Source organism: Mucilaginibacter sp. P1_A3, assembly GCF_056406855.1.
Genome location: NZ_JBFTZJ010000002.1, coordinates 115,343 through 173,013, shown reverse-complemented (window position 1 = coordinate 173,013; position 57,671 = coordinate 115,343). Strand labels below are relative to the sequence as shown.

Annotated in this window: 54 protein-coding genes and 1 tRNA gene (2 of these 55 running past the window's edge); 7 read left to right on the top strand and 48 right to left on the bottom strand. The window is 38.1% G+C overall.

Annotated elements, in window-relative coordinates; all coding sequences use genetic code 11:
• The 17 genes from AC1D0K_RS05075 to AC1D0K_RS04995 all read right to left on the bottom strand — a co-directional run.
• Positions 1-2,615: the 5' portion of a hypothetical protein gene (locus AC1D0K_RS05075; RefSeq protein WP_477392252.1), read on the bottom strand. It extends 559 nt beyond the left edge of the window; the window shows 2,615 of its 3,174 coding nt (coding positions 1-2,615); it begins with the start codon at positions 2,613-2,615; its stop codon lies off the left edge, out of view.
• Complete coding sequence (locus AC1D0K_RS05070; RefSeq protein ID WP_295721211.1) at positions 2,612-3,043, bottom strand: GPW/gp25 family protein; 432 nt, start codon at positions 3,041-3,043, stop codon at positions 2,612-2,614. The genes AC1D0K_RS05075 and AC1D0K_RS05070 overlap by 4 nt, the downstream gene beginning before the upstream one ends.
• Positions 3,044-3,065: 22 nt before the next feature.
• A complete protein-coding gene (locus tag AC1D0K_RS05065) occupies positions 3,066-3,317 on the bottom strand; it encodes a hypothetical protein (RefSeq protein ID WP_295721212.1) in 252 nt (83 codons plus the stop codon).
• A gap of 3 nt (positions 3,318-3,320) precedes the next feature.
• Positions 3,321-5,207, bottom strand: a complete 1,887-nt coding sequence (gene vgrG, locus AC1D0K_RS05060) for a type VI secretion system tip protein VgrG (protein WP_477392248.1) — start codon at positions 5,205-5,207, stop codon at positions 3,321-3,323.
• A complete protein-coding gene (locus AC1D0K_RS05055) occupies positions 5,200-5,934 on the bottom strand; it encodes a CIS tube protein (RefSeq protein WP_477392246.1) in 735 nt (244 codons plus the stop codon). The genes vgrG and AC1D0K_RS05055 overlap by 8 nt, the downstream gene beginning before the upstream one ends.
• Positions 5,934-6,092: a DUF5908 family protein gene (locus tag AC1D0K_RS05050; RefSeq protein ID WP_295721219.1), complete on the bottom strand. Its 159-nt coding sequence runs from the start codon at positions 6,090-6,092 to the stop codon at positions 5,934-5,936. The genes AC1D0K_RS05055 and AC1D0K_RS05050 overlap by 1 nt, the downstream gene beginning before the upstream one ends.
• 3 nt (positions 6,093-6,095) lie before the next feature.
• On the bottom strand, positions 6,096-6,629 hold the full coding sequence (locus tag AC1D0K_RS05045) for a phage tail protein (RefSeq protein ID WP_295721220.1): 534 nt from the start codon (positions 6,627-6,629) through the stop codon (positions 6,096-6,098).
• Between the two features lie 15 nt (positions 6,630-6,644).
• A complete protein-coding gene (locus AC1D0K_RS05040) occupies positions 6,645-7,076 on the bottom strand; it encodes a phage tail protein (RefSeq protein WP_295721222.1) in 432 nt (143 codons plus the stop codon).
• A gap of 47 nt (positions 7,077-7,123) precedes the next feature.
• On the bottom strand, positions 7,124-8,656 hold the full coding sequence (locus AC1D0K_RS05035; RefSeq protein ID WP_477392241.1) for a phage tail sheath family protein: 1,533 nt from the start codon (positions 8,654-8,656) through the stop codon (positions 7,124-7,126).
• Between the two features lie 16 nt (positions 8,657-8,672).
• The gene (locus AC1D0K_RS05030; protein WP_477392240.1) at positions 8,673-9,725 is read right to left on the bottom strand and encodes a hypothetical protein; all 1,053 of its coding nucleotides are present in this window, start codon (positions 9,723-9,725) and stop codon (positions 8,673-8,675) included.
• Positions 9,726-9,744: 19 nt separating this feature from the next.
• The gene (locus AC1D0K_RS05025; protein ID WP_477392239.1) at positions 9,745-10,356 is read right to left on the bottom strand and encodes a Pvc16 family protein; all 612 of its coding nucleotides are present in this window, start codon (positions 10,354-10,356) and stop codon (positions 9,745-9,747) included.
• Between the two features lie 27 nt (positions 10,357-10,383).
• On the bottom strand, positions 10,384-11,031 hold the full coding sequence (locus AC1D0K_RS05020; protein WP_295721231.1) for an FkbM family methyltransferase: 648 nt from the start codon (positions 11,029-11,031) through the stop codon (positions 10,384-10,386).
• A gap of 10 nt (positions 11,032-11,041) precedes the next feature.
• Positions 11,042-11,791 carry a capsular polysaccharide synthesis protein gene (locus AC1D0K_RS05015; protein ID WP_477442531.1) on the bottom strand — a complete coding sequence of 250 codons (750 nt, stop codon included), beginning with the start codon at positions 11,789-11,791 and terminating at the stop codon, positions 11,042-11,044.
• Between the two features lie 11 nt (positions 11,792-11,802).
• Positions 11,803-14,016 carry a glycosyltransferase gene (locus tag AC1D0K_RS05010; protein WP_477399827.1) on the bottom strand — a complete coding sequence of 738 codons (2,214 nt, stop codon included), beginning with the start codon at positions 14,014-14,016 and terminating at the stop codon, positions 11,803-11,805.
• Between the two features lie 232 nt (positions 14,017-14,248).
• Complete coding sequence (locus AC1D0K_RS05005) at positions 14,249-14,746, bottom strand: UpxY family transcription antiterminator (protein ID WP_295721237.1); 498 nt, start codon at positions 14,744-14,746, stop codon at positions 14,249-14,251.
• Between the two features lie 158 nt (positions 14,747-14,904).
• A complete protein-coding gene (locus AC1D0K_RS05000; protein WP_477442529.1) occupies positions 14,905-16,056 on the bottom strand; it encodes a hypothetical protein in 1,152 nt (383 codons plus the stop codon).
• Positions 16,053-16,445: a hypothetical protein gene (locus tag AC1D0K_RS04995; RefSeq protein WP_295721241.1), complete on the bottom strand. Its 393-nt coding sequence runs from the start codon at positions 16,443-16,445 to the stop codon at positions 16,053-16,055. The genes AC1D0K_RS05000 and AC1D0K_RS04995 overlap by 4 nt, the downstream gene beginning before the upstream one ends.
• A gap of 632 nt (positions 16,446-17,077) precedes the next feature.
• On the opposite strand from AC1D0K_RS04995, the gene AC1D0K_RS04990 reads away from it, so the two are divergent.
• Both AC1D0K_RS04990 and AC1D0K_RS04985 read left to right on the top strand, forming a co-directional pair.
• A complete protein-coding gene (locus AC1D0K_RS04990; protein ID WP_477399771.1) occupies positions 17,078-18,388 on the top strand; it encodes a patatin-like phospholipase family protein in 1,311 nt (436 codons plus the stop codon).
• A gap of 19 nt (positions 18,389-18,407) precedes the next feature.
• Complete coding sequence (locus AC1D0K_RS04985) at positions 18,408-22,424, top strand: cache domain-containing protein (RefSeq protein ID WP_477442527.1); 4,017 nt, start codon at positions 18,408-18,410, stop codon at positions 22,422-22,424.
• Positions 22,425-22,456: 32 nt separating this feature from the next.
• On the opposite strand, the gene AC1D0K_RS04980 is transcribed toward AC1D0K_RS04985, so the two are convergent.
• Positions 22,457-22,957, bottom strand: coding sequence for a DUF4231 domain-containing protein (locus AC1D0K_RS04980; RefSeq protein WP_477399967.1), 501 nt, complete (start codon positions 22,955-22,957; stop codon positions 22,457-22,459).
• 147 nt (positions 22,958-23,104) lie between these two features.
• Here AC1D0K_RS04980 and AC1D0K_RS04975 point away from each other — a divergent pair, with 147 nt between their 5' ends.
• Together AC1D0K_RS04975 and AC1D0K_RS04970 are read left to right on the top strand one after the other, a co-directional pair.
• Positions 23,105-24,814 carry a hypothetical protein gene (locus AC1D0K_RS04975; protein ID WP_477463011.1) on the top strand — a complete coding sequence of 570 codons (1,710 nt, stop codon included), beginning with the start codon at positions 23,105-23,107 and terminating at the stop codon, positions 24,812-24,814.
• A 38-nt stretch (positions 24,815-24,852) separates the two neighbouring features.
• Positions 24,853-28,272 (top strand): leucine-rich repeat domain-containing protein, encoded by a 3,420-nt coding sequence (locus AC1D0K_RS04970; RefSeq protein WP_477397237.1) that lies wholly within the window; start codon positions 24,853-24,855, stop codon positions 28,270-28,272.
• Positions 28,273-28,488: 216 nt separating this feature from the next.
• Here AC1D0K_RS04970 and AC1D0K_RS04965 read toward each other — a convergent pair whose 3' ends face one another.
• The 10 genes from AC1D0K_RS04965 to AC1D0K_RS04920 all read right to left on the bottom strand — a co-directional run bounded on the left by AC1D0K_RS04965 (position 28,489) and on the right by AC1D0K_RS04920 (position 40,422).
• A complete protein-coding gene (locus AC1D0K_RS04965; protein ID WP_477397239.1) occupies positions 28,489-29,268 on the bottom strand; it encodes a type 1 glutamine amidotransferase domain-containing protein in 780 nt (259 codons plus the stop codon).
• A gap of 101 nt (positions 29,269-29,369) precedes the next feature.
• Positions 29,370-29,945, bottom strand: coding sequence for a Crp/Fnr family transcriptional regulator (locus AC1D0K_RS04960; RefSeq protein WP_394772135.1), 576 nt, complete (start codon positions 29,943-29,945; stop codon positions 29,370-29,372).
• Positions 29,946-30,027: 82 nt separating this feature from the next.
• Positions 30,028-31,284 (bottom strand): glycosyltransferase WbsX family protein, encoded by a 1,257-nt coding sequence (locus AC1D0K_RS04955; protein WP_477397241.1) that lies wholly within the window; start codon positions 31,282-31,284, stop codon positions 30,028-30,030.
• Positions 31,285-31,769: 485 nt separating this feature from the next.
• The gene (locus tag AC1D0K_RS04950; RefSeq protein ID WP_477397243.1) at positions 31,770-32,582 is read right to left on the bottom strand and encodes an AraC family transcriptional regulator; all 813 of its coding nucleotides are present in this window, start codon (positions 32,580-32,582) and stop codon (positions 31,770-31,772) included.
• Between the two features lie 36 nt (positions 32,583-32,618).
• Positions 32,619-33,632 (bottom strand): SDR family NAD(P)-dependent oxidoreductase, encoded by a 1,014-nt coding sequence (locus tag AC1D0K_RS04945; RefSeq protein ID WP_477397245.1) that lies wholly within the window; start codon positions 33,630-33,632, stop codon positions 32,619-32,621.
• 6 nt (positions 33,633-33,638) lie between these two features.
• Positions 33,639-34,016, bottom strand: coding sequence for a VOC family protein (locus AC1D0K_RS04940; protein WP_477432167.1), 378 nt, complete (start codon positions 34,014-34,016; stop codon positions 33,639-33,641).
• A gap of 535 nt (positions 34,017-34,551) precedes the next feature.
• Complete coding sequence (locus AC1D0K_RS04935; RefSeq protein ID WP_477397249.1) at positions 34,552-34,869, bottom strand: helix-turn-helix domain-containing protein; 318 nt, start codon at positions 34,867-34,869, stop codon at positions 34,552-34,554.
• 267 nt (positions 34,870-35,136) lie between these two features.
• Positions 35,137-35,979, bottom strand: coding sequence for a hypothetical protein (locus tag AC1D0K_RS04930; RefSeq protein WP_477397251.1), 843 nt, complete (start codon positions 35,977-35,979; stop codon positions 35,137-35,139).
• A gap of 7 nt (positions 35,980-35,986) precedes the next feature.
• Positions 35,987-37,180 (bottom strand): hypothetical protein, encoded by a 1,194-nt coding sequence (locus tag AC1D0K_RS04925; RefSeq protein WP_477397253.1) that lies wholly within the window; start codon positions 37,178-37,180, stop codon positions 35,987-35,989.
• Positions 37,181-37,404: 224 nt separating this feature from the next.
• Positions 37,405-40,422 carry a sensor histidine kinase gene (locus tag AC1D0K_RS04920; RefSeq protein WP_477397256.1) on the bottom strand — a complete coding sequence of 1,006 codons (3,018 nt, stop codon included), beginning with the start codon at positions 40,420-40,422 and terminating at the stop codon, positions 37,405-37,407.
• Between AC1D0K_RS04920 and AC1D0K_RS04915 the strand changes: the two genes are divergently transcribed.
• The gene (locus AC1D0K_RS04915; RefSeq protein WP_477397258.1) at positions 40,399-42,150 is read left to right on the top strand and encodes a hypothetical protein; all 1,752 of its coding nucleotides are present in this window, start codon (positions 40,399-40,401) and stop codon (positions 42,148-42,150) included. The genes AC1D0K_RS04920 and AC1D0K_RS04915 overlap by 24 nt on opposite strands.
• 7 nt (positions 42,151-42,157) lie before the next feature.
• On the opposite strand, the gene AC1D0K_RS04910 is transcribed toward AC1D0K_RS04915, so the two are convergent.
• From AC1D0K_RS04910 to AC1D0K_RS04875, 8 genes are all read right to left on the bottom strand, one after another.
• A complete protein-coding gene (locus AC1D0K_RS04910; RefSeq protein ID WP_477397260.1) occupies positions 42,158-42,514 on the bottom strand; it encodes a hypothetical protein in 357 nt (118 codons plus the stop codon).
• Between the two features lie 83 nt (positions 42,515-42,597).
• Positions 42,598-43,248 (bottom strand): response regulator, encoded by a 651-nt coding sequence (locus AC1D0K_RS04905; protein WP_477397262.1) that lies wholly within the window; start codon positions 43,246-43,248, stop codon positions 42,598-42,600.
• 251 nt (positions 43,249-43,499) lie between these two features.
• Positions 43,500-43,862, bottom strand: coding sequence for a PDDEXK nuclease domain-containing protein (locus tag AC1D0K_RS04900; protein WP_477397264.1), 363 nt, complete (start codon positions 43,860-43,862; stop codon positions 43,500-43,502).
• Positions 43,863-44,083: 221 nt separating this feature from the next.
• Positions 44,084-44,458 (bottom strand): DUF1016 N-terminal domain-containing protein, encoded by a 375-nt coding sequence (locus AC1D0K_RS04895; RefSeq protein ID WP_477397266.1) that lies wholly within the window; start codon positions 44,456-44,458, stop codon positions 44,084-44,086.
• Positions 44,459-44,550: 92 nt separating this feature from the next.
• Complete coding sequence (locus AC1D0K_RS04890) at positions 44,551-44,871, bottom strand: tyrosine-type recombinase/integrase (RefSeq protein WP_477443068.1); 321 nt, start codon at positions 44,869-44,871, stop codon at positions 44,551-44,553.
• Between the two features lie 60 nt (positions 44,872-44,931).
• Entirely contained in the window at positions 44,932-45,834 is a 903-nt protein-coding gene (locus AC1D0K_RS04885) for a site-specific integrase (protein WP_477399813.1), read from the bottom strand.
• A gap of 297 nt (positions 45,835-46,131) precedes the next feature.
• Positions 46,132-46,205, bottom strand: a tRNA-Pro gene (locus AC1D0K_RS04880).
• A gap of 170 nt (positions 46,206-46,375) precedes the next feature.
• Complete coding sequence (locus AC1D0K_RS04875) at positions 46,376-46,783, bottom strand: DUF4199 domain-containing protein (protein ID WP_477399811.1); 408 nt, start codon at positions 46,781-46,783, stop codon at positions 46,376-46,378.
• 267 nt (positions 46,784-47,050) lie between these two features.
• Between AC1D0K_RS04875 and AC1D0K_RS04870 the strand changes: the two genes are divergently transcribed.
• Positions 47,051-48,028: a YeiH family protein gene (locus tag AC1D0K_RS04870; protein WP_477399809.1), complete on the top strand. Its 978-nt coding sequence runs from the start codon at positions 47,051-47,053 to the stop codon at positions 48,026-48,028.
• Between the two features lie 1,536 nt (positions 48,029-49,564).
• On the opposite strand, the gene AC1D0K_RS04865 is transcribed toward AC1D0K_RS04870, so the two are convergent.
• A complete protein-coding gene (locus AC1D0K_RS04865) occupies positions 49,565-49,765 on the bottom strand; it encodes a hypothetical protein (protein WP_477399631.1) in 201 nt (66 codons plus the stop codon).
• Positions 49,766-49,882: 117 nt separating this feature from the next.
• Positions 49,883-50,017 carry a hypothetical protein gene (locus AC1D0K_RS04860; RefSeq protein WP_477443183.1) on the bottom strand — a complete coding sequence of 45 codons (135 nt, stop codon included), beginning with the start codon at positions 50,015-50,017 and terminating at the stop codon, positions 49,883-49,885.
• Between the two features lie 180 nt (positions 50,018-50,197).
• On the opposite strand from AC1D0K_RS04860, the gene AC1D0K_RS04855 reads away from it, so the two are divergent.
• Positions 50,198-50,374: a hypothetical protein gene (locus AC1D0K_RS04855; RefSeq protein ID WP_477399633.1), complete on the top strand. Its 177-nt coding sequence runs from the start codon at positions 50,198-50,200 to the stop codon at positions 50,372-50,374.
• Positions 50,375-50,532: 158 nt separating this feature from the next.
• On the opposite strand, the gene AC1D0K_RS04850 is transcribed toward AC1D0K_RS04855, so the two are convergent.
• From AC1D0K_RS04850 to AC1D0K_RS04805, 10 genes are all read right to left on the bottom strand, one after another.
• On the bottom strand, positions 50,533-51,210 hold the full coding sequence (locus AC1D0K_RS04850; RefSeq protein WP_477399635.1) for a hypothetical protein: 678 nt from the start codon (positions 51,208-51,210) through the stop codon (positions 50,533-50,535).
• Positions 51,200-51,661 carry a phage holin family protein gene (locus AC1D0K_RS04845; RefSeq protein ID WP_477399637.1) on the bottom strand — a complete coding sequence of 154 codons (462 nt, stop codon included), beginning with the start codon at positions 51,659-51,661 and terminating at the stop codon, positions 51,200-51,202. The genes AC1D0K_RS04850 and AC1D0K_RS04845 overlap by 11 nt, the downstream gene beginning before the upstream one ends.
• Positions 51,662-51,668: 7 nt before the next feature.
• On the bottom strand, positions 51,669-52,151 hold the full coding sequence (locus AC1D0K_RS04840) for a lysozyme (RefSeq protein ID WP_477399639.1): 483 nt from the start codon (positions 52,149-52,151) through the stop codon (positions 51,669-51,671).
• Between the two features lie 302 nt (positions 52,152-52,453).
• Positions 52,454-52,939, bottom strand: a complete 486-nt coding sequence (locus AC1D0K_RS04835; RefSeq protein ID WP_477399641.1) for a hypothetical protein — start codon at positions 52,937-52,939, stop codon at positions 52,454-52,456.
• Entirely contained in the window at positions 52,939-53,529 is a 591-nt protein-coding gene (locus AC1D0K_RS04830) for a DUF6712 family protein (protein ID WP_477463009.1), read from the bottom strand. The genes AC1D0K_RS04835 and AC1D0K_RS04830 overlap by 1 nt, the downstream gene beginning before the upstream one ends.
• On the bottom strand, positions 53,522-55,510 hold the full coding sequence (locus AC1D0K_RS04825; protein WP_477443179.1) for a phage portal protein: 1,989 nt from the start codon (positions 55,508-55,510) through the stop codon (positions 53,522-53,524). The genes AC1D0K_RS04830 and AC1D0K_RS04825 overlap by 8 nt, the downstream gene beginning before the upstream one ends.
• A complete protein-coding gene (locus AC1D0K_RS04820; protein WP_477399526.1) occupies positions 55,503-55,895 on the bottom strand; it encodes a hypothetical protein in 393 nt (130 codons plus the stop codon). The genes AC1D0K_RS04825 and AC1D0K_RS04820 overlap by 8 nt, the downstream gene beginning before the upstream one ends.
• A gap of 105 nt (positions 55,896-56,000) precedes the next feature.
• A complete protein-coding gene (locus tag AC1D0K_RS04815) occupies positions 56,001-56,555 on the bottom strand; it encodes a hypothetical protein (RefSeq protein WP_477399528.1) in 555 nt (184 codons plus the stop codon).
• Between the two features lie 88 nt (positions 56,556-56,643).
• Positions 56,644-57,555, bottom strand: a complete 912-nt coding sequence (locus tag AC1D0K_RS04810) for a hypothetical protein (RefSeq protein WP_477399530.1) — start codon at positions 57,553-57,555, stop codon at positions 56,644-56,646.
• Positions 57,556-57,642: 87 nt separating this feature from the next.
• Positions 57,643-57,671, bottom strand: the final stretch of a protein-coding gene (locus AC1D0K_RS04805) for a hypothetical protein (protein WP_477399532.1). Its footprint extends 640 nt past the window's final position; 29 of the gene's 669 nt are visible here — the last part of the coding sequence; its start codon lies off the right edge, out of view; it ends in the stop codon at positions 57,643-57,645.

Sequence of the window (57,671 nt, the reverse complement as noted above, 5' to 3'; positions counted from 1 at the left end):
TTTAAGATCATCCGCTCATAATCCCATATAGCAACGCTTCTTTCCTTGTGCCTTAACCGTTCACTTACCCTGATATAATAAGCCTGGTCGTCCTCTATTAAGTGCCCCCCAAAAGATGAGTATGGCTGTGTTACTTTTTTAATGTTGCCGTTATCATTTTTAAGTTTTGTTATGGTATTAGCCGGCATGGCATTTTGTAAATGCTGAGGATCATTATCCTGGTTGTTAAAAGATGAAATGGCGGCATTTGATTGCACATCAAGCAGATTACAAACACCATCGCTGTCATTTTTTATAGCCGCTTTAAACCACAATAATCCATTTGCCAAAATAGTGTTGGATGTTGTTGCTTCGGGAGGGACAACTATCTTTATTACACCACTGGTTAATAAACCGTTGGTTGTATCAAAAATAAAATCTTCGTTGCTTAAGGTTTTCCAATAATTATCACAAAGCACGCTCCATGTTATATCAATTTTAGGTTTATCCGGGTTGGCGCTACCTTCTGCCGCCTGGAAAAGCATGCATACAGAATCTTCGGCATAAAGACCGCTTAAACCTATCTGTAATGCTCCCTCATCAATATACTCCGGCACCAGTTTTACCAGCGTATTGTTCAAAAAATCGTGCTTGCTACGGGTATAAGCATGTTCGCGCATTTGCCCGAATGCTCCGTATTGAAAAAATTCAATCTCCTCATTTATATAATCATTCAGCGTAGTTCCGCTAAAATTAATTTTAGCCGTTGTAGCTGTATAATTTAAGGTTATGGATTGTATTTCGGGAGCAAAAGGTTCTGATGGAAGTTTCAATGTTCCGCCATCCCTGCTAAATCTTAAAATTTCTGCCGTATATTTTTCACGGTAATCTTTAAACAGGAAACTATGATCTAAACGAAGTTGTACCTGCCCTTTCCTGATATCTCTATAAACATCAAAAAGCAACTGAAGAACTGGTTTATATAACTGCAGTGTTAAAGATGCTTTCGCTTTTACAAAATTGGTTTTAGCCTGCAGGTTTGAAAAACCGGGTAGCAGGTATGACATTTTGCTTGTTACTGTTTGCAGTATTGAATGACCGGGATTTATATAATATGGCGTAACAAATTGTGGCAGGATGTATAACGGAAATAAAACCGGGAATGCAGGGTTTGAAAACTTCCAGGTTGTAGCAGCCTGCGCATTGGCAGTGTTGAAAAGCTGGACAGATTTATGTTGCTCCTGCCAGGTAAAACCATCTTTAAAAGCTGCTACTGCATTAAAATCGCCATTGCCATTATTTGATTGGTTATAATTAACATAATATGATGCCAGGTCTGAATCCGGGATATTTTTCCAATCCACATCAAGCGAAAATTCTTTTAATCGTTTTGAAAACGTTTCCTGGTGACCGATATAAAAGTTTGAGTTTTTATCAGATAACGGCCCAAATGGAGTAAAAGGCTTCTTGGCATTTAACGTTCCAAAATCATTTTCCAGGCTTAGCGAAGAAATACCGGTTACATTAACTTCAATTGTTGAATCGATGAGTTCGGCGTTAATCAAATTCCGATATCCGAAATCATATTTATCTGTATTAACAAGAACCTGTAGTATAGGATGAGTGGTATCAAAGTCGCTGCCGTGGCTTGCTTTATTATAGGCAATTACCGCGGGTTCATCTTTAGTTATATTAAAGGTGAATTGAACATTGAACACTTGATTATCTGCCGAAGTGATGGTAGCTGATGAAAGCTTAGGACCAATCCACCCTTTTTCGCCTGTGATACTTATTTTAAAAAGATTAGCTGTTAAAACCGCATTTTTGGCGGCAACATCCAGGTTTCTTACCGTTAAGTTAACCGTTACATTACGATTACCCTCTTTCATCATTAAAATATCGCTGGCCAGGCAAAAACCAACCTGAGCCAGGGGAAGACTGGAATTTCCAAATCCATTCCATTTAGGGTTTGTGGGATCCAAAACCGCGCCCAGGCCATCTTTTGAATTGGCTATTGGCGCGTAATGCAAATAGTTTTTATTAACCGGGTTTACATATAGCGACTTTAACTGGGCAACTTTTGATTGATTAACTACAATATCATGCGTAAGTACGTAGTTAAGATCTTTCTTAGTAGTATCCTTGCCTGCAAGTAAGGCCGTACCGGCTGTAAGCAAAGTATCTTCTGTGTTTTTCTTAAGCTCAAAAATAACATGCGCGTTATCCGGCACGGGCGCCTTTTTACCCAGCATTAAAACTTGCTGGTAATAAAAATCAAGATGACGCTTGGTAAGCGTATTCATCAGCGCCTTGGGTTGATCCATCAGTTCAAAAAAGCAATCGAGCAAAGCAATGTGAGGTGGCAGGGAAGCGTTTGCCGCAAGGGCATTCAATTCGTCAATACTTTTATCAAAAAAGTTATTCCAGGCGCCATTTTCAATCAACTTTTGGGTAGCAGGATTCAGATCGTAAAACTTGATCAGTGATGCTATTTTTTGAACGTATTTATACAAATCTTCCTTACTACGCTGATCAACCGGAACCAGGGCCGGATCAAGCAACTGCGGCATTCGCTGTTGCTGAGTTTGCCCATCGCGTTTAAGAATTATTTTGTAGTCAATAGCTTTAGTGCTCATGCCGATTTGTTATTAGCCTCGTTTAAATAAAACGGATATACCAGGTTGAACCGGGTGTTTGTACTGATCACTTCATAGTCAACCAGTATATCAATTCTTCCTTCTGTTAAAAAATCATCCAGCAGCTCAATAGTTAATAATTTTATCCTGGGTTCATAAATCAGCACAGCGTTTTTAACAGTTACTTTAATAGCTGTTTCTGTTGTAGCATTCATTGCTTCAAATACATAATCTTCCAGGTTGCAGCCATATAAAGGTTGGAGAAAACGTTCGCCAATAGTGGTTGAAAGCAGTATTTCCAGGCTTTTATTAATATCCTCCTCATCGGCGGTCATTAAAACCTGGCTGGCTATTTTTGAAAAAGTTGGCGGAAAACTCCATCCCCTACCCAAAAAAGACTTTTCAGAAACATTGGTAAGCTTGTCCATTTATAAGAGATTTTATTGCGGATCAGGAAATTTCAACTACACCATCGTAAGGCGTTCCATCGTTGAAGGTTGTTTTAACTTTAAAAGCTTCGGGATGTGCTTTAAGGTGATTGATCACCCCTTCGGCCACGGCTACAAATAAGAGTTGCATCTGTTTACTTGGCGGCGGGGCCGCACTTCCCATTACTTCCTGGTAGTGGTTGGTAAACGCGGTTTGTATAGCCTCGGCCATACTGCCCGAAAAATCTGATGGTGTGCCTGCTTTGAGCGCCATATTTCAACCTGTTTTTACTTTAACCGATAATAAGGATGGAGTTGGTGGAGGCATAGGCGGAACAGGAGGAGCTGGAGTTACCGGTAATGCCCCTAAAGCAAGCTCGCCGGGGTGCATGTGTGTTTGATATATATTAACTATCTGGTTTAGATAACTGAGCAATTCATCTCCAAAAACCAGGGGATGCGATGCCCCGTCAACCAATTCTATTTGTGGCGCGTCAACTATCACTTTAGTATTCCCCTTTACCGTAATAATTCCGCCGTTTACATCAATAATTATTTGATTACTGTTTGAGTCTTTAATGGTTATGGTGGATGGCTCGGTTGTTATGACATGACCATTCTGGTCTTCCAGTCGTATTCCCTGTTTGTCATCGCTGATGAGTACCTTGTTTACTCCCGGCGTTTCAATAACAACTTCTTTTATTTCATCATCAAAAGTAAGTTTCAACTTTTCCCTGGAAGTATATCCCTTCTTAAAATTATCATTGGTAGGACTTATCGGCGGCACCTTATTGGAGCTGTGCAACATGCCTAAAATTACCGGTTGGCGTGGGTCATCATATAAAAAGCCTAAAAGCACTTCATCACCAACCTCCGGCCTGAAAAACATCCCGCGTTCGTTACCGGCATCTGTAAGCGCTATTCTTGCCCATACACCGTCGTCATCAGCATTTACGTATGGCATTTTTACCCTTACCCTTTGCTCTCCGTCAGGATCTTCATTGTCTGTTACAATGCCGGTATGTAAACCAATAACACCCGGCAATAAACCACCGGCCTTGGGTGCTGTTACACTATTTTCATCAATAAACCAATCAGGCGTATGGCCAAACTGGGCATTAGTTTTCCACCCTGAAACAGCGGAGAAATCCTGCCGCACGCCACTGACAAAAGCTTTTCCATTAAATGTATCACCAAGGCCGTTCAGTTCAATAACATCGCCCGGGTTTATAGTAGCGATACCATCAAATTTAACCCTGCCACGTATTTTGGATAGGCGCGATTTTAATAATTGCGCATCGGCCCAGGCCTGGCGCTCTTCTGAGGTGATTGAACCAGAATGATTTAAAACAAAGTCCTCCGGACTAGCAACTCCCGCCAGGTCATTAACCGAAAGGGTCCCTTCTTCTTCCAGATCAGCAGGGTCATTAGCTGTCGATTCGGCATTTGCCTGGTTAGCCATATCCCATGAAACACTTTTTACCGCGGCAAATTGATTTCTGCTATCCATTTCAGCATCAAGCTCCATAACGGTTGCTCCATGCAGTAATGACAGTGTGGCATCCCCAGAAACGGTAGGCTTTTTAGTAACTATTTTATCGTCGTTTGTGAGTATAACATTCCCGGTAGCTTCTGCCCTGCTCAATATAAAGTCCCAATCGGTGCTGTTGTACTGAACCATTTCTTTATAAGTAACATCTGTTGATCCAATGTCCAAATCTGAAGATGCAAAGCCATCGCTTTCTAAAATCTGGCTGATAATATCGGCATCGGTGAGGTCATGGAAATAAGCATTTTTACGGCCGATGGTGGTTTTTACCGCTTTGTGTTTACATTCAATTACCAGATTTGGCGATACCGACTCTCTTATCTTGATGGATTGCTTAATGATAATACCCTTAAATATGCTAACGCTATTATCAGGATCACCGGCTGTTATTTCCACCTCGTTGCCCGGAGTAAACAGATCCCCATCGGTTAATGGAAATTCACCACTTGAAGCCTCACCGTCCTGGATCACGATTGTTGCAGATGAAACTTTATTTACCATCTTCATAACATTAACCGAAAGCTTCGCCACTTCCCTGGGAATTTCAGTACCGTTAATTAATATTTTAAATTCGGCTACCGTATTAATCGCAGGAATAACTCTTTCTTCAGACATTATCGGTTGGCTTTGTATTTTTATCAAAAGGCGGAAAAACTAATTTTTGTCCGGGTTGCAGATCCCTGAAGTTTTTAAGATTATTTATCCTGGCAACCTCAAGATAATATTTAAAATCGCCATAAATTTTATTTACCATAGCTGGTAATGTATCACCTTCTTTAACTATACGAACGTGTGTTAGGTCTGGCGAGGAGTTTCTTTCTTCAGCCTGTCTTACCGCAGCCTGAAGCTTTTCTGCAAATGTTGCATTAATGATAGCACGAAGTGGCGTGCCATCGTTTTTAAACATTTTATATTGAATGGAGGTGGTTTTAAGCTCGCAATCAAATTCATATTGATTGGTTCGCAACCATGTAAGATGTCCCCACGTTATTCTGAGGAAACAGGTACGGTGTTTTTTACCATCATAGCCAACTGCCTCATAAAACTCCTTAATTTTTGATGGAATATCTAATTTAACGCCATTGGCATTTGTGCCATCGAGAAAAAACTTTAATGCTACTTCTAAGGGCCTGGTACCAAGAAACCCACCAGCACTTCCGTTGGCACCAGCTGCATTGTTGCTCTCGGTTATAACCGTATAATTAAGTGTAAACTCATCCGGATTAATAAAAGAAGTAAATGTTTTTTCGGCAGGGCCATTTCTTTTAATATCGGTCCACGATTCAATTTTAAGCTTTTGAGCTTCTTTACCGGGTAATAAACTACTAAGTATGTTCACCATCAGCGTTCATTTTTTTTGTCAAGAATTTCCATAATCTGCTCAATACATTCTTTAATGATCTCCTGCTTTAAAGAGCCATCAGCAGAGCCGGCACCGTTTGTTGAATTGCTATCAACAACAGCTACAGATATTTCTATCTCCGTAATTATAACTGACATAATTTAAAAGCTTACAGAACCTGACACTGCGCCCGCAACTGCCCCTACAGCACCAGCAACAAGATCATCGAGGCCCATTGGTTTAAAATATTGATAAGTAAGTTCAAGCGTTTCAACTACCAGGGTATTCTGCTCGGCATTAAATTCAGAGATATCAATCTTTGTTGGATAAGCATTAAAAACATGCCATACATTGAGTGGGATATGGCTGTCATTTAACAAACTTATCAGCACATTTTTTGGATCGAATTCAAAGTTTTCGATACTGTTGCGAGCCCAATGACTAACAAACGACCCCAGGAACAACCCTCTTTTTAAAACCAGTTTATTGAATTGAGGTACGCCGGGAAACTGGTGTTTAAATCTGTTTTCGCCACCTTCGGCAACAGTTTCTGTTGGTATATTGACGCTTAACCCGCTTACACTCTGAAACCGGATATCCTGCGGAGTTTGCGGAAACATTTCAATAACCACCAGGAAGTGAAATCCCGGAGGTGGATAGATCAGACCATCTACAATACCGCTAATCAGGCTCATGATTACAGAATTAGTTTAATCGTTTTGTATAACCAAACCCTCATGTGCAACGTCAAGCTGTTCAATAGCTACTTCGCTTCCGTCTGCCTTTAAATCGGTACTCTGAATTTTTACCGGGAATGCATTTTTAATTTTCCAGACAACAACCGGGTCATGCGTTTCATTTAATAGGGTCAAAGTAATATCCCTCCTTTCAACGGTATTTAATGAAATGGTATTTAACCACTTGAAAAAATCATTATCGTGTGCAAATACCCCTCTTTTAAAAGTAATATTGCTAAACTCACGCATACCCGGCATTTTAATTTTGCTGTACTCTGGCGAGGCTCCGTCGCGGTATTCAATCAATTTATTTTCGATGTTCAACCCGCTTACTTCAGAGAAGCCTATGTTTGACCCGCCCCACTCTACTCTGAAGTGAAACTTTGGTAATGGATAATTTGCCATGTTTTTTGTTTTTATATATTATTTAGGTTTTGATAGCCTTTGGTTAATTAAGATTCCTGAAGTTTATGAGAGAATTTCAGGATAATAAATTCGGCAGGGCGTACTACAGCCATACCAATTTCTATATTCATTCGTCCTTCCAGAATATCAAGAGCCGTCATGGTTTGGCCAAGTCCTACCCTTACAAAAAATGCCTGTTCTGGTTTAGAACCGGCAAGCGCCCCTGCCCTCCATTGCTTTATCAGGAAGTTTTCAATCATTGCCCTAACCCTAACCCAGGTATTGGCGTCATTAGGTTCAAAAACAACCCATTCTGATCCTTTTTTAATTGATTCTTCTGCAAATATGAAGAACCGGCGAACTGGTACATACCGCCATTCATTATCATTTCCGGCCAGCGTACGTGCTCCCCAGATCATTACTCCTTTCCCTGTAAAATACCTTATGGCATTTATAGATTTGCCCGAAGTAGGATCAACATTCAACGACATCTGATCACTTGCAGAAATTTGAAGTGATGCCGAATTTACGTAGGCTAATGTAACATTGGCCGGGGCCTTCCATACGCCTCTTGAACTATCAACCGAAGCATAAGCTCCTGCAACTGCCGATGAAGGGGGCATTAAAATATTTAAATTTTGTAATTGTAATTTAATCTGGTTGTATAATTCAGAGTTACCTGCTACCTGCGGCGCTGCCGGCGGTGATGTTGGTACTGTAGGTGTAGGTTTCTGCAGGTTAAGCCCGGTACGTACCGCAGCCTTTAAAGTTACCGGCGGATTTAAAATAGAGGCCAGGCTTATTTTACCAGTGCCAATATCTGTTGCCTCAACACCGTTTACCTTGTAAATAATATTTACATCAACATCATCATACCTGTAGCTGAGTATAGTTTGCAGGTAAGGGAAATAAGCCGCACCATACTTCATTAAATCAAGGTTACTGCCTAAAGTAGCCGTGTTTCTGAAATCATCTGCCGATGAGTTGATATCATTTATAGTACCGGTTAACTGTTTAACATCTATAATGGTAAACCTATCCTGCAATATAAAACATTGATTTAATGCGCTGTTTATAACTGCATAGTAGTTAACAGATGGCAGTGAAGGACCATCAGGAAATAGTAATAGTGTAGGCTCATCAACCTTTGCAATCTCTGTAAGGCCATCAGTTAATTTGGTGGCGTTAACACCTCCCGCATTATACTTATCTGCCGAAACAATGTAGCAAGGGCCACCACCATTCGCAAAATACATTTGAAGGGCATAATACATCTTGTACTTAGAACTTGTGACAGGGTTAATTGCCGCGTTAATTGTTCTGGTAACAGTATTTACATCACTTGTATCTGTTATGGTTACCGTTATTGCCGTTTCTTTTTGAGCAAGCCCAAATAATTGTTCATACTCTAACAACGATCCTATTCGCTGCGGCTGTTTCCCAAAATCATTGCCATTGAAACTGGATTTTTCGGTGTATCCGATGAATGCAGGAATTGCGGTTTCAACTTCTGCCACCGAAGGTGGAAACGTTGGGATTTCCTTAATGTAAACCCCGGGAGTTTTAAATACATCTGCCATGGCGGTATTTTTTTAATTAAATGGTGATTAAAATATCTGAGAAGGTATCTGCTCCTTCTGTTTTTATGAGATTTAAGGGAGGATTTGGCAAGTTGGCAATAAGCACTTTATTTGTATTATCGCTTAGCTTGATGCCGGCTACAGGCTCTTCTGATAATGGAAGCGCATTGTTTGAAGTAACAATAAACGTCCCATCAGGAGAACCGCCAAGTAAACTAAAATTTATTGGTGAACCATTTGTTTTGGCCACACTTACCGATGTAATTGCCGGATTAAATTTCCGGGTAATGATATAGCGCCATTTGGTTGCGCGGTTAACAAACGGAATTTTATAATTTACTGTGGTGATGGAATTATCGGCACCCTGAAACTGGTAATTGCCATTTAAATCAGTTTTGAAAAATATTTCAACCACCCCAAATACATCAGACATATCAGCAGGGTCAAGCGAATAAAAAGAAGCCTTTTCTGTACCATCAACTAAAAAACTGGCTCTTCCACCCGATGCTTTATTGAGATCAAAAGAATAGTTAAATAAATTATTTGAATTGTTTAAATCCTGCAGCAATTGCTCATTACTATCAATAAAATTCAACTGGCCGCTTTGCGTACTGGCAGTGCTGTTTTGAACCGAAGAAAAACTGCCGCTTGCAAAAGGAAGCAGATCAGCATCTGATACTATTTTACTCCCTGTATTGGCCACAAGCAACGGCAGGTTATCAGCCGACATGTTGTTGCCCCTATTGTTAAAATAGTAGTGGCTTGAGGGCGGTTTTATTAAATTTATATTGGTAATATTTTCAAATAAATTATTTCTTAGCTTCAGTAAAAAAGTAAATTTTGTGCCATCAGATAAGGGGTTTTTAATAATATCATTACCTGCAACAACATCCACCTTGGCAAATAATTTCCCGCCAAATGCAGTTGGTAAAAAGTGAAGCCCCAATGATGCTATAAGTGTTGAACACCTGGCCGATGGCTGCATAATGATATCAGGGCTTTTACCCGATTTATAGAATGTATGGGCAAATTCCAAAGTAAAAAGCGCTTTATATTTAATTTTTATCATTACTATATAAACTACATGCTTAATTATCAGAAATTGTAATCTCGGTAATTCGAGGTGTTTCCATTTTAGGTTCGGAATCAACAAAGCTTATGGTTCTTATTTTATAGATCACATTAGGCATATATTTTGCGCCCAATGCCGCCCAAAGATTATTTTGCTGTTCAAAAGTTGTGGAGTGAAACGTTACAAGTAACCGCCCCACCTTTTGCCAGGGTTTATCGGCATCTACCTTGGCATTTATTTGAGGATACTGATCGCTATCAAAAACCTGGCGACCTTGAAAAAATGCCATCACATATGATAACAGCCTTAACGCGGTAGAGTAATTATTGGCAAATACCGAGAAAAGAACAAAAGCATTAATATTTACAGGTGGATTGATAACCTGGATGCGGTCATTAACTTTTTGATAGTTATATTGAGAATCAGCTATCCGGTCTTCTTCCAGGTTAATAAGTGTCAGGATTACTTTTGATACGTCACTACCTTCGGTTGAAACCGCAAATGTGCCATCGGGATTCATCAATGATGAAACCACAACTACATCCTCATTACCAAAGTTTGTTGAATCTTTCCGCTTGATGTAAGCGTTAAGTTCATCCGACAAAAATTCAAATGTGGTTCGTAACATATCTTTAATTAAATGTGCACCCTGCTCTCAATTCCGGGAGTAAACAAATTGCCGCGCAGATGATATGCCGGGGTTAAACAGAAGACTATAACCGTGGTTTATAAGTTTCTGATGATCAAAATGATCTGTGTGGGTTTCAACTATGATAACTTGTATATTTTTCAGGTCCCCATCTTTTAATTCATCTATCAGGGCCTCCTCATATCCTTCCACATCAAGTTTCAGTATAAATACCTCTTTATCCAGTTTGTTGATAAAGGAAAATAGCCCAACAGATTCAACCGTTAAAAATTCATTTGAATTGGGCAATGTCGTCCACCTTCCGCTCCAATCGCTTTGATCAGGAGCGTAAAGGTTTAATGTTCCATCGTTTATGGAAACAGCCTTGTTTAACGCCTGTATCTTACCAAACCGATCTGCATTCTGGCTCAAATACATGAAACTATCGGGGTTGGGTTCAAATGAAATTACCTCAATATTTGAAAGATGCTGCGCACACATAATAGAGAAGGCACCAATATGTGCCCCGCAATCAATAATATAACTGGGCCCGGCTGGCTGAATATTAGTTAACAGGCTTTTTACACAATACATATCCTGATCAATAACCTCTGGAATTACCCAACGGTCATCATCGGTATCTTTACGGTAGGCTATTTCCAAAACATCATTCATTGTACCAGACTTAAGCAATTGTCAAAAAATTCTCTTCAACTGGTAAAAACATTCTCACCAGGTAGCTGAAAAAAGTGTCCTTATCTAAAATATCATCTTCGGGGTTTTCAGAAACATGTTTCCTTACCATATTAGCAGAAATCATATAGCAGTAAGAATCGTAATTAACAAACTTCCGATGTTCCTCATCTGTCCTTTTGGTAAAAAACTCTTCGGGTTTACTCCAGCACACCGGTTGAATTTGTTCTACAGTTAATTCGCACCAGGGAACATTGCTTTCATTAAGTGTAGATGTTAATGCTTTTGACCCTAAGGTAAGCCACTCAATAGGTTGGCCATCCCTCAAAATATCGCAAACACGATTATAATAGTTTTGGGCGATAGTACTGTTCTTAGATGCGCCCATCAGGTTATTGGTAACCTCGCCCGAACGTTCCCGGTACCCCAAAAACTCATAACTATTTAAAGTATCTGTTAATGGCTTAAGAGACTTAGCAACCAAACAATCCGAATCGATCCATAAACCACCATGTTTGGCAAGTAAAAACGCCCGGATAAAATCGGCCCGGTGAGCTACGCAAAGGTCTTCAAGACGGATATCGAGATCGGCAATGCGCATTTCTTCAAAGCTTTCAGATGTCAGCAATCGAACGTCAGAGGCGTGCGCGAATACTGTTTTTTGGCATTCGCTGATCCAATCAGGAAGATCTCCTTCCCAATAAAGCCATACCGGTAAATCTGTTGATTCCTGGTTAGTCACGATTAAAGTATTTAGCTTATTTTTTGAATAACGATAAGAGAATCTGCCTGGTGAACCTGCCGGTAATTTCCACTTGTAAGCAGTTGATTTACGTACGCCTGCACATCGGGATAATAATCTGCATAATCATGAAAAGCTACATATCCGTAAACTTCTACAAAGGATGAAAAGTGCTGAAAATCGTCATTGATACTGATATAATCATGTAAACCATCTATAAATAAAAGCGAAATTGCACTATCCCATTTAACATCACTTGATTTACACACACATGAAATCACGGTATCTAATAGATCGGCATTTTCAATATTAAGGTTGAAGCTTTCAAGAGATGGTTCAAAAACACACAAATTTGAGCCCAAAGCGCCCAACTTTCCGTCGTGCTGATCAACTGCGTATACCTTAATTTCATTTGATATGGATTTGGCAATTTTACCAAGCAATATGGTTGCTTTGCCATGAAAACTACCAACTTCAACCACATGGGCGTCAGGGAATTTAATACACGCCTTTAAAGCGAAAGCCATCAATAATTCGGACTCGGCATCGCTTAGCCATCCCTCAATTTTTTTTGTTTCGGATATCACCTGCAACGGGAAAAACAATGACTGATCAATAGCTTTCTGCACCGTATTTTTCTTGGCTGGGATATAATTATTGAGATGTAAACGTGTACGATTCCTGATCTCATTATCGTACTCCCGGGCCACCGGATGTATCCAAAAAGCGTGAGGATCATTTATTGCACAATCCAGATCAAATGTTGAGTAGGATTTTTGATAGTTGTTGAAAGTATTACAGCACGGGTTCAGTAAAATATCATAACCAAGCAAACTCACCATTGTAGGTAAAATAATTTCTTCTGTTGCCCATATCCCAGTGTGCTGCATGATTCCCTTGAGCAGAATATTTTTTTTAAATTGTTTAACCAAATCTTTAACAGCATCATAAGTGAACACTGTAGAAGGCCAAAAAGACCAGTGTACAAACTTATCCTCCCCATCGGGAAAGGTTTTTAACAAAGGCTTCCACAAATCATATTCTTCAAATGCTTTAATAGATGTCCATACATCCTTGTTTTCCGCAGTAATGCGTTCTGGCCGGCTTGATAGTAGCCCAACGTTACTTTTATCAGAAAGAAAATTGGATATAAATGATGAGTATCCAGGCTGAACACTTAATTGATCAGAATCAACAATTGTTAATGTACTAAATGAAAAATTGTCAAGCGCAAATTCCATACACTCAAGTGCAAAAGGATGCAGGTAACCGTGCTTTACCGGGTAATTAACCGGGCATATAACAGCACCAAATTGCTCAAAAGGAAACAATGTGGCGCTGAGCTCAAAGTCGGTTCCCCCGTTGAAAATTAAAATTATGGACGAAGGATCGTTATAATGTAAATTACGAACCATGTCAATTATACAATCCGGGTTTTCATGCACCAGGCAGGCATAAATATTCTTTTCTTTTTGGGTATTGTTTTGAACAGGAGCATCATTTGCACTTCTGACCACAGGCTTATTCGTTGTGGCCATGTGATAATCACGATAGTGTTTTAAATCAGCCTGCATAATTTGTTCAATATCATTTACAGGAAAAGGATGCCACCAATCTCCCGAAGTTTGTTTGGGACTAATGTTTTGATCATGTATCATATGAACAGACATGGTTGTGTCTTCAAGTTCGGTAACATACTCCGGCGCGGTACCCCATACAAATAAACCATCCATGCCTACGTCGATATTTTTAAACGGGTTCATTTCCCAATGCGATCTGTAATAGCATAATGAACTACCTAAAAGCCACTTACGCTGATCTGCAGGGTATTTATATTGATAGGCCTGGTTATTAAAAAAATCATAATAAAGCAGGTTGTTTATTCCGCAAACTTTTGCATTATTTTTATTCAATTCATGTACCTGGTATTTTAAACGATGCGGGGCGTACCAATCGTCATCATCCCAGTTGGCTATGATACTGCCGGATGCCTTGCTGCAGGCCATATTTAATTTTTCGCCAAGTGTAATTTTATGATCAAGGCGAATATATTTTACACCAGGTTGGTTTAAAACCAGGTCTTCAATGCAATCCGTTCCGTCATCAATGATAATTAATTCCTTATTTTGATGCTCCTGCCGCTGAAAATACCGGATGGCATGTGGTATAAAACGCCTGCGGTTATAAGTAGGCATGATGCATGATACAAGCGGAAGCTTATCCATACTTTTGATTGACAGTAAATATTTTTCTTATTGTAATTAAGCGGAATACCTGAACTTTGGCGGTAGAATAAAGCTTCGCTTAAGGATTGTCACATACATATCCGTTTAAAGCGTAAAATTCCTGGTACTAATTTAGATTCAATGGTAGTGTAACTCTAATAGCTCAACTATTATATTATAAAAATAAGGGCATTCAAAATCAGGAACAATAGCCAATAGTAACTATTTTACATTAACATTTCCGGAGGCATGATGAACAAACCTCAATAGAAAGTGATTGGTTAATTGAATTTAAATGCACTCCTACTCTTTCTTTTCCGCGTTTAAAAAACAGTTTTCCCTGCAATCCTGTAAAAGGGCCTTCAACAATCATTACATCATCTCCCTGAATAAGGTTTGGTTCCAGCTCAAAGGCCACTTTTTCAAATTTCATGATGTTTAAAATTTCATCTTCAGTCATTGTTGCTGGCTTGCCTTCAAACGTAATAAACTTCAAAATGCCACCGATACTTAATAGCTTAAAGCGATCGTTTTCGGTTGAATTAATAAAAACATAGTTAGGAAACATAGGTACCTGCAATTCCTTCCTCCGATCGCTCCACTGCCTTATTACTTTTTGCAAAGGCAGGTAAGCTTTGATCTTTTTCCTGGTTAATTCATTATATATTCTTTTTTCGAGATTGGGAAAAGTATAAATAATGTACCAGTTATTTTTTAAAGCAGTTTCCATAAAAATGATAAGTATAGATGTATTTTAAGAAATTGCAGGCTTTTAATCAGTTATAGATATGACCCGATAACTTTTATAAAAAATATTTCATATTTAAACTATACGTTAAAATTGGGCATCTTTAATAACAAGTGAAATAGCCATTTATAACTATTTTATCATTTATCCGGCAGATTTATTTTCTCGGAACCAAAGCCCCAGTTTATACTAAACAATGCTATCGACTTGCCCAGTGATTCGAAATTTTTTCCGAACGCGCCTGTTAAAATGATGTTTTCAGTTATCTTATAAGTAACAATACCAACAGTTCTGTTTTCGTTGCCTCCCCTGCCATTTATGTACCGGTACAATGACTCAACACCCAATGAAAGGTCGTCCAGATCGATACCAACCTTACCTCCCACATCAATATTGTTGGTTTTCACAATATTATTGTTTTCATCTTTTGCAAAATTATCCCATAAAGACCGTGCTGAAAAGCTAAGGCTTACATAATTATTTGAAGGTTTGTTATTTGTGCCAGCCAATTGCGCGTAATATGATAGTGTACTCCATATACCTGTACGCCCGCTTTTCCATGGTTCATTATCTATACCATAGGTGGCGTAAGCCCCGGCAAAATCCCATACAAATTTGGGTTTTTGCTTATATAGATCGCCAATTTGCTTTGCCAGATCCAAACTTTTATGGCCTTTTTTCTCCATGTAGTTCTTTAATAAATTATCTAAATCTAATTGTGTGCTAACCGATGTTTTTTGGTTGTTAAAGTCTTCCAGATCTTTTTGCGCAGCGTCATGCCATTGACTTATTAAATTATTGATTTTTTGAGCATACCCGGATTGCGGCACTTTTATCAAGGTAGTTTTTATTCCTAATGCAAATACTTTTTGAGATACATCCACATTATCAGGAATAAGATCCTTATGGATAAATGACACCGATAAACTTGTAAACTTTAGTCCCGAAAAAATATCTTCACTACCTATTTTTAACTTTTGATCCTCACCTATTTTAGTATTAAGCCCCACTGCCGCGTAAACACTCTTTCCATCGGGATTGATAAACCAGTAAGGTGCAAACTCAGCCGAATAATTATCCGGGAAGCCAGAAGATGACTTATCAAAAGATTGGGCTAATCCTAAAATAAACTTCCTTGGCGTATTTGGCGTTTGTACCAATGAGGGAGTTAAATCAGTAAGGATAAAACCTGGTGAATTAGGAAGGGCAAGATCCTGCAATTTTACTCCCTCCTGCGCATTTGTAATTAAGGCTAATAACAAGAATGCGCTAAATGATATTAACTTTTTCATATTAAATCAATTGGTTTAGCTAACAGCACTGTAGTAAAATCATCATCTACACTTTTTAACGGATCAACATAGGTTTGTAAGCCGTCTGATCCACCGCTTAAAGTATAGGTTGCATCAATATCATTATATGCGTTTTTTCTATCTTCCAATGACCCAATAAGATCAATTTTGGTCAAAATGGTAAGTCGCTTGTTTTGAATATCTGACGCTTTTCCAATAGCTTGAGTAATGATATCCCCAGATGCATCCTCTGATTGAGCAACGGAGATACCCACAGTAGGCGGATCAACAATCTTAATTGTTGCACTGGAGGCGGCAAGGCCAAACGTAAAGATATTAACAGCCAAACTTATCTGGTGCTCATTATTCCCGGTTTCATAGGTTTCCATAACTATTTTTTTTGTAGACACTCGTCAGTATCAATGTATGTATTGATACTGAAATTTAGATTTAAGTATTTGATTTATAAATCTATAAAGTTAAAACAACTTAATAAATAGTTATTAATAACTATTGCATGTATCTATGATGTTTAAGAGTTTTATAGTACATAAACCTTAAATAAAAAAGACATCGGCCTTTTAATTTACCGTACAGCGTTAATCTTTTTTAATTATAAAAGTGTTTTTTATTTAAGATGGCAACAGCGTAAATCCGCTGTGCAGTTTGATCTGGTATACCTGGATAATTTATTCTTTAATTAATAAAAAAGGAGGTACTATGTTGGGATTAAAAATCATTGAGGTGCAATTGGCGTAATCTTTATATGTAACCCAATAAGTATTTTATGCAAAGCCAACTGCCAGGATACAGAACGATAATTAAATCATTGAACGGCAAGTACTTAGTACTCCATCCAACAACTTCTACAAGATAAACCCCGAACCTTGCTTTTAAGAGGTTTTTTACATATAGCATATTGGCTCCCCCCGCAAATAGCTTTTAACAACAAGTTGATTTATCACTAATACACCTGAAGAATATATAATGTTAAACCTAATTCATAAAACCAATTTTCAAAATGGCATATAAAATACTTTCATTAGATGGCGGCGGCTCCTGGGCCCTGATACAAGCCCGGGTACTTAAAGATATTTATGGTGATGTTTCGGGGCATGAAATTTTACGCCAATTCAACCTCGTTATTGCAAATTCAGGAGGTAGCCTTGTTTTGGCTTCGCTATGCAACAACATGTTAATTAGTGAGATAATCTCTGTTTTTGAAGATGAAGGTAAACGAAAACAAGTTTTTTCAAAATTATCCTTCTGGGAAAAATTAAAATTTAAAAATATTGCAAGCCTTACCAATGTGCTTGGCCCCAAATACAGCACCGATAGAAAGCTAAGCGGACTCAAAAATGTATTGAATAAATATGATAGCCTTATTGTACAAAAAAAGGCTACCAAGCCTATTTTAGATACCTACTTAAATGAACTGCCGGCTATCATTGGCAAAAATGATTTACAGATACTTGTTGCCGGCTTTGATTATTTTAGGCAAAGAGCGGTTTTCTTCAGATCAAACCCGGCAAGCAAGACAGGTTTTAATAACGGAAAGTTTTACCAGGTAAGCCTGGCTGATGCTATACATTCATCAAGTAACGCGCCTATTAACTATTTTGATTCGCCTGCAGCAATTACTACCAACTTACTTGGTGGAAATGACAAACGTAAAACCTGGTTTTGGGATGGCGCAATATCCGGTTTTAACAACCCGGTACTTGCGGGCTTTATAGAAGCCAGGACAAATAATCCCGACTTGCCACTAAGCGACTTCAAAATTCTTTCGTTGGGAACAGGTACTGGTGGTGAAGCCATTATTGCCGACTATCAAAATTCAACCGATCCTGTAATTGCCGCTATTTATAATAAAAACAAAGGCAACAAACTGGCCATTACAGACAACAGCTCTTCGTTTTTTGCCGATATAAAAAAATTGTCGACCAGTATTGTGGGTGACCCACCCGATTCTGCCACATTTATAACATATGCCATGATTGATCCTTCATTAAGTAATGACGCTTGTTTGGTGAGGATAAACCCGTGCTTAAAACCGATATTAAACCCGGATACCCAAATATATGAGGCACCTGATGTTTATAAAAACGACCCAAACGGCAGCGCTGATTTCGTTGCGATAATGGATCTTGATATGGATGCTGTAGATAATGATCAAGTTGACCTGATTAAACGCCTTTGTGATAAATTCATTGTAAACGGGCTGGGTTTGTGTTTACCTAATCAGTTAATACGCGGCGATGGTGCAGGTGTTCACCTGGGGTTTGATACTTACAAAGCAGCTAAAGAAAAATGGCTGAGCAGCGGTAAGTAAGGACGATAAAATTAGTGCAATGAAAAATAGATTTTCATTTAGTCGTAACCAAACGATTGTATTGGCCACTTTATTTTTTGTACTGGTAATTGGTGCAATTTACTTTTTTATCTATGTTCCAAATAACCAAAATGAATTAGAAGCTCAGCGCTTTAGGTGTTTGCAAAATATCGAAATAAACATACAATCAAAAGTTGATAATTCTATTGCACTTTTAAATACCATACTTAATACATATGAATTAAACCATCCCCTATACAACCGTGAAAGATTAAACAAGTACCTTGAACGTTATCCCCGCAAAAACTTCATCCTGGAGCCTATAAAACCGGTGCAGGAGCCAGAAGATAGGAACAAGGTAAATACCTCAACTGATAGCCTCTGTAAAGTAGAGTTTGATAATCGCAGGCTAACTATTCACCTGCAAAAGGGAGGCTACTTTATTCATATGAGGTATACCTTAAAACAGTTTATTGACCCTTTGCTTACCAACGAAATATTTGACCAGTATATTTTTCTCAGGCAAAAAAACATCATCTACCAAACGTTTCCCAGCGGGATAACAACCATTGTTCCTGACTCGTTAAAATCTGATAAAAGTGCTTTTTTAGAGGGACAGGTAAAAAACATACACTTAAGCGGGAACGACTATAAGATTTTTTCACAAAGGCTAAACATCAATGCCGATTCAGTAATCACTGTATCGGGGTTACTTACTACCAAAAACTATCAACAGGAAAGAAATAAGCTTCCTGAAAACATAGTTCTTTTACTATTAACAATCGCAGCCGCTGCTATACTTGCTTTACCCTGGTTAAAACTTTATCAAATGGGAAATAAGGACAGGCTGACAGCAGCAGATGGAATATTTTCATTTGCAGTATCTATGCTATTGGTATCATTACTGTTCTTCGCTTTCTTTAAATACAATTCCCTTTTCAAAACCGAGTATCGAAAATCAAGAATCAGTAGATATATAGCTGATAGCTTAAAGTATCGATTCGGTATCGAGGTTGCTAAGGCTTATCATATTTTGGACAAAGCAGATCTATTGATGAATGATCAAACCACCATAGCCACCACAAATAATCCCGGGGAGAATGTCACCTCCAATATTTATGATCAGGACAATAAGGTGGTATTTCCTGATATTCAAAACAAATTAAAACAACTTACCAAGGATCTAAATATGAACCAGGTCTACTGGTTAGATAATAAAGGTACCGAAGTAAAAGGCTGGTACACAAAATCAGAACCGGCGCCTCCGGGCAATTATGCATACAGGGATTATTTTATTAAACTTCGTGATCACAGACCATTTTATCTGGATAATGACCCCAGGAAGCCATACTACTTTGAGCAGGTAGTATCCTGGACGTCGGGAGCATTTACTTCTATTTTGTCCAAGCCATCAATAAATAAAAATTCTCCTTATGTAGCTATATCAATTAATTTGACAAGTCTTGATCATGCTATTTTACCTGCTGGCTATCTTTATTGTATCATCAACAACCAGGGAAGGGTATTATATCATATTAATCCAGCTAAAAACCTTAATCAAAACCTGTTTGAAGAGCTATCGGATTATCAAAGTCTGAAAGCCAGTATAGATGCCCATACCGATAAATACTTTGAAACAAGGTACTCTGGCAAACAATACATAGCTTATGCAAGTCCAATTCATGGCCTTCCTTATTACCTTGTAATACTTGAAGATAAATCGTTTAAGAACATTCGCGATATCAATAACTTTAGCTTTAGTTTTTCTATGCTATTTGCCTTTTTCTGTATCATAGCAATGATACTAACGGCTGTCTTTTTGTTTTCCATCAAAAAAATCTACTATAAAAAACAATATTTTGATATATCCTGGATCGGTCCCAACGATTGTTTTCACCAGCAGTACAACTTGGCCGTATTCTGTAACCTGATTACTATTGCACTACTCATCATTTGGTGTAATTACACCAGCTTTCTACAGTCCTTTTTTATTCTTTTAGTTTCGGGCACAGCGGCTATTCTTTTCATAAACTATTTATACTCTGCATATTATAAAAAAAACAACCCTGAGTTATATAAGCAAAAAAGAAATGCATCAATTGCGCTAAGCGTCATTATTGGTCTTATAAATGTTACCACATCTATTTTAACAGAAGTTGTGCCGCTGTTAACCTATGAAGTTACCTTATTTATTCTTTTAATATTAACCAGGAAAATCCACACTGTTCTTTGCGAGAAAGATTTAATTAAAAAATTAAAAATTTGGAATTTTAGTACCAGCTATTCGTTAATGACATTTACCCGCATTATAATTACCAGCGGCTTGCCAGTAGCCCTGTTTTACACTTCAGCATTTAATTACGAAACAAAACTTATTGCACGTTACAGGCATACTCAATTTATCAAAAACATTATAGCACAAAACCCTCTGCTACTAAATAATTATCCACACAATAATATTTATCGGGATAGCATTTGGATTAACACGTACAATATTGTGTCAAAAAAACCTCATAGAGAAAAGTTTGTAGATAATTATCATGCAACAACCCTATTTAACCAGTTAACTATTGATAAAGAAAATCTTATACCCGGCATTAAGGAGCTATATCACTTCCCTCCGGATAGTTTATGGACATACACAGCATTATTTACAAAAGGTGAAAATTATACCGACTATAAAAGATCGGCAAACTCCTACCTGGTAGTCAAATCTGACACTATCCAATACAGCTTACCTGGAATTACAATGGATAGAAAATGGTACTTGGGCGTAACTTATTGGAGTTGTTTTTTGTGTTCTTTGCTGCTTTTTTGGTTTGTATTTCATCATATTTTAAGAAAGCTGTTTGCCTTAAACCTGCCTAATGAAACCTATTGGGAAAATATTGACAACCTGCTGTTAACCGATAATCAACTTAACTCATTACTTTTCATAATCGGCTCTCCGGGTTCTGGTAAACTGGATAGGGTTATGAACTTAATACATGAACATAAAATTAAAGGGAAAGATGCCTCAACCATAGCTTACCCTGTTGGTGAAACTTCAAATAATTGTTTGATTGCTGATATGATACATATCCCCAATGATGAAAACAACATGGGAGCACAAATAGAGTGGAATAATTTAAAAACCGCAGTAAAAGATGCCCGGTACTCGTTGATCATTGTAAACCATTTTGAGTATGATATTAAAAACCCGGCTACAAACCGCTTAAAACTCAACTTTTTGGAGGATTTAATGCAAAGAAATAGTGCAAAGGTTTTTATAATTTCCACAGTGCATCCGGTAGATTTTCTGGATTCATTAAATGACCTTGAAAAATATAAAGATGAGGAAAAAAGGCTGCCAGAACATGACCTGGAAAGATGGCATGTATTATTAGGACATTTTAAGATCGTGATAAAAAAATTAGACCCCGGTAACCTAAAGATAGAAGAGCATATGCCTTTATGGGAAAAAACAATCTTGTATGAAACAAACAATGGTCACTTTTTTAAAAAGCTGCAACAACCAATAATAAACCAGCTTAAAGCCGATAGTAAAGGAAAAATGCCGCCAGATAGTGACGCATTATCATTTAAATTAGGAATCACAGCTCACTATTTTTATATGTACATGTGGCAGTCATTAACTAAAGAGGAAAAGTTTCTGCTTTATGACCTTGCCCAGGATGGCCTTGTAAATCCATTTGATGAGTATAACCTCACTTTACTACTTAGCAAAGGATTAATTGTACAGGAAGGAAGTGTTCTTAAACTTTTTAACAGGGGCTTTCGATATTTTATTCTTACCGCGATAGGCAGCTCAGAAGCCATGAAAATAAAAAACCAGATTAAAGATAATGGCAACTGGAATAAATTAAAAACCCCGCTCCTGATATTGATCATTGCTGTTTTAGCGTTCCTTTTTGCCTCGCAACAAGAAGCTTATTCTACACTCATTAAATACCTTACAGTGATAACAGTAGGCATACCAACGGTACTTAAATTATTCTCTTTCTTTGATAATACGGCGGCGTCAAAAAGCCCTTAAGGCAATTACCACCCCACAAAACTCTTCCGTCACTATTTTTTCGAAATAGGAGGATCAACTGATTTGTCTTGAGTATTTGGAATACTTTTTGCCGGCGGCCATTGAGCATGTTCAGTATCTAAAATTGCTTCTATTCTTGTAACAAAAACTGATTCCCGGTCCACATCATTTGCAGCATAAGGCCCAATATTGAAGTTGTAATAATAAATTTCGGGTTTTAGTTTTTCATATGTTGATCGATATTTGATCCATAACTCCTGGTAATTAAAGGTCTTTAAACCAGTTGTTAAAATTGCTACTATACTGGAAACTGTTACAACCAGGATATTTACATTTATAAGTGGATAAATATTAATTGCACCGGATTTTACGCCATTTAAAGCAGCTATAACAGGAGTTAATGCTGATAAAATAATTAACACCCATTGAAACTGCTTATACTTTTTTTGATTTTTTGCTGAGGCCTGCTGATAATAATCCATTTGTTTGATATAACGGTCTTCAACGTATTTATCAAAAGTAATTTGGTCCATTTTACAGCGGATTTGATTATTTAAATATAACGAAAAGGCTTTATTATAATAAAAAATTAAAATAAATGAGAATTAAAAGAGCAAGCTTGATATTTTTTGGTTTTACTAAATATAAAAATTAAATTAATCAATTATTAATAACCTGTCATGTTACTTAAAACAATCAAAATTTTCCTCGCTTCTTCTTCCGAATTGAAGGCGGACAGGGATGAATTTCGAATTTTTATTAGCAGGGAAAATGACAGGCTACACAAACAAGGGATTTATCTTGAAATACTTCAGTGGGAATATTTTCTTGATGCTATATCTGATACCCGACTTCAAAACGAATATAATAAAGCCATCGGCGAATGTGATATCGTGCTTTGCCTTTTTTTTACAAAGGTAGGAAAATACACTGCCGAAGAATTTGACACCGCTTACCAGGTTTTTAAAAATACGGGCAAACCCCAAATATGGACCTATTTTAAAGATGCGCCTCTTAATTCGGGATCAATTACCGAGGAAATTAATACGTTACTGGCCTTCAAGAAAAAAATTAGTGAACTGGGGCACTTTAAAACAGTGTATACTGGCATTGATAACTTAAAATATCAATTTAAAAGCCAGCTGGATGACATTTTACCGGTTATAATCATGCCGGACGAATCTCTACAGAAAACTGTGGCGGAAGTTAAAACTTCGGCAGATGAACCCAAACGAAATTCCTTTAATGAAATACTCACCCGCCGTTTGATGGAAGGTATCAGGATTTACAGCCCCAGGGCAGAAAAATTCTTAGAAAATGCTTCAAGGATGGCAACCGACTGGGAAACACAAAGCCGTTTCAGCGACCCCGCCAAAGAGATTATTGCCTTCAGCTTTGTAGGCGTGTTAGGTATCCAACTTCGTAAACTGATGGCAATTGGTAAAGAGGAGTCGTCGGTTAATAAATTTAAAAAATACCTGGAAAACTGCCAGCTCACCGCAAAAAGAATTCTTCAGCTCTTATGCTTTTCACTTATTTCAAAATTATGGGATGACAGAAAGGATAAAGACTATATTCTTACTCCTGACCAAACTATTATCTGCAAGAATTTTTTTGAAGATGAATTCGAGCTGGACATCAATGGTCTCGTCAGTTTATTAAAAACCCTTATTACAATTTTTATCGATAATGAACTGGATTTCCCTATAACAGAATTGAATGAGTTTTCAACAAACCTGCATGCAGAAAGCGATTTTTTAAAGGCATGTTCCGGATTACAGGCTGTCAATATTTTGCAGGATAACTCTTCCTTTACAGAATCAGACTGCACGGAAGCAGAAATACAATTAACAACTGTTCTGGAAAATTTAAAATTTCTTGTTAACTACAGGATGGTGTCTATTAAATCCATCGGCTACTTCGAAATGCGCAACACCAAACCTCATTACCTATATAATTACACGGTTTTAGGTATTGACAATAAATCCAATGTTAACCAGGAAAGAGTAAATTATGCTGAAACGCCCATAAATACTGATGCTGTATTACTTTATAAAGGAAGCTACCAACAGAACCTCAATCTTTTTCCATTTGTAATTGATGTAAATGCCCTGGCATTTGAAGGTGGCGCAAAAATATGTTTTTATGCTTCACACAATAATACTGATGAAAGCTTAAATTATATTTTTTTGGAGGATAATAGTGTTGTAAATATTGCCAATACCGGAACGGTAAAGCCCGGTATTGATTTTAATGAACTATTGCTCGATCCAAAAAAGTTCAGGGATATGCGTTTCGACAATGTGTTTAATCTTTTTAATGAAGCTAAAAGAGCGGTTACAGGAATAGAAGACGACGATAAAGAAGATGATTTGAGCCATCTTTTCTAAAATGATCCTATCGGTTAATTTCAACAGGAGGCTATCAAATGAAAAAATATCCTTTTAAATTTTTAGATGCATACAGCAAAGAAGATACAGGCATATTTTTTGGCAGGGACGAGGAAATTAATACCCTTTATGAAATGGTATTTCAATCGTCCATTTTGCTGGTCTATGGCGCCTCCGGTACAGGAAAAACAAGCCTGATTCAATGCGGACTGGCCAGTAAGTTCCCATCGCATGATTGGCTGGCATTAACGGTACGCAGAGGTAATAATATTAACGCGAATTTTGAAAAAGCGCTGGCTGACGCGGGAGGTACTTTTGTGGCGGAACAGGACAATATGGATTGGCTTGCTGAGGTAATGGAGGAAAAAGAAGTTATATCAACTCCCCCATTGTTAACCCCGCTGGCGCAGGCGTTTAAAGCTATCTACTTAAACTCTTTTAAACCTATCTATCTCATTTTTGATCAGTTTGAAGAGCTTTTTATCCTTGGCTCAAAAGAAGAGGAACAACAATTCATTACCATAGTACAGGAAATATTGCAGATAGAACAGCCTGTAAAAATGATTTTCTCGATAAGGGAAGAATACCTGGGATATTTATACGATTTTGAAAAGGCGGTACCACAACTATTACGTAAAAAATTGCGGGTTGAGCCTATGAACCTCAACAAAGTACTGCAGGTAATTGAGGGGGCTACAAGTTATAAAAACTCCAATGTACGGTTGAAAACTGATGAGGCCAATCTGATTGCCGAGAGTATTTTTGAGAAAATAAAGGATAAAGAGAAATCACTGACCATACAACTACCTTACCTGCAGGTTTTTTTGGATAAATTTTACCTGAAAATAACGGGAGACGAGACCCGGCAGCGAGAAGCCGTATTTACCGCAGAGGCGTTGAGTACGATTGGAGACATTGGCGATATACTACAGAATTTTTTGGAAGAGCAGGTAGCTGGCATCAGCAAAAAGCTGAGCCAGGGAGATACAATCATTCTGCCGGCAACCATCTGGAATATACTATCTCCATTTGCTACTCTTGAGGGGACCAAAGAACCTATCAGAAAAAAAGGGCTATACGAACGGCTTCCAGATATAAACGCCATATTGATTGATGCTGTTGTAGAAGCATTTATTAACGGCCGGATATTACGTTATACAGAAGATGTTGACCTATATGAATTGGCCCATGACTCGCTGGCCCAACGGATTGCCGAAAAAAGAAGCGACGAAGAAATTGCGTTGCTTGAAATAAAACGCCTGGTAAAAGCCCATACCTCTTTAAAAGCAAATGCGAGGGAATTATTTTCGGAAAAGCAATTGAACTTCATCGAACCTTTTTTGGGCAAACTGCAGCTCACTGCCGAAGAAATGGCATTAATTGATGAAAGCAGGGAAACAGTTGCAGGCTACAAAGAGAAAGAGAAACAACAACTGGAAAAGGAAAAGCGGGATTTACTTGAAAGACAACGGCTATTAGAAAAAAATCAAAATTCGCAAAAGCGCTTTATTTGGGTGATAAGCTCCGCGCTTGCCGTAATGATGATAATAGCCATATGGGCAATTGGTAAAAAAAGACAAGCTGACAATGCGGAAAACAAAGCTGGAATAGCTCTTGCTGAAGCTAACAATGCTAAAACCGCTGCAATAAAAGCGCAGGACTCAACCAGGTTGGCTCTTGAAAGGGCTAACACTGCTAAAATTATTGCAGTAAAAGCCCGCGACTCAACCAAAATAGCCCTTGCAAATGCCAATGAATCAGAAAAAATTGCAAACACACAAAAAGAAAAAGCAGAGCAGGCAAAAAAGAATGCAATAAATGCTGAGGATTCCACCCAAACGGCCCTTGTTCATGCAAAGAAGCTGATCAATGCCTTTTATTTTTATCATGGAAACCTCGCTTTGGCACAAGGCTCAAATAAAGCATATGGCTTTATCGACAAAAACGGAGATGCTGCAATTAATTATTTGTATAAAAACGTGGAACAGTTTGACTATAGCGGCTTTGCTAAAGTTAAAAAAGTTGTAGGGGGGAGAACAAAAAAGACAGTTGATTACTTAATTGATACAGCCGGTTTAGAATACACAGTAGCATACAATTTAGAAGATTTAAACGAACGCGTTGTCGCATTAGATTTGCGCAATCAATATTTGGGAAAATTTCCGGCTGAAATATTCAAATATCCGCAATTACAAATTATTCTATTTGGTCACAATTATATTAAGGAATTACCTGCTGAAATTGGCCAATTAAAAAACCTGAAAAATTTAGATCTATCAGGTAACGGCTTGCATAATTTGCCTCCTGAAATTGAGCATTTAACTAATTTGCAAAACTTAGATTTGCATAATAATTCATTGGAATTTGAGCACACCAAAATAGGACGGCTAAAAAACTTAAAGATCTTAGATGTAAGCGACAATCTATTGCAGAGTTTACCTCCCGAAATAAAGCAATTAACAAAGCTGCAAGACCTAATATTAACAGACAATAACTTACAAAGCTTGCCTCCCGAAATTGGGCAATTAGCAAACCTGCAAAACCTCGATTTACATCATAACAGTTTAGAGCATTTGCCAGCCGAAATAGGACAGTTGCATAAACTAAAGACTTTAAATTTAGGGAAGAATGAATTGCAAAGTTTGTCGCCCCAAATAAAGGAATTAAAAAACCTGAACACATTGGATGTAAGCGAAAATGGTTTGCAAAGTTTGCCTGCCGAAATTGGGCAATTAATGAACCTGCAAAACTTAAATTTAAATCATAATAAATTAGAGCGTTTACCTATCGACATAGGAAGGTTAAAAACACTGCAAAGCTTAGATTTATCAAGCAATTTATTGAAGAGCTGGCCCACCCAAACAGCGGGGCTAAAAAACTTAGAAACCCTGGATGTAAGCGGAAATGGATTGCAAAGTTTGCTTCCTGAAGTTGGGCAATTAACAAACTTGCAAAATTTAAATTTGAAATATAATGGATTAGACCGATTGCCTGCAGAAATAGGACGATTAAAAAAAATGCAAAATTTAGATTTATCAAGTAATGGTTTGCAAAGCTTGCCTGCTGAAATTGGGCAATTAACCAACCTACAGAACTTAAACCTGGAATATAATAAATTAGCGCATTTGCCCATCGAATTTGCGCGGCTGAAAAGACTGCAAAATTTAAATTTTCGTCATAATTTAATGAAGAGTTGGCCTACTCAAATAGAGAAATTAAAGAATTTAGAGACCTTGGATATAAGCAATAATGGATTGCAAAATTTGCCTGCCGGAATAGGACAAGTAAAAAAACTACGCCAACTTTTTATTGCAGATAATCATTTGAATAACATTCCTCCCGAAGTAGGTCAGTTAAAAAACTTAAAAATGTTGTTCCTGTTAGGGAATGTTATTTCAGAACCTGCATTAAAAAAGATCAAAGAATTATTACCGCAATGTCAGATTACAAGTGACTAATTCCCCTTCATCCCCCTCATCAAGAAAAAGCAATAGGTTTTCTCGCTTTTTACTGGAAATGCCAAACTAAATAATTTATCCGAGCACAATTATCAGAAAACCATCTCCCGTTAAATCAGCTTACCATACCCAAAAAAAGAGATTTCATTGCAGACAAAATTGATGTTCGCAATGAAATCTCTATGATATCTAAACCTGGTGAAATCGTGGTTTAAATTACTTTGAACTATCCAACATTTTCATCAGCTCATGGGCAACAAATATTGATGAAGCAGGATTTTGGCCGGTGATCAGTAATCCATCTGTGGTAGTAAACGGTTTCCAATCTTCTCCTTTTACATAGTTAGCTCCTTTAGATATAAGCATATCCTCCAGCGAAAAAGGCACTACTTGTGTTAATTGTGCAGCAGCCTCTTCCGTATTGGTAAAAGCAGCTACCTTTTTACCTTTTATTAACGGCTCACCATCTTTGGTAACAACATTTTTTAATGCCACGGGCGCGTGACAAACAAATGCAATAGGCTTATTATTGTTATAAAAAGACTCAATCAATTTTGCTGAGTTCTTGTCCTCCGAAAGATCCCACATAGGGCCATGGCCGCCAGGATAAAATACAGCAGCATAGTTTTTTTGATTTTCTGCTGATAACTTTACTGTATGGCTTAATTTTGATTGTGTAGCCTTATCGCTGTAATATCTTTTTGTAGCATCTGTGCTGAAATCAGCTGTTTCACTTTTAGGATCAATTGGGGCCTGGCCTCCTTTGGGAGAAGCTATAGTCACCTCGTAACCTTCATCTACCTGGGCATAATAAGGAGCAGCAAACTCTTCAATCCACAGTCCGGTTTTTTTGCCGGTATTACCGAGTTCTGAATGGGACGTTACAACAAACAGAATCTTTTTACCTTTTGCATTTTTTGCCAATTTTACCGGATTAGGCTTTGCCTGCGCATACCCGGTTACTAATATCAGCAAAGCTGCCAATATTGATTTCATAGAATATTTCATTTTTTTAATATTTATTTTGCCCAAAGATCAATGCAAAACAAATAGGTCGATAGGATTCAAATCACACTCTTTATGTGATTTGAATCACGCTATTTTGCAGGTGCGGTCAATCTGCTGAGTGTTTCTCTCGTTATTCCGAGGTAGGAAGCCACCTGTTGTTTTGGAACTTTTTCAAGCAGATCGGGATATAGCAAGATAAGCTGTTCATAACGCTCCCTAACGTTATTGTTTAATAATGACAAGATCCGGTTTTGAAGGGCGATATAACCAAAATTGGATTTTTTGCGAAAAAAATACTCAATCTTATGAAACTCCCTGCAAAGCTTTTCCCGGTTTGCAATTGTCAAACTCAACACTTCTGCATCGTCGATACAGTCAATATAAAGTTGAGCAGGTGTGCCCTTGTAGTAAGATTGATAATCAGAGATCCACCAATCTTTAAACGCGAATTGAAGGATGTGCTCTTTTCCAAGATCATTAACGGTATAGGCCTTTAAACAACCACTCAATACGAAATAATCATTGTTTACCGGATCTCCCCGTTCCAGAAGAATACGGCGGCGTTTAACTTTTTTAAATGAGAAATGAGATAATAAATAATCAAACTCGGCATCATTTAAGGTGATCAGTTGTTCAAAATGTTGCCTTAAAATAATACTCATCATTAATGGGAAAAAGTACACAAAAAGTCATTTCAATACTACTGCTGTTTGAAACAACCCACCTTTTTAATTTGCAAAGATAGGTTTATTTATCATCCACAAATATGCTTTTAACCGCATCAAGATAACCATAACCGTAAACATTATCCGGCTCAAGATAACTCGTCTCTGTCCATTCATTCCAGCTGTTTATGGTGATCAGCGGAGCCTGACGGGGATGGGCATCCACAAAGTCTTTGGCCATTTGTAGTGCTTTTGCAAAATTTTCGGGCGTATTATTTTTCATAACCGCGCTTCGCCCCAACCGCGGGCTGTTATCCCAGCCGATGCTTACATGCGGATAATAGGTTAACTCAAAGGTTGTATCTATCCGCGCCCATTCTTTTTTTACCTTTTTTATAATGTTCATGTAGTCGTCATTTACATCAATAAAATGTACAAACTGGTAATGTGTGGCGCTGGTAAAGCCAAGTTTTTTCACAAAAGCGCTTTCCGGAGCCTTGCCCTTGCCGCCATCAAATCCACTATAGTTAAGATTTTGCGACCACATGGTTAATTGTAACTCAAGCCCCGTGAATCCCGCCCTTTTTGTTTCTTCCTTAAACCACTTTAAGGCCGCGGCTGTTTGTTCTATCCCTCCAAGTCCCGCAATCAATTGGGGTACATCGTAAATCATAAATACGGGTTTCCCATCAATCTTGTAATATTGCGGTAGCTTAAAATACTTTTCAATATTTCGTTTACAGATCTTTTCAAACTCATCCCTGCTTACTTTCCCGTTCCAGATCACGTTTCCATCGTTTATCTTGTTCAGCCTTGTATCCCAGGTATTCACCACATCATGGTTAGCCCACATCAAGTAAAATTTCATTTTATTTACATTGTCGGCTTTCAAAAAGCCGTTGTTCAATGTAGTTTCCATAAACGGGCGACCATCGTACCAATACCAATCAAAAATGAACACATTTACACCATGCTTCGTGGCCTCGTTGATCTCCATGTTCATCACCGCCGGATCTGCTTCATTTACCGTTCCCCATACAGGTTTCCGGTTCCAGTAATGCCCGGGATATCTTTCCTGCATGTTCATTACCGTTTCCCATTCGCCAATACCCGAAGGCCAGAACGGGCGTAAACGCGGGTCATCATTAGCGTAGGCCGGATACAGAAATGCCGCTACATCATATTTCTTTTTGGGTACTTGTTTAGTGTTTTGTGCAACCGAATTTGCGGCTATCAACAATGACAGGCCAAAAGCAACAACAACCGTAAGCCGAATGCTCAGGATTGGTTGATATACCTGTTTCATGCGCACCCCGTTAATCATCTGTAGAAATTTCATAAATGTAAATGTTGATTTGTCATGGCATTAATTTACGGGCGCTGGTATTTATGCAATTTTTAAAAAAAATCTTTAGCCAATCAAAACTTAGGAATATCGTTACACATCTAAATATTTTACAGATAAAGCATGTTACGATGATGTTCACTAATAGTGGTATCGTTTAGAATAATTGGTTGTATCGAAAATATTTGATTTCTTTTAAAGAACCATCCCGCACTGTCTTTAATCTCATCTTAAAATAGAACACCCATTGGAGTACTGGGAATAGGCAAAATCATAAAATAAGCTAATTGGATTTAAAACAAAAAACCCTTAAATCAGCTGATTTAAGGGTTTTTGACTTGATTGGTATCGCTTTTTGTCGGGATGGCTGTACAAATTTCGAACCTTTTCTCCACGATTTAAGGTTGCTAGCAAATTTGGTATTGTGATTTCCATAATGAAAAAGCGAAATACGACATTTTTCAAAAATTACCTAAATACTACTTTTTACCGCCAAGAATAGTAGGCGGGTAGCCGAAATATTTTTTAAAGGCGAAGGAGAAATGCGAAAGATTTTCAAAGCCAGTTTCCAAATATACCTCGATAGGTTTCCTTCCCTGTTTTTCCAACTGGTGATGAGCAAGTGCTAATCTTTTCTCGATGAGCCATTTTTGGGGAGTGGTATTGAATGCCTTTTTGAAGTCACGTTTAAATGTGGTCAAGCTTCGCCCTGTCATAAGCCCAAATTTTTCAATGTTCATGTTGAACATATAATTCCGTTCCATAAAATCCACGATGTTGATTTTATCCAATTGTGAAAAATCGGCTAACACATTGTCAATATTGGGATCAAGTGCCCGTAGAATCGTGATAGCCTCTTCAATCTTCACCGATATGATTTTTTCCGGTAGTTTGCTTTCCAGATCGTAGTAGGGAATTAGCGAAGCAAAAAAGCTTTCCAGCATCGGGTGCTTCTCATAAGTTTTAATCTGATGGTTGTTAACCTCTGTAAATTGGGGTGGATTGCCCGCATAAAATTCCTTTAACCTACTTGGTCTAAAGAATATAACAATTGCTTTATAAGGTAATCCATCCTTTGGATTTTTGATCAGCGTAGATAATTGATTACAAGGAAAAAGCAGCGTATCGCCTGCCCCAAACAAGTAAGATCGGTCTGCCTGTACCACCTTCATTTCACCAGAAATAATTCTGGCAAAAGAATGGTGCTCCATCGCAATCTCGTCCTTGAAATATTTTTCTTCTATACAGGATAGCAGTATTTCGGCATACTCATTTTGTTCTTTTCCAGCCATATCGATTAAAACATAAATCTAAACAATAAAAGAACTTTAAATGGCAAAAACTGAACCTGTCAACTTTTCACTCAAAGTCCAAAGTTTTTTAGCTGATTCTTCTTCCAGCGTATAAGGCATCACCTTTTTCATCAGGCCGGTTTCAACTGTTTCTTCAGTAACTAAATGGTCAAGGTCAGCAATATCATTGTCTTCACAATATACCCCGCCGAAACCATTAAGTTTAGGAGTTGTTGCACACCAAACCGTTGTCGCAGCACCCTGAGAAAGAGACTTCAATCCTTTTGAAGGGTCATTGATCACCTGTCCATCCTCATCAAACACACCATAGGCTACCAAATCCTCATGCGGCACATTTCTGCCTAATTCGGTTTCTGATATGATACCAGGATGTAATGAGTATGAACGAACGCCAAGCTTTTTACCTCTGTTATCCAATTCTAACGAAAAAAGAATACTGGCTGTTTTCGATTGCCCGTAAGCAGAAAAGGATTCAAATTCTCTATGAAGAAAGTTAGGATCATCAAATATAAAGGGAGAAAAGTGATGCCCCCATGATGAAATATTAATCACCCTTGCTGCCCCATCTTTAACCAATGCGGTCCAAAGTTTTGCAGTTAATTGAAAGTGGCCCAAATAATTTGTAGAAAGTTGCGATTCGTATCCACGCTTATCACGTTGCAACGGAACCCACATGATACCCGCATTATTGATCAGCAAGTGCAGTGGCTTACCAGAATTTAAAAATTTATCAGCAAATGCGTCAATGGAATTCGGCTCCATAAGATCCATCGTCTCCACTTCTACGTTTGCAATTCCTGCTAATCTCCTTTTTGCTTTTTCTATGTTTCTGGCAGGCACGATAACTGTTGCCCCTGCATAAACTAATGCCTTCACCGTTTCAAGGCCAATACCAGCATAACCACCTGTTACGATTGCCGTTTTACCTGTGAGGTTGATGCCTTTAATCACATCATTTATAGTGGAAGCTGCATCAAAGCCTGAACCCAAGGGACGCTGTAATGCTCCGTTATAATTGTTCTGTTCCATTTGTATTTAGCTTTTACGAACAAGTTCTAATTCATACCCATCAGGATCAAGTACCCAGGCGGCATAATAACCCGGATAGTATTCGGGAAAAATCCTCGGTGCATGCATGGACTGAGCACCCGCTTTCAATGCTTCATGGTAGAATGAGTTAATTTGCTCATGGCTTTCGGCTACAAATCCAATATGTACTCCACTTGGATTTGAATTACCTTCTTTAAGCCAAAAGAATATAGTTTGTCCATCACCAAAGCCTTTTAAATCCGGGTGACCATCCTGTCCCTTAAAATCCATAGACATGGAGATGCCAAGTGGCTCAAAAGCTTTTGTATAAAAAGCTATTGAACGCTCGAAACTGCTTACTGTTAATATAATATGATCAATCATAATTTTGTTTTTTTGTATATCCAAAGGTATTCCGTTTGTAAAGCCAGGACTTTGTTTTAAAGGCTTATTTTACTTTGCTTAGAGGGCCACTGTTAAATAGATGAAATCAAGCAGATTCAATGTGCCGCTTCTCATTCTCGTAATATTAAGTTTTAAGAATTACCAATGCGGCTATTGCAGCGGCCTAAGGTAAAATATTATGGTACAAAGGTGATCTTCGCTGAATAGAAGCGATGTGAATTATAAATCCTAAAGCGCTTTGCAGCATGCGGAATAGTAAAAATAGCCCCCATTGGAGTACTGGGAATAGGCAAAATCATAAAATAAGCTAATTGGATTTAAAACAAAAAACCCTTAAATCAATTGATTTAAGGGTTTTTGACTCGATTGGTATCGCTTTTCGTCGGGATGGCAGGAAGACAACCCAACAATGTAAATATCTTATTTTCAGTAAATTATAAAAACTATTCCAAGCTGTTCACCTTTTTGTTCGCGGGAACGTTTTAAGTAGCATAGGTTACTGTTCAAAAATTAACTAAGCGCTTTTATTGGTGGACATCATAAAAGTGATATCCTCGTAGTCATAATAAATAGAGCCGCCAATTTTAGTAAATGGAAGTACTCCGCTGTCCCTTAAAGACTGAAGAAAGCCATGTGAAATGCCAAGCAGCTTTTTGACTTCAGCTGATTTCAGCCATTTTTTACCGGGTTGTCCGCTTACGCATTCTTTTATAATGCGTTTAAACTCCTGAAGCATATCTTCCTTGAACTCCAAAAGATCGCTTTGAGTTAGAATTTGATCCCTTGTAGGAACCATTCCTGGTGATTTTGTTCTCTGAGAAGTTGTGTCCATATCTTTTCTGATTTATCGGGCTTCAAAAATCGCAATAGGCCAAATCAGAAAATGACAACTTTGGGAAGGGTTGAGAGCTTTTTATACCAATATAGACTTCAATAAACTCAAAGAGATAAGAAAACAAAAAAGGGGTCACTAACTGTGCCCCCTTAGAAGGTATTGAATTTTGTGATACCTCATTACATATCGTCGGATTTAAACCCAATGCGCCTTCGTGGTTCGTCTTTGCCAATTCGTCATTCCCTGCTTAAAAATCAGGGTCGTTTAAAATCTTATACCCAGATGGGCTGCGATTTGTGTGATCGTACTGTCAGAGCCCCAGGATTCATAGCGTCCGCCCAACACGATGTTGCCAACGACGAAACCCAAGCCAATGGCGTAGGCAACCCCGCCTTTGAAAGTGTCCGAGGTTGAAAAGGCCTCGCCAACATCGCCATCAAAGAAGAATCCGTGCTCGTCGGGGAAAAAACGCAGGCCTAATCTTGCAGTGTTAAACTGATAACTGGTTTCCAATCCATATTTATTTTGGGCCCGCTCCCCTGTATCGAAAATCTGAAATGTGTTCGATAAGGCAAAATTAAGACTTTTGCTTAAGGGAATCTCTAATTTGCCCGTCACGCCAAGGCTGTGTTTGAACAACGTTCCTATTGACCCGCCGGGAATCGATCCGTATTCCCCGCCAATTCCAAATTTGACGCCATCCCCGAGTGACTGGGCAGCGTCCGCGAGGGATTGAATGCCGCTGGTGGCATCCAGTCCGCTGCTGGAAGCGGCGTCTGTCTCCGGAAAGGCTGTCGCTGGACTGGAGCCGGGCGCCTTTTCACCTTTAACGCTACCGCCTCCGACCATGTCTCCGGGACACGGCGGCATCGGAGTAGTGGGCTGCGGTCCGGCAGACGAAAGTCTGCCCGCTAAGACTTCAACCATTTTCTCGTTCCATTCGGCAAGCCTAATGCACCATTGTTGTCTTTCCGGGCACTTGGTCTTACGTGCCGCGTCCCTGGCAACTTCAGCGGCTCTTTTGTAATATTCTGATTGATGGTCTGATTGTTGGCCAAAGGCCGCAACGGTGCTGCACACCAGAAGAATCATGATGAGTGTTTTCATAACATTTTTATTTAAGTTTTACAAAATTTAAAGTATTGGCATAGGTCAAACCTGCTACGGTACTGCGCATCATAGCCACATACTCCTCAATTGCGGCATAGCAATCTGATTCAGACTTCAGCAGGGATACTGAGTAGGGTTTGGCGTAATGAACCGTTATCGCCTGATAGTTCTCGCTTCTTAGCGGGCCGGCCCAGTCCTCTTCCTTTTCAGCAATTTGTTCTCCGATTGCTTTGATGTATTGTTCCTTGAGCATGACCATCGGATCTCCTAACGGACCATCGTAAAGTATGGGCGCTGATAACAGCGTTGTAGATTTTCCGTCGATTGTTATACTGGTCGTCAGAAAAATGTACATCGATTTACCGGTAGCGACTCCACTCCGTTGGGTTGGAGCAACAGCACCCGCTATTTTGCGCACGGCGGAAGATGGTTTGTTTTTTGCCGGGCTGCCGTTTTTGCAGTAGTTGACCAGGTATTTGGTAATTCCTACATTAATCTTATTGATCGTTTCTATCCGGTTTTGACTTTCAGTCAGGTTTGACTGATATTTTTCGACGGCATGATCAAGAAGATCCAGGATGCGGCTTACTTCCTTCTTCAATCCGTCCCGGCCCGCCGTAAGCGCAGTCATCTCTTGTACATCTTTTGCAAATTGCCAGGCGGTCGACACCGCTTGTCCGACGGGGCCGCTATTGGCGAGCATTGCTTTGTAGCCTTGCTCCTCGGCCTCAGTACCAACAATCGACTGGATAGCCGTACCTTTCCTGATCAACGAAAGCACCTTTTCGGAACTGATTACTGCAGATTTAGCTGTTTTGTCAGCATAGGTGGCCGCAGGGTTTAACTTAATAAGATTTTGGATCAGGTTACATGCTGTTTGAATGTTCTTAGCGATAATAGCTGTTGTAAGCGCGCCGTCGCTCATCGAACTTTTCAGATCGAACATCTTATTCCAGCCGCGTTCATCCAAGGTTTCCTGCCTGATCTTGTGAAGATCCTGTATGGCTTCGCTGTTGAGTTTGTAATTGTCAAATGCCTGATTGAATTGCTTGGCAAGGAGCCCATCACGGTAATGTGCCAATTCTTCGCAATCTTGAGCGTGTGCTTCATGACTGTTTATCAGCGTGGACATACTGAATATTAGTATCACGTGCAATACACCTTGCCAAAGCTGCCTTTGTTGATTGATTGATTGCATAATAATTTCGTTTAAATGATAATCTTCAACACCCTGACGATCATATCTTTAGATCGTATTCAAAGTTATTATGCAGGCATGGGCAACCGTACTTGGTAAATTCCGGTTTTTTCTACCGGTTTTTTCCGGTATTTATTTTTTGTGGTTTTTTAAGTGCAAAGCGTAGCCATCCGACCAGAAGCCAGGAACTTATTTTAAGTTAAAGGAGCGGGAGGATTTTATTGTTAGCTTTTTTCGATCATTATGGTGGTACCCGCACCAATTATTGAAAGAATTTCAGCATCATAACCGATTTGCACAGCCCGGTATTTCATATTACGGATTCCGTAGCTGTCCGTTTTTTCAAGGTGATTAAAACCTGTTCCATCGTCTTTGATACAGATCGTTATTTTGGTATTTCTGCCTTGGGCGATCGATACGAAAATTTTACGGCAATTGGCGTGTTTAAAACTGTTATTGACAGCTTCTTTGATGATTAGATGAAGATTCTGCTTCTCTTTTTTTGACAGGTTGGCGTTAATAGCTTCTGCAGCGTAACATTCAAAATGTATTCCTTTTGCTTGCGCTAATGGCAAGGCAAATTTATTGATCCTATTAATCAGGCCGTACACATTGTCGTCGTCATCCTCCAATACCCAAAGCATATCGCGGAGGCCGGCTAATGTGGCGCCGACCAATTCTTCCACCTTATGCAGATAATTGTCTTTTTGGTCTTGCTCGAGGGCTAAATGAGTAAATATTTTAATGGAATTAAGATTACTGCCTAAGTCATCATGAAGGTCATTCGCTATTTCTCGCCGGATCTGGTGTTGGATCTTAATCTGCTTTATCCTGTAGCGAAATATCAAACTCAGGATCATGGCCACACTCAAAAGTATTCCCATTTTGAACCACCAAGTTTCGAACCATTTTGGCTCAATGATCATTGCAAGGCTTTTAGGTTTGCTCCAATAACCGTCTTCGTTTGAGGCTTTGACTTCCAAGGTGTAACCACCGGGCCTAAGTCCGATAAGACTAATTTGATCGCGGTAGCCATTATTGATCCAGTTGGGATCAATCTCTTTAATGCGATAATTGTAGTTCACATGTTTGGGATCGTCATAGTTGATTCCAGTGAAAGAGACGGTCGTTTGTAACCAGTTCGGTGGAATCAATATTTTATTTACAGTGAGATCGGTGTTGGTTGTGTTCACACCGTTATTCAATTTGATCTCAATGTTTTTAAAATAAAAAATGGGCGGAACTTTGTTGATTATCAGTCTTGAAGGATCAATAACCGTAAACCCATTTATTCCCCCGGCATAAATCTTATCCCGATAAATCGTGGCAGTGACCTCTTCGAAATTATTGGAATGCAATCCACTTTCGCTGTAATAGTTCTTGAATTGACGTTTTTGCAGTTGATAAAGGGATAATCCATTGTTACTCGTGATCACCAGTGCAGAATCCCTGAGATTGAAAATATTATAAACACCGTCATTACTTAACCCGTCATTTGAATTAAGCAATTTCACGGTCTTCCCGGCGTTGTCTAACTGAATGATGCCATTACCATATGAGGCGATCCAGTAGCAGCCTTTCGATTCGCACATATCAAAAAACAGACTGAGTTTTGCATTGGACTTATCTGATAGAAAAGCGGGAAAAGTCGAAGTACCGAGCCTACGGTTGATGATTGTTATTGTCTTATCAGAAAGAACCCACAGACGGCCACTTTTATCCAGGAAAATATTATTTACAGAGTTAGAGGCCAGCGCCGGAGTGGAAGAGATATCAATTTTATTAACTCTTTGGTTTCGATAATCCCATAACAGCACGCCGCGGTCATTTTCAGTTCCTAACGCTATCAAAGAATCCCCCAGTAATATATGGCTATTGACAGGAAATGTCTTATATCTTTCAAATTCGGGATAAACAAGTGATATTGGAGTAATAATTTTCTTGTTTAGTACATAAAGTCCATCGTCCCTGGATAATAATACACGCCGGTTGGGATCAAGGAACATGTGATGGTATAAATGTAACTTGTCCAGTTCGATGAAGCGTTCATCCGTATACCGGAGTAATGTCAGCCCCTGACTCTGACCGCAAAGAATATCCTGATTGGGGAGTACCAAAATGGAACGCAAATGGTCCAGTTTTTTTCCGGATATTTCGTCGAAGTAATGTTTCTCAAACGGTCCCGCATACATTTTCATCATTCCTATGCCCTGCTGGCAACCCAACCAGATCCTATTACCATCTTTAAAAATAGATTGCACATAATTGATCCATTTGCCTTCCGTCTGGCCCACGATTTCATCATAAACGCGATAGTCGTCGAGTGTTTTGTTAAGTCCGTACAAATGGCCGTTTCCGGACAAAAGTATTTCATTTGGTTTTATTGAGGCGATGGATAACAGGGAACAGTAATTGAGTACCGGCAGTGCACTTACGGGGCTGACATCAATTTTAACGGAATAAGCACTGTTAAATGATATTTTTCTCAAACCTTGGGCAGTGGCAAAAAGCATCGTATGATCATCGGTTTGGGAAAAACCATAGATGCGGATATTTCCGCTTCCAAGATGGTCATTCAAATCTCTCAACATTATGGTAGTGATCTTTTTATGCGTAATGCCATTGTAGACCACTATACCATAACCGGAATAACAGACCCAAACGTTGTTAAAGTCATCTTTAGCAATACAGTTTGCTTCGAAAAGACCTGGTGTGCGTTTTACCTTGACGTCGATCTCTGGGTTGGGCAGAAAGTACCATTTGTCTGTGTTCAGGATTTTCACCCCTTCATATGAGCCGATCCACAAATGTTGACCGCAGGCTGTCATAGTAATGTTCCAGTCCTGGTTAGAGTATTTGGGTATGGCGATGCTTTTGATTACTGCCCCGGTTGCAGTGCTGATGATGTTTAAATGATCGCGGTTTGGAAGTACCCAAAGTTCACCCTTTCGCGGAGCTTCAATTATCTTTCGGACATCTGGTCCGGAAAGCTGGTATTTTAGTGCAGACTGACTGCTATACAAGGAAAATACCCTCCCATCGAATCGGCTGAGACCATCTTGTGATGCGATCCAAAGAAAACCATTTTTATCTCTTAATATTTGTTTTATATTGTAACTTGGTAAACCTTCCGCCTGACCATATTTAACTAACGCCACTTTCACTTTTTGCTGCGCGGAGGACACAGTAAATGAGGCTAATATCAAAAATAAAACAATATGGAAAACACGTCTGGTATCCATAGTAAACGATGGTTGATAATCTTTTTAATTTACGTAGATTTTACGACAAATGATGATTTACCGAAGATAAAAAAATTAAAAACCATGTTGAATGATCTGCTGGGTGAGATCATGAATGCGGCAACCGATCCAAACAATTCAAGGATTCTCGTGGCTTTGAACAGTATTCGCTTTATAATTGATAATGCTTCCGGTGAAAAGATTGTTAACGAAACGAAACTTTACTCGATCAAAAATAAAGAGAAAGACAACATAATCGACGGTTGCACGATCATTAGCAATAAGGGTATGAACGGAAAGATACTGCAAAACCCGGAGATGCTGAAAAAACTGTTCGAAAAAATTGAACTGTGCCCGGACGAGGAAATAATGCTGATGACCTGGGACCATGGTTCTTCCTTCGGAATATTCAGGCAGGAACCCACGTCTTTAAATGCAAGTCTGGCAAGAACGAATGTAGACCATAACCTTTATCAGTATCCGTATCTAAATCTGTTCTTAAGCTATGCCTTGGAAAAGGGCGCTTCGGCACTTGAAGACGAAAAGCTGCCGGAGAGTATTATCCCTATCCAGGTCGGAAGGCATCTCTTAAAAATGGAGAAGACTTCTTTGAATATGAATACGCTTAACCGTTTCATTAAAGAAGGGGTCGCAAGTCAATACAATGAAAAGGATGGTAAAATCACTATGCCAAACCCTGTCGATGACACTGAAGATCTGTTGGTTCAACATATCGCTGCGGTACCTAATTCGCAGGAGGCTATAAATCCCGGAGCAATAAGCGATGGGATTGAAGTCGCGCCGCTCGTGCCGGAGATACTAAAGAACAGCGAATTGAATGAAACTTTAAAAGACTGGCTTAAAGGCAGAAAAGTTGGGGTTTTACTTATGTCCAACTGCTGGATGATGAACATGCACAGTATGTTTGCGTTTCAGGGGACCGTGCAATGCTTTGTTGCTCCCCAGGGTGATATCGACTTGCCGGGCTATAATATCAATGCGATACTTCGCGAGATTAACAAAACAGAAAATGTCACTCCCGCTCCTGCCGAATTAGCTTCAATTTGCGTATCTACTGTTGACGATTTTTATTCAAAAGCGAAAGCGCTGGTTCTCTGCCCGGATGACCCGGACGTGACCGAACGTTTTAAAATATTTGCTGTTGATTTGGGCAAAACGACTGATGGCAAATCAAACTTTAAACTGCAATTCGATTATCTACAGGAGCTATTGATCGCTTTAAATACTGAGCTAAAGGCCGAAGGAGCGCTGAACCAGGAATTGAAATACTTTTTCAAATATATTCGTTCCGCATGCTTCGATTTTAGCAGGGGATTGACTATGACGATCGATGTGGTTAACTGGATTCAAAGCTTGAAATTTACGGACAGTAGTCTACCGCGAGAAGAACGCAAACTAATCAGCGCGTTAACCGTACCCATGAACAAATTTTTGAGAGCAGTTATTGAAAATCCAACTTCGATCATAATTAATTGTTCGAGCGGAAAAAAAGTATATGAAAAAGAGGACAAGAGAGCAGTTGAAACTGCGACGATACAATTGTCGCCATCCGGTTACAGTATTTTTTTTCCGATCGCTGATTATAGCGATCTGCTCAAATTAAAGGATAATATATCATCAGATGGTTTAATAGGACAGTTGCCCGAATGGAAAAATTTCCTCGAATTAATCGAACCTCGGACAACTGCTATATTCAAAGCTCCATAATTTAATATCACATGAACATATTACCTTCGCGACCTTTCTTAGGAGCGGTCATAAGGAGAAAATCATTTTTTGCCGACTTCAGTGTGATTCGATCTTCCGCACCAATCTCCAGGATTAAATCGGAAGCATCCGATATTTCATTAAAGGCCGTCTCCTGTCCGTTCTTTTCAAAAACTACACTAGTATTGATGAGTTCACCGGGTGTTCTTTTAATTTCCTGAGGATCTTTGGCCGTAAATTTAAGAGTCAGGTTTAATCCCCCATCTTCAGAAAATTTCACTTCGGTGTTAGCAACTTGAAACTCGAATTGTGCACCATCTTTAACTGCGAATTGCTCGGCGGTTAACTTTGTTGGTTCTGCCATGATTTTTAAGGTTTTATTGTTTTGAATTTAGTTAATTCGTATTAATTTAGAAGTAGATTTTTTTCAGGATAATCAATCACTACCTATCGATCGAATATAACCAGATTTTTCCTGATGGCTTCCAGCACCATGCCTGTCCTGCTTTTGACTTCCAGTTCCAAAAAAAGCTTCTCCCTAAAATCGTCAATCCTTTTCACCGAAAGGAACATTTTTGCTGCGATCTCCTTGTAACTGCAATCACTGCAGGCATGCTGCAAAAACTCTTTCTCCCGCTCCGTCAATTTTATTACTTCCAAATTTTTGTCAGGAGCTTTCAATAATCTTCTCGAATGTATACTGATCAGGTCCCCGTTATAAAAGCCGGTTTGATAAATCTCTGTTAATGCCTTCTCGAGTTCCTTTGGATGCATATCTTTACTAAAATAGCCTGAGCACCCTGCCCTGAGCATTTTTAAAATAGATTGATCATCATCTTTCATCGACAAAGCGACGGTCCTTATACCAGGATAATCTGCCGCTATGGCGCTAACAACTGCCGGCCCGTCCATCAAGGGCATTTGCACATCAACCAAAATAATATCGGGCATTGACAGCAGCAATTTTAGCTTTTGCAATAATTCTTTTCCATCAGTTGCTTCCACTATTACTTCAAAATCATCAAATTCTTTGATCAAAGCGCACAAGGAACTCACAAATAATTTCTGGTCATCAACAATTCCTATTGTCTTTCTCATCCAGGTTTGTAAATTAAAGTCAATGCATTAGAGACAGGCCATTTTAATATAAACTTACACAATATCCTGATTATTAAAGACTTTTCAAAAAATTAAGGTCATTTTCATGAATCAGAAACTTATATATTGTTGTTGTCTTTTGTTTAATACAGGGTGCGTTACTAAGTATTAGTCATTCGTAACGCTATTTAATGTTTTTATAAAGATGAGATCAATCCGTCGGGCAAAGTCCGTGGGTTCTTTGTGTTCTGTTATTCCATTTGTTTTTTCAATTCTTCTTTACTTGGGAGGTACAATTTGTATTCTTTGCTGAATATCTGCACATTGTCCACGGGCAAAGTAAACTCAACAACCGTTTTGTTGTCCTCCTTGCAAAGAATAATCCCTAATGTCGGCTTCTCCTCATCCTGCTTTATTTTACGGTCATAATAGTTGACATACATCTGCATTTGCCCGATATCCTGGTGCGTTAGCTTTCCGATCTTTAAGTCAATTAATACAAAACATTTCAATAAGCGGTTATAAAAAACAAGGTCGATCCAAAAATGGTTTCCTTCAAGATTAATACGGCGTTGTCGGGCTTCAAAAAGAAACCCTTTACCTAGTTCCATCATAAATGTTTAGAGTTTATTAATGATGGCGGTCTCCAGATCACTTTCAGAATAGCCGCTGTCTTCTTTTAAGCCCAGAAATTCTAATACCACAGGATTTTTTAGAGTATGAATAGGACTTTCCGTTATTTGCCCAAATTGATTGCGTTTACGAACAGTTTTTTTATCTGAACTGAGCGCCAGACGCTCAAATAAGGAGGAATCATATTGACGCTGTAATTCCCTTAAAGACCAGTTACATGCCGCCGCCTAGATTCATAATAATCCCGCTCATTGATTGCCTGAACTTTCATTAAAAGAACGTAATGCGACCAGCTGACCTTAAACTGCTCAGCAAAGACATCCAGCAATGTTTGTTTAACGTGCCTGTTTGCCTGCTCCGGAGATTTCGCAGACGCTGTCTGCGAAATTCGTTCACGATATAGCAAATAAAACTTTTTGAAGTAATCGAGATTGCGGTGTGAGAACCCTTTACCGTATCCGACTGATAATGCCCGGCTTAAGTCCTTCAGAACCGTATCTGCATAGCCGGCACGTGTGCTTCCCTTCTGTTCTTCTTCCACAATCATTTTACCGATATTAAAGTTGGTATAGATCATGATAGTATTAACGTTCCGGACTACCTGGCCCCGTGAGTTTTCAATCAATTCCCGGACTGACTGAAAAAGCGTATTTCTTCTTACAGATCCCATTAACTTACTTTTTTAAGACTGGTTTTAAAAATCGGTTTGCGATTAGCAGGGCGCACCGGCTTAGAATCAAGTTTATCCCGAAGTACATTCATGTCATCACTGACTTTGCGTTCAACCACCTTGGCATATATCTGGGTGGTTCTGATGGTAGTATGGCCAAGCATCTTGCTCACAGTTTCAATAGGAACGCCATTCGACCGCGTTACAGCGGTTGCAAAAGTATGACGGGCGACATGGTAGGTCAATGTTTTATTAATTCCGCAGAGATCCGCTACTTCCTTTAAATAACTGTTTAGTTTCTGATTGGAGATATGAGGCAACAATGTGCCTTCAGCTACTGCTTTCGGATGCGTTTTATAACGCCGAATAATTTTTGCTGCCTAGGGAAGAAGCGGAACGTTAACAGCAACCCTCGTTTTTTCGCGCGTGGTTTTGATCCATTGATTGTCATCGATACCCTGTACCAGGTTGTCAGACGTCAGTTCCATTACATCTACATAGGCCAATCCCGTGTAGCAACTCAACACAAACAGGTCGCGTACATAGGCAATTCGTTCGATGGTCAGTTTCTTGTTTTCGATCTTATTTAGTTCTGCGATTGTAAGGAAGCCTCGCTCAGTTTTATTAAACTTCAATTGAAACATGGAAAAAGGGTCCTTTTCAAGCCAACCCATTTTAACAGCCAGGCGGATGATCTGCCGAAAGCGCTCAAGATGTTTCATCAGGCCATTGTTTTCGAGTTTTTTCTGATGATCTTCAGGTTGACGCTTTCTGAGAAAATGTTCCAGTTTACTAATAAAACTGTAATCAAGTTCTGAGAGGTAAATATCCGAACGCCTGAAATCCTTTTTCACAAACTCCTTTAAATACCCAGCGGTGGTATAGTAGTTTTTCATTGTGCCATGAGCCAGCACATCTTTCATATTTATATTGTGGTATTCAACAATGGTATGCAGGGTATGCTCCGAATCTTTAACGCCAGCAAAAAGGTTTTTGAGCACCTCGGCAGTGATCACTTTCTTCTTTAATTGCAGTTCCTGATAGTGACCGGCCATCATACCACGGAATTGTTCCAGGTGGCTGTTTAACTGACGTAATTCATCATTTTTGGGTTTTGCCTGACCTCTTGCGTCGTTCCAGTCGGCGGAAGCGACCTGTCGCTTTAGCGCTACTTCGGAGCGGCTCTTGTTAACCACGATGCGCATGTAAATGGCCGATAGGCCGTTTTTTCCACGGTTCTCCCTCAGCACGAAGTGAATTCCGAATGTGTTTGTTGATCTCATCTTTCTAGATTTTAGATAATTAATGAATTGTTTTGAACTCTTATAGCCAAAACTGTTCACCGGAAAGGGAAAAAATGATCTGAATGCAACCTTTTCAGTCTAAATTTTATTGATATAAATAACTATAAATCAATTACTTAAACCATTTCCGGTGAACAAATCTAAAAAACGAAATCTGTTCACCTCTTTGTTCGCATAAAGCAAGGAATAGAATGTACTGAAAAGGATTTGAATAAAACAAAAAACCCTGTAAATGAGACATTTACAGGGTTTTGATACTTGATGGTATCGCTTTTGTCGGGATGGCAGGATTCGAACCTGCGGCCTCCACATCCCAAATGTGGCGCGATACCGGGCTACGCTACATCCCGTTCCCGATTGGGTTTGCAAAAGTAGGATTTTAAATCAACTTGCAAAATTTTTTTTCAAAGAAGTCCCAAATGAATTCCTAACGCATTCATTTGCACCGATTTGAATTTTAAAAAAAATCCTTTGCTATGTATTTACAGGTAAATTTTCAGTTTTAAAAGGTAGCTATTAGTCAATTCAGCTTGCCCGACTTGTTCATTAAAGCGGCCGATACGCCAATACATATCAAAATACCAATCACCAGTCCACCAATTAAACGCCCGGAAAATGCAAAAAGCTCACTTCCCATGTTAAAATAATTGATGTAAACAATTCCGGCCAAACAAGCAAAAAGCCCCCCTATAAGTAAAATTTTAAAACTTTGGAATAAAGCCTCCAAAAAGCTGATCTCCCCCTCCTTATCATCCTCCCTGTAATTTTTAACACCAAAGTACACTCCCAAAAAAGGTATCAGTAATGATAAATATTCAATTGGAGTTACATGGTTACCCGTACTGGTGTATCCAAACGACCGCATGATAAACAGCCAGGTTCCACTCAGTATCCCAAGAATTAAACCTGTTACAAATGCATTTTTCATAACAATGGTGGGTATATGTTAATACTCTGTATAAATATGCGAAATTGAAATCATTTGTTTGCACTTATAATTATTTATTATACCATTTGAAACAATTCATATCCATAACTAATAGCAATTGAATGAGTGATTCATAAACAGGATCATAATTGTAATTTATATATAAACCAAATCCAATACCATAACCAAAAGTTATTCCACATTCTATATTGTGATGAAAATAACGGGTTGTAAACACTCACTTTTGGGATATAAAAAACGAAAAGAATGAATACCCAAAATCAGATAGCCAATAATTCGAGCGCGTTGCTTGTGAACATTCATAAAAATACACGCGTTGCCATATTCGTAATATGCATTACACTTTGTTTAACGCCGTTTATCAGTCCGGCGATTGCCCTATTGATGGGTTTGGCGATAGCCCAATTTACAGGCCATCCTTATGTACATTTAAATCATAAGGCTACCCATGTACTGCTACAGGCATCTGTGGTTGGCTTAGGCTTCGGGATGAATGTACACAGTGCCTTACAGGCTGGCAAACAAGGTGTGCTATTTACCATCGTATCTATTATAAGTACCCTCACATTTGGCTGGCTGATAGGTAAATGGTTCAATATTGAAAAGAAAACATCCTTCCTCATATCGGCAGGTACAGCCATTTGCGGTGGGACCGCCATTGCGGCCATCTCCCCTGTAATAAAAGCCGAAGAAAAACAAATCTCGGTAGCATTAGGGTGTGTGTTTATACTCAACTCTGTGGCGCTTTTTATTTTTCCGGTAATTGGCCATTACTTCAATTTATCACAAACACAATTTGGCTTATGGTGCGCCATCGCCATTCATGACACCAGCTCTGTTGTTGGCGCGGCAGGCAAATACGGTACCCACGCCCTGGAGGTGGCCACTACAGTTAAGCTTGCCCGCGCATTATGGATTATTCCTGTAGCCTTCATGTCCTCCTTTCTGTTTAAAAATAAAACCAAAAAAATAGGCGTACCTTACTTTATTGGTTTATTTATACTGGCGATGATTGCCAATACCTATATTCCATTTGTACAGGTCATCAGTCCCTTTTTCATATTAATTGCCAAAGCCGGGTTAACCCTCACCTTGTTTCTGATCGGTGCCGGACTATCCAGAACTGTTTTATTATCTGTAGGATTAAAACCCTTTTTGCAGGGAGTATTACTTTGGATAGGCATATCCGCAGGTGCTTTATATGCCATACTACATTTGGTTTAGTAATGGATTAAATCGCTTTCAATAGCTCTCCTACCACTGCAAAGCAACAGCGATATTTTATTTCATACTAAGCTAAATATTTTCAAAAAAGAGACAAATACATAGGATTAAGCTCATAGGTTGCGCTTTTTTGCTTATTTTAGCCTTTACATGATACCTGAGAAAAACAAATTTATTTTCAAAAAAAAGTGCCTCTATTTCGTTTAAACGCACTTTTCTTTTTCCAAAAATCGCAATAAAATCCCTTTTAGCTATAAAAATAATCCCTTTTATGAACGTGTAAGGGCAATTTTTTTTGGCTAAAAAAGGTCAAAAAAGTCCTATAGTTACATTTTAACCCCAAAAGGGATAATAGGGATTATTTACCGGGTAAATAATTAAATTTAAGCTATGGAAAAGAACTACAAGAATTAAAAATTGAATTATCAATCCTCAAATCTGACGTAGCTGAGATAAAAAATCTTATTAGAGAACTTCACAATATATTTACTTCCACCCCAAAGATTAAAAGCTTAACAGACGTTAAAGTAAAAAAGCAAAGGGAAAAGGAAGAACAAAAATTAATCCTTAAAATGAAACTGTTAAAGGTTTATAAAAAGTCCAAAACACCCGGTAAATAATCAACTCCTGACATAAAATTTACTCATACAGTTGTAGCACTTATACCTATGCATTGGTAACCAAAAGAAAATCAATTTAAATAAACTACCTCTTGAAACTCTATGATGTGATACGGTAGAACATTTGGGACAATGAATATTTTTCTGAGTGGGGTTATTGACATTTGACATAACAAGAACGTTTAGGGGTAAGCATCTAAGTTAACTATTAATTATCGTTAACCCTATCTTATCATCAGCCTTAGATTAAAATGCTTTTCAGATGTTAAATTATTCAATTAGTAATAATAAAAAAGACTTACGTCCGTTAAGAACGCAAGCCTTTGCATTTTAGTTATAAACAACCCTATTGAAAATAACTAATAAATAAACTGAGAAATAAATATATTGTTTGCAAGTATTTATTTTTTTTTAAAGCCCCTAAAAAGGGCTATTTATTTTTTCATCTTCTTTTTTAATTTCATCCAATAATTTAATCTGTTCAGGAGTTGAAAAATATCGAATATTTCTAATTTCCCAACCAAAACGATATATAACCGATGTTTCCCATAGAAAATCAACAATCTAAAGATTTAACTATTACTTACATTGGCATAATTTTTGCAAATGTTTTCGTGCCTTTATGGGAATATTGGCATTTAATCAATAGTTAGAAGGGGTAAACAGCGAGTGTGAGCCCCTTTTCTTTTTATCCAGATTTACGAAACAAACCTGTTGCAATTGCCGTACAAAAGCAACTATTGATTAAATGCGTATTTCCGACAGGTTGGTTTATTTCAAGCCAATCTGTTTTTAAAAGTAAGCGGTAGAATAATCGTAAAATCTTAACGTTTAAGTTATAATTAGAGTACCATAAAATAATAATTTGAGAGTTATGTATTTTAAGTAAAGCCACCTAAAAATGGCTTTTTTTTATTTAAACTTCTTTTTTGCCTTCATTCAATAATTGAATTTGTTCGGGAGTTAAAAAGTGTTCAATATTTCTTATTTCTCCATCAACGATAAATATCCATTTCGAATTATTAGAAGTATCTAACGGAATAAATTGGAGGTGTTTTCCTTGTAAAATTTTATTTTTACTGAGTTGCTTTTGTAATAGAGTTATTTTCAGGCTCATAATCAGGTAAGATAAGTACTCAAAACAAGTTGTATATTTATTTTGTTATTAACTTATGATTAAATCTATATTATCTATAAATTACAAAATCGCATAACTGATAGGTAGTTACCCTTTTTATTTTTCATCAATCCGTTCACCAAGGGCTTGAACACCATCAACGGTTAGTTCGTGCTTATTCACGTGCAATCGTATCCATTGCTTATTGGTTTTAACTAATGAACCGTAGCAATAATCATTGACGTACACCATAAAATAATCACCATCCATCCCTACCGGGGTGATGATACAAACATTTACCCGCCCATCACCTATTCTGCTTCAAATTTCAGATTAAACATCACCACAAAACTATGCTAAGAAATTTAGTCATTTTGCCAATGTGAAAAAAAATATTAACTGGTTAGCTAATTTTAATGGTAACTTAGAGCTATGAAAGTAGATAAAAATAGTCACTTAACCGAAATGGAGAAAAACATCATTTACGGTACACCTTTTAAAGAAGATGAAAAACCTGTAAAGAGGAAACAGAATCAAAATGTAAAATCTTGGCTTCCAAAAATCTCACCACCGCCAAATTATAATGGCTTACCAGATGGATTTTTATAGAAACTAATTTTTTAATTAACTTAAAGTGGGCTGATGCCCAAATTTATTGTTCAGTTTAAGGTCAAAAATGAACCTGACCTTAAATCCTGTTCAAATTGAGGTCAAAAAAGTAAAAAGAATATATTCTATCCTTTTTGGGGTAAAACTGATATTCTAAGTTATTTATGCAGTAAAAAGAATGCTCCTGCACCAATTGCTACAACCCCGCCAATCTTGATAGCTGTGTGCCTGTTCTTAGGCTGAATTTCAAATGATTTAACATTTTTGATACTCACGTAAGGATTAGAATTTTCAACCCTTACAACGTAGCTTTTAGGCTTAAATAAACCATTACTTTTATCGTGGCTAATAATTTGGTAACTATCCTTCACTTGAAGCTTTATGCCTACTGAATCAGTATGTACTTCAATTTTTGCTGTGTACCAATCTTTAGGTTCTTGAATATCCTTTACCAAAGAATAACTAAGTTTCCCGGTGCTATCTTTGGTCATATAAATAATATCAGCTTTTACAATTGTATCAATAAGGGTAACAGTTTTTAAAGCGGTATAAGAATTTAAACCATTGGAGTTGTTAACAACATCATAAGCTTTCTTATCAATCATTTTAAGAACTGCTAAGGCATCTTCTTTGCTTCCGACAAAGATTGTACGCTCTGCTCCTGATGCTCCCGCTTTGGTCTTGTATAAGCATACTGTATCGGTTATAGCTGCTAATTGATGTGTACGGGTTTCAATTACTTGATACTGGTGGTAAGAATACCAACCCAAGGCTAAACAAGCAAAAAAGCTTATGATTAGTAGAAGGGAAAAGTTTCGTTTATCGTTATTTACCATCTTTGGAATCGTCTTTAGCATCGGTTGCATCCTTCAATTTGGTATCAAAAAAAGCAACTACTTTATCTTTAATCATCATCCAAAGGTCTACCCCGGTGATGGTACTGATATTTTCAATATTGCTTTGGAACTCAATCAGTATAATGTAACCGCCAACCAGTTTTGACAGGTAAAGGGCTACAGCACTAAACAGGGTAATATCAACCTGAAAAGCTATAAACACGGCAATTGAGTAGAACACGAATTTTATAATGGTGTCCCGCATACGCTTACTGGTTATAGGTTCTTTACTCCTAACAGCTTTGGCTACCCCGGTAATCAGGTCAAATATTAGAAGTATGTAAATCGTATATAACAAGGGGTGAATTGGTGTCAAAAACACCAGAAATAGTATAGAATACTTAGTGGCAAAAGTCCATAAGCCAGAGAAAAAATGGTTTATATAGTTCATTATATTTTTAGTTGTTATGTTCATTACTCATTGATTTTATGAATAAATCTGCTTCCATACTCCTACGTTTTTTTAGGTCTGGTACAACTTTGCCTGATGCTTTAATCCACATTAAAAAGGCTGCTTTTATAAGGTCTGCCGAAGCTTTGGCATTAATCCGTTTAAGCAAAGTTGAACCCAAGAAACCTTTGGTTGCGTTGCCAATGCCCACATTGTAAGTGAAGCTTACCAGAGCATTAAATTGTGATTGTGTTAGTGGTACTTTAACGGCAGCGGTAACGGCGTCTTCATACGTTTTTACCATAGAGGTAAACATTGAATCACACTGTTCTAAACTGATAGTATCACCGATTTTAACTTTATTACCTGTAGCAGGATAATAAGTCATACCTACCCCTATTGTTGGTATTCCTGCAACATCTAAGTAGCTGTGAAGTACAATACCTTCAAATCCATAAATTAATTTTCTTCCTGCTGAATCTATTCTCATTAACCGGGAATAGGTTCTTTTGAGGTAATAAATTTTGGTTGAAAACAAACCTTCAATTGGTTCATCCGTTTTATAATGATATTTTAAACGAAACCAATTATGCCACCGACTAACATCTTAAATGCGTTACTGACCATTCAAGGTATCCATTCAGAGTATTTTAAATCAGTAAAAAAAACCATTATATTCTTTATTGAAATTGAATGGAGCGAACCAATAACTGTTAAAATAATTAATAAGGAAATACCTATAGAATTACTAAATGATATTAAAAAGTACTTACCAGTAACTGATTAGAAAAATTAATTACCAAATGAAGGTGAATAAGGTCTCTCATCATAACTAATATTATCCTTTGTCGGTATGGTGCAAGGATTAATTTCTCTGGTCTGCCTAACGGATGCTGTAAATACAATCCCGGTTGTTCTATCCGTACCTGATTCTGAAAATTGCTGAAATGTTGTATCAGTATCCATTAAAAAATCAGGATAATCATCATCACCAAAAAAGGTTAAAAAGTCATCCGCTATCAAAGCGCAATCACTCCAAATATCATTTTCCGAGTCACTATTTTGCGGGTCTTCAATATCAGCTATCATAAATTTGAAACGATTGATAATTTCTTTACTCCTAATCTGGCTATCAACTGACTGAATATGTACCACCCGATATAAAATATCCGGGTACGCTGAAAAATCAAAGTCATCAGCATAGATAACAGTATTGACCTGTGAGTGACCACTAAAAAAATTAATAAACTTTTGGCTAATCTGGTTCAGGGATAACATTAAAATCTGCTTCTGTAATACCCGGAATAAAACCCGGTTTTATTGGCTAAACTTTCAAAGTAATCTGAAAGGTTAACTTCATTATCTGGTAAATACCAACCAGTGACTTCACCTGTACTATCAACTTTATCAGTAGAACTGTTATCAGGTTCTTTTAAATCAATTTCTAAGTGTTTTACCAGTCTTTGCTTATAAGTGGCAAACTTTGTATCGTAGTTATCCTTTACCGCTTCCAGTTCCTTTATTTCAAGTGTGGTAGCCCGTTCATCATTCTTTCTGTTTACACCTTTATTGGTAACCTTATAGTGCAGGGGGATAAATCCAAAACTAAGTGTACCATAAATTAAAAAGGGTTTGATATAGTCTTCTAACAACTCCTGATTAAGTGATGATATAGTATAACCAGAAACAGTTGAAGCTGATACAATTTCATTAGCTATAACCGTATAAAGGTCTTTACCCAAAACTGGCTGTAACTCCAAAGACTGAACTTCCAAAATGGTATTGGATATGATTTTGGAATCAACATTAGTTTCGATTACAGAATTTTCTTTAATCGTTTGTTCTGAGATGAATAATACCTTAATCATTGTCTGTTTCTCCTTCCGGGTTAATGCGGACTACACTATGTGCTACGAAACGGTGCCTACAATAAGGCGTAGTAGTGTTAGTGGCGGGATTATGATAAAAACCTCCCCTGTAAGCGAAAATATCATACCCAAACAATGAACTCATTTGCTGAATATCTTCACGGCTGTAATACCTATCATTTGCTAATAACTTAGCGCAAAAAGGTCTGTTGCGGTCATCCTGAACACCATCATAGCTATACCTTACTTCTATCCTTCTGATATTCTCCAATGCGGGCTGCATCGCCTTTTCAGTTGGTTTGATGGTTATGCCCTTATCCAAATCTGATTTATTGATAACCCCGGAATCCTCTAAACCCTGAATTAACTTTTTCAATTCAGAAGTTGTCATATTGATACCTAAATCTTTACGTATAGCTGCTTTGATTTGCACCAAAGTCATATTCTTGATACCGTTCTTTATCAGGTAATCAGCAATCTCCTTTTCATCATCAAACTGTAGTTCAATCGTTTTTAAATCTGAAAATTTTTCAATATGGTAATCCAATTTCTTGAATACCCTAAAATCCTGCTTTGCCGAACCAATGTCCTTAACCTTTTCAAAATCATCATCTGTTAGGTGGCCGAAGGCCATAATAGCATCTGAGTTAAAACCCGATGGTTTAGCTGTTGATGATACGGTAGAAGGTACAGGTTTAACCGGGGTTGCCTGTACTGGTGAACCTGCAATATCATTATCAGGAATTTGACCTACTGTTGTAGGTTCCTGTGTTGGCACTGGCTTAACTTCATCAATCAACCTGTCACCGTTCAAAAGTGGTGGTAAACCTGCTTCCTCTCTGATTTCGTTTACCGTATAGGTTTTCATTTTCATAGCATCAGTTAAGGTTGCGCTGAATAAAGAACCCTTATCTTTAAATTCCAATTCACCGATTTGGGCATCAGCAAACAGCTTGTTTAAACCTGATTCCAATTCATTCCTACGGTTTTTAACAAATAGGTTTTTAAAGATTTCATAGGCTGTTTCAAGTTCTGTAGCACCGCCCAATTGCCCTTCGGTTTTGATACCAAAAAGCATAGGTGATACGGCACTGTGAGCCGTTAAAATATCCTGTAAAACGTCCTTTTTAACTTCAATGTAGGCTTTCTCCCACTCAGAAGGCGCAATGTTTTTTACATCTGGTGCAGTACCGTCTTTACCTTCAAAACCGATAATCATTTTACCACCATTGGCACCAGTGTAAGCGTTCGTTATCTTCCTTACCGTTTCACGCTTAACTTCATCATTGGGCGTACCACCAAAAAAGGTAATGATAGATGATACCGAAAACTGGTTTTCAATATTGTTAATCTGGAAATCCCTGATAGCAATATCCGTTTCTAATGACTTGATTGCCCCGGAATAATCAGGGATAGGATAAATATTATTTACTGATGGCGAATAAGAAGTAAAGAAAAATAGTTTGTTAGTTCCATCAGCGTTAGCACCCGGTTTCCAGTAATCATAAGATACATTAATATTAGGTTCTCTAAACCAATCATTGCTAAACCAAAATTTACTTCGGTCACGGTTACTTCTTATTTTGTGTGCAGGTACGTGGTTATATTGGATTGGCGAACCCAATTTGTTATAAACAACTTCTACCGCATAGTAATTGAAAATTAGATAGTCATTTACCAATTTGCTGATAAACTCCGGGAAGGAATCCTTTGCATTAGGTTTTAAGGAAACAGGGGCATCACCACCTTTAACAGTCACACCATCACCTATGATATAATCAATTTTTGAATTGATTATACCTTTATGAAGCGGTGATTCATTATACAATTTAAGTAAGAAATTTGGGTACAAGTTATTCAGTCCGTAAGGAACAAACCTTTCAGAACTGGTTGAATTGATTACTTCTATCGGCAATTCTGTAACGTGACTATTGAACTTTATTAAATCCCTCTCACTTGCTGCTTCTATTTTTTTAGTCATTTATTGATTTGTATGTGTAGAAATCAGAAGTATCATCTGATTTGTAGATTATTGGCTGTACCAATACGGCAGGGGCTATTATTTTAGCTTTGCCTGTTTCAACCGGGTTACCCAAAACAGTTTCATCGGCAGTTGAAATAGTAGATTGATAAACAGCGTAGGTATATAAACCAGAATCCAAGTCATTGAAGATTGAAGTATCCACTTTGAAATGGTCATACCTGTTCAGATTTGAACTGATATTAAGCGGTAAGATAAATCTGTACTTAGTCCGGTTGAAATCACTGGTAAGCACCAATAAGTAAACCGGGCTAACTATAGAAGTTAATTCGTTTAACGTGAAGATTAAATTTGTCTTTGGGTTGCTTTTGTTTATTAGTAACATTAATGCCTGTTTGTACAGGAAATAAGACTTTGGAGGGAATAAAAAAGCCTTTACCCGGTAAAGGATAAAGGCTGCCTAACTAAATAGGTTAATAACTTGTTTAGGTTATACTTTGTCTACAATTGAAGCTATCAAAGTAGGGTCAACTGAACTGGTTAATGAATCCTGAACACCTGTGAATTTCAAGATGTATCCGTTCATATCACCGTTCTTAGTGCCAGTTGATTCTTCGGTATCAGTTAATTCTGTGAAACCGTTTAGCCCGGTTACAACATAGTTACCGCTTCTTAATTTCATCAGTATTGTTACTGGTGCCTGCATCAATGAATCAACAAACGTTTTTGACGTTTCAGATATGTTTGATATTGAAATAGTGGTTTCGGTTTGATTTTCAAATGAACCTGTTGCCGAATCTCTTTTTGCTGAACCTTTGAAAGAAACAGATTCTTTAAGTAAGCCTACTGAACTGAATGTTTTACCAGATGCTAAAGCAATGTTTGAAATTACAGTTGAACCAGATGCAAAAGCAAAAGCTTCTGTTGAACCTGAAACTGTAGCCAAATCATTGTATGATATAATCCACATTTTACCAACACCACCAGAAATACCCCTACCGCATTGTTTTGTATAAGCTTGTACGCTTGCGCATAAATTTGCCATATATTATATATTCTCTTTCTTTGAGATTAATTAAAGGGCTACACCATTTGTGTAGCCCCGTTATCAATCATCTTTTATTTTTATCTGCTTATACAGTAGCTACGCCAATTTCATTTACATACACTGGTTTTACACCAAGTGCATAATGGAAGTCCATATAAATATTCTGGCTTTCGATGGAATAGTTCATAGTGGCTTTGTCTTCTTCGCCTAACAGGTCGGTAGCCAATTGGAATGAACGTAAACGACCTACATAAACACCTCTTGTACCGTTCAAACCATCTACAGGAACTAACTTAATAGTAGTACCAAAAAGGGTTTTATCTGCCGAAGGATGAAATAGGTTTTTAAGGGCTAAAGCAACGTTGTACTCATTGTATACATCAGTACCTAAGAACATAACTGCATCAGCCTGTTCGGTGATTTTTGAAGGAGTTGCTAAAAATGCACCTTGTAATTTTTCAACTACAGTAGCACCAGAAGCGACAGTACCACCAGTTAAAGAGATGTAAGCACCTGCTTTTATCTGTTTTGCGAAACCATCGAACTTACCTAAAGTGGTAGAACCAGATTGCGCTACAGTATCACCCTGCCAAATCAATTTCTCATTTTCCTGTGCAATTTTAGCTGCACGGGCTTGCATAATCTCATTAGCGAATAATGCTTCGGTATAAGTCTGACCTTTGGTTAAATACTGAACCATCCAAGTATTCTCTAATGGTTTAGGGCAAAGGTTTTGTTCATCTTTCAAAGGATAAACAGTTATGATTGCTTGTGTGAAGTTGGCGTTACCTGTTGGGGTACGACCGCAACCTGTAGAATTTTGCAATGCTACATCTGCTGAAAGTAATTGTAATGCGTATTGTCCTTTTACGCCTAATGTTACTGAACCTGCATCTTTTAATACAGAAGCAGTTTGGTTACCAAAAACTGTATCAACCAATAATTTCTTTGAAGTTTGGTCTACGTACTGTGGTAATGCTGAAATGTTAAAACTCATTTTCTCGTTTTCTCTTTATCTCGTTGTTTTTATATCCCTGCCGGGATAGCTAAAAGGCTGTTTTATCTTACCTTTTATAGTTATTCTTTATTTCCAGATTGATGCAAGTGCATTCA

Coding starts and splice junctions, on each gene's coding strand:
- AC1D0K_RS05070 (WP_295721211.1), bottom strand. CDS start 3,043: ATGGACAAGCTTACCAATGTTTCTGAAAAGTCTTTTTTGGGTAGGGGA.
- AC1D0K_RS05065 (WP_295721212.1), bottom strand. CDS start 3,317: ATGGCGCTCAAAGCAGGCACACCATCAGATTTTTCGGGCAGTATGGCC.
- vgrG (WP_477392248.1), bottom strand. CDS start 5,207: ATGTCTGAAGAAAGAGTTATTCCTGCGATTAATACGGTAGCCGAATTT.
- AC1D0K_RS05055 (WP_477392246.1), bottom strand. CDS start 5,934: ATGGTGAACATACTTAGTAGTTTATTACCCGGTAAAGAAGCTCAAAAG.
- AC1D0K_RS05050 (WP_295721219.1), bottom strand. CDS start 6,092: ATGTCAGTTATAATTACGGAGATAGAAATATCTGTAGCTGTTGTTGAT.
- AC1D0K_RS05045 (WP_295721220.1), bottom strand. CDS start 6,629: ATGAGCCTGATTAGCGGTATTGTAGATGGTCTGATCTATCCACCTCCG.
- AC1D0K_RS05040 (WP_295721222.1), bottom strand. CDS start 7,076: ATGGCAAATTATCCATTACCAAAGTTTCACTTCAGAGTAGAGTGGGGC.
- AC1D0K_RS05035 (WP_477392241.1), bottom strand. CDS start 8,656: ATGGCAGATGTATTTAAAACTCCCGGGGTTTACATTAAGGAAATCCCA.
- AC1D0K_RS05030 (WP_477392240.1), bottom strand. CDS start 9,725: ATGATAAAAATTAAATATAAAGCGCTTTTTACTTTGGAATTTGCCCAT.
- AC1D0K_RS05025 (WP_477392239.1), bottom strand. CDS start 10,356: ATGTTACGAACCACATTTGAATTTTTGTCGGATGAACTTAACGCTTAC.
- AC1D0K_RS05020 (WP_295721231.1), bottom strand. CDS start 11,031: ATGAATGATGTTTTGGAAATAGCCTACCGTAAAGATACCGATGATGAC.
- AC1D0K_RS05010 (WP_477399827.1), bottom strand. CDS start 14,016: ATGGATAAGCTTCCGCTTGTATCATGCATCATGCCTACTTATAACCGC.
- AC1D0K_RS05005 (WP_295721237.1), bottom strand. CDS start 14,746: ATGGAAACTGCTTTAAAAAATAACTGGTACATTATTTATACTTTTCCC.
- AC1D0K_RS05000 (WP_477442529.1), bottom strand. CDS start 16,056: ATGAAAAAGTTAATATCATTTAGCGCATTCTTGTTATTAGCCTTAATT.
- AC1D0K_RS04995 (WP_295721241.1), bottom strand. CDS start 16,445: ATGGAAACCTATGAAACCGGGAATAATGAGCACCAGATAAGTTTGGCT.
- AC1D0K_RS04990 (WP_477399771.1), top strand. CDS start 17,078: ATGGCATATAAAATACTTTCATTAGATGGCGGCGGCTCCTGGGCCCTG.
- AC1D0K_RS04985 (WP_477442527.1), top strand. CDS start 18,408: ATGAAAAATAGATTTTCATTTAGTCGTAACCAAACGATTGTATTGGCC.
- AC1D0K_RS04980 (WP_477399967.1), bottom strand. CDS start 22,957: ATGGACCAAATTACTTTTGATAAATACGTTGAAGACCGTTATATCAAA.
- AC1D0K_RS04975 (WP_477463011.1), top strand. CDS start 23,105: ATGTTACTTAAAACAATCAAAATTTTCCTCGCTTCTTCTTCCGAATTG.
- AC1D0K_RS04970 (WP_477397237.1), top strand. CDS start 24,853: ATGAAAAAATATCCTTTTAAATTTTTAGATGCATACAGCAAAGAAGAT.
- AC1D0K_RS04965 (WP_477397239.1), bottom strand. CDS start 29,268: ATGAAATCAATATTGGCAGCTTTGCTGATATTAGTAACCGGGTATGCG.
- AC1D0K_RS04960 (WP_394772135.1), bottom strand. CDS start 29,945: ATGATGAGTATTATTTTAAGGCAACATTTTGAACAACTGATCACCTTA.
- AC1D0K_RS04955 (WP_477397241.1), bottom strand. CDS start 31,284: ATGAAATTTCTACAGATGATTAACGGGGTGCGCATGAAACAGGTATAT.
- AC1D0K_RS04950 (WP_477397243.1), bottom strand. CDS start 32,582: ATGGCTGGAAAAGAACAAAATGAGTATGCCGAAATACTGCTATCCTGT.
- AC1D0K_RS04945 (WP_477397245.1), bottom strand. CDS start 33,632: ATGGAACAGAACAATTATAACGGAGCATTACAGCGTCCCTTGGGTTCA.
- AC1D0K_RS04940 (WP_477432167.1), bottom strand. CDS start 34,016: ATGATTGATCATATTATATTAACAGTAAGCAGTTTCGAGCGTTCAATA.
- AC1D0K_RS04935 (WP_477397249.1), bottom strand. CDS start 34,869: ATGGACACAACTTCTCAGAGAACAAAATCACCAGGAATGGTTCCTACA.
- AC1D0K_RS04930 (WP_477397251.1), bottom strand. CDS start 35,979: ATGAAAACACTCATCATGATTCTTCTGGTGTGCAGCACCGTTGCGGCC.
- AC1D0K_RS04925 (WP_477397253.1), bottom strand. CDS start 37,180: ATGCAATCAATCAATCAACAAAGGCAGCTTTGGCAAGGTGTATTGCAC.
- AC1D0K_RS04915 (WP_477397258.1), top strand. CDS start 40,399: ATGGAAAACACGTCTGGTATCCATAGTAAACGATGGTTGATAATCTTT.
- AC1D0K_RS04920 (WP_477397256.1), bottom strand. CDS start 40,422: ATGGATACCAGACGTGTTTTCCATATTGTTTTATTTTTGATATTAGCC.
- AC1D0K_RS04910 (WP_477397260.1), bottom strand. CDS start 42,514: ATGGCAGAACCAACAAAGTTAACCGCCGAGCAATTCGCAGTTAAAGAT.
- AC1D0K_RS04905 (WP_477397262.1), bottom strand. CDS start 43,248: ATGAGAAAGACAATAGGAATTGTTGATGACCAGAAATTATTTGTGAGT.
- AC1D0K_RS04900 (WP_477397264.1), bottom strand. CDS start 43,862: ATGATGGAACTAGGTAAAGGGTTTCTTTTTGAAGCCCGACAACGCCGT.
- AC1D0K_RS04895 (WP_477397266.1), bottom strand. CDS start 44,458: ATGATCTATACCAACTTTAATATCGGTAAAATGATTGTGGAAGAAGAA.
- AC1D0K_RS04885 (WP_477399813.1), bottom strand. CDS start 45,834: ATGAGATCAACAAACACATTCGGAATTCACTTCGTGCTGAGGGAGAAC.
- AC1D0K_RS04875 (WP_477399811.1), bottom strand. CDS start 46,783: ATGAAAAATGCATTTGTAACAGGTTTAATTCTTGGGATACTGAGTGGA.
- AC1D0K_RS04870 (WP_477399809.1), top strand. CDS start 47,051: ATGAATACCCAAAATCAGATAGCCAATAATTCGAGCGCGTTGCTTGTG.
- AC1D0K_RS04865 (WP_477399631.1), bottom strand. CDS start 49,765: ATGAGCCTGAAAATAACTCTATTACAAAAGCAACTCAGTAAAAATAAA.
- AC1D0K_RS04860 (WP_477443183.1), bottom strand. CDS start 50,017: ATGGTGTACGTCAATGATTATTGCTACGGTTCATTAGTTAAAACCAAT.
- AC1D0K_RS04855 (WP_477399633.1), top strand. CDS start 50,198: ATGAAAGTAGATAAAAATAGTCACTTAACCGAAATGGAGAAAAACATC.
- AC1D0K_RS04850 (WP_477399635.1), bottom strand. CDS start 51,210: ATGGTAAATAACGATAAACGAAACTTTTCCCTTCTACTAATCATAAGC.
- AC1D0K_RS04845 (WP_477399637.1), bottom strand. CDS start 51,661: ATGAACTATATAAACCATTTTTTCTCTGGCTTATGGACTTTTGCCACT.
- AC1D0K_RS04840 (WP_477399639.1), bottom strand. CDS start 52,151: ATGAGAATAGATTCAGCAGGAAGAAAATTAATTTATGGATTTGAAGGT.
- AC1D0K_RS04835 (WP_477399641.1), bottom strand. CDS start 52,939: ATGTTATCCCTGAACCAGATTAGCCAAAAGTTTATTAATTTTTTTAGT.
- AC1D0K_RS04830 (WP_477463009.1), bottom strand. CDS start 53,529: ATGATTAAGGTATTATTCATCTCAGAACAAACGATTAAAGAAAATTCT.
- AC1D0K_RS04825 (WP_477443179.1), bottom strand. CDS start 55,510: ATGACTAAAAAAATAGAAGCAGCAAGTGAGAGGGATTTAATAAAGTTC.
- AC1D0K_RS04820 (WP_477399526.1), bottom strand. CDS start 55,895: ATGTTACTAATAAACAAAAGCAACCCAAAGACAAATTTAATCTTCACG.
- AC1D0K_RS04815 (WP_477399528.1), bottom strand. CDS start 56,555: ATGGCAAATTTATGCGCAAGCGTACAAGCTTATACAAAACAATGCGGT.
- AC1D0K_RS04810 (WP_477399530.1), bottom strand. CDS start 57,555: ATGAGTTTTAACATTTCAGCATTACCACAGTACGTAGACCAAACTTCA.